The sequence below is a fragment of the Mesorhizobium sp. M0500 genome, assembly GCF_040321165.1.
Lineage (GTDB): Bacteria > Pseudomonadota > Alphaproteobacteria > Rhizobiales > Rhizobiaceae > Mesorhizobium.
This window is the reverse complement of sequence record NZ_JAMYRB010000017.1, coordinates 57,672-115,342: the sequence shown is the minus strand read 5'-3', so window position 1 is coordinate 115,342 and position 57,671 is coordinate 57,672. Positions and strand designations below refer to the sequence as shown.

Here is a 57,671-nt window from a genome sequence, read left to right as displayed (position 1 = left end):
TGGGTAACTGTCGAGTCCATGACGTGGTTTGCCGATGAGCAGGCATATGCCATGCCAAATGAGAAATCGTTTCGAGGCAAAGGGATAGATCTGGCTCAGCTAAGTTGCGTATCCGACATTGTCGGACATCGGACGGCGCCGAAGTCGAAACGCTTGCGGGTTGGGAGGATATCTTGCTCGTGCGGAAGAGTGCGCCTCGAGGGTAAGCGATGCGTCGAGGCACCTTCCCGAATCGTCTTGGTGGTTAAGTCGTTCGTTGGTCGGCGCGCCGGCGCCGATCATTCCGGGTCATAATGGGTGACGTGGAGTTCGCGCAGAGCGGGGATGACGAGGGCGATGTCTTTGTACGCCCCATGCTCGATGAAGTGCGCGGTCTCCCGGACCTGCCGCGCGGCGGCGTCTCATACGGGCCATCAACCGGCAAGCGCGCTTGGCCGTCACTGCAGATGCTCGGGCTGCCGATGCTACGCCACTTGATCGCTTCGCACCCGCCGGCCCAAAGGTGCACCAGTGAGCGCGATCGATGACATGGCGCTGTCGGACGCGGTGCTGGAGGCCTGGATGGCCGCCAAGACCAACCCCCGCCCGCTGGTGCGGACCATGTCGGCGCTCGCAAGACTGGATGTGCCCGGTCATGGGGTTGGCACGCGACGTCCTAGCCAAAGGGTCTGCAACCGATCACGCCGTGTTTGCCAGCGTCGCGAGGATCCACAACCGGATCAACGAGACGCTCTTCGACAGACCGCAGGATTATGCGCCCCAATTCGCCACCAAGTACGACTTCGCCACCAAGTGCGACGCCGGCAAGAAGATTGTCGGCCGCAAGCGCCACATCGCCGTCGATACGGATGGGCGGCTGTTGATGGTCAACCTGACGCCGGCCGGTATCTCCGACAGTGCCGGGGCTCAGGCGATCCTGGATGGCATCCGAAAGCGCTGGCCCTGGGTGAAACACCTCTTCGCCGACGGCGCCTACGATCGGCTCAAGCTCATGGACAAGGCCGCCTACCTCGATTTCGTGGTCGAGATCATCCGCCGATCCGACGACCAGAAGGGCTTCGAAGTCTTGCCCCGCCGCTGGGTCGTCGAGCGAACCTTCGGCTGGATCACGCGGTGGCGGCGGCTCGTGCGCGACTACGAGAAGCGCATCGACGTCTCTCACGCCATGATCCTCGTCGCTATGGGGGCAATCTTATCCGCAGAAACGCCCATCCCTGAATTTCAAAAAAAACGGATGGGGTGATTGGGGTCTCGACCGAGGCAGATGATGGCGGCTGCTCCTGTCGAAATGTGACACGTGGTCGATGTGAGTCGCCACAAACATTTGGGAGGAGCAGCCATGAAGTACTTTGCCGGACTGGACGTGTCTTTGGAAGAGACCTCTATTTGCATTGTCGACGAGACTGGCAGGATCGGTAAGGAGGCGAGAGCGTTGAGCGACCCGCAGGCATCGTGTGACGCGCTGAAGGGGACCGGCTTGCCGCTTGAACGGATCGGCCTGGAAGCGTGCTCGCTGACGGCCCGGCTTCACCATGGACTGCACGCCGAGGGCTTGCCGGAGACCTGCATCGAGATGCGGCAGGCCAACGCGGCAATGAAGACGATGCCCAACAAGATCGACCGCAATGACGCCCGCGCGCTGGCGCAGATCATGCGTACTGGCTGGTAACAGCGGCAGCGGCTCGGCCACCGAAAATTGATATCGGCTTTGGCCGAAGAAAACGTTCAAGTCTATCCATTTACAAGCCCAGTCCCGCACATCGAAAGGTTGCCTAATCGCCAAACGGCGCGGGATGGCGCGGGCCCGGTGGCGGTAGCCCGCAAGCTCGCCGTCATCCTGCACCGCATGTGGACTGACGTGGCCGAGTTCCGCTTAGGAAAGGAGCCTACCGCGCTGGCGGCGTAAGCCGCGACGAACACCGAAGGAGCAAAAGCAGAGCTTTCGCCCGACCGGGCGATGCCTGGATCCTTCCCATTGCTGTCCGGTTAAATTGAGCGGACATGGTGCATGACATTGATTCCACTCGGTTTCCAGACGTTTCGCGGCGTTTGAGACACGAGCAGGAGTACGTCATGCGGCACCACAATAGTGTTTTTTATGCCATTCTGAAGCACGTTCCATGGGGCGCGTGCCACAAATTGCACATCGTCTTCGACCCGCACGCCGACGCCACGCTCGCGGTCGCCTTGACAGGCCAGAGGATCAACGACATCACCCCGGCCAAGCGATGCCCATCGAACCTGGCATGGCCTATGTCTTTGATCTGGCTTACTACGACTTCGCCTGGTGGGCCGAACTCGACGCCAAGGGCTGCCCGACGCCTAGGGCTGCCGCTTTGTCTCCCGTCTGAAGAGCCCCACCCGTCTCGAGGTGACACCCGAGCAGCCCATGCCTGAGGGCAACAACATCCTCTCCGACCGCATCGGCTTCCTGCCTCAGCGCATGGCCCGCTCGCGCCGCAATCCCTTCGCCGATCCGGTGCGCGAGATCACCGTGCGCATTGCCACCGGCAAGCCGATGCAGACGGATGTTGTAGAATAGCCCGTTCTTCGCATTCGGCGGCTTTTCCACAGCCTTCTGCCTTTCCGGCCTCGTTCGCCATCGGGAAGTCGCTGCTGCATAGGCAGCTTCCGCCTTCTCGACGCGGGATCGTTCTTCGGCGCGCTTGGCCGGGATGTTGTAGTCGAAGGCGGTGCCGCGTCTGGCATGGCTGGTCGGAAGGCCGGCACGCAGCTCGACCGATCTGAACTTGCGGGCGAGCAAGGCCGGCCGGGCCCAGATGTAGTCGGTATCCTTGATCAGCATGTGCCAGATGATCATTGCAAGCTTGCGCGCAGTGGCGACGGCCGCGATGTGCTTCCCGCGGCGCGAGGCGATCCGCTTGTGGAAGGCGCGAAGAGGTCCTGGCGATCGCACAGCCGCCCATGCCGCCTCGACCAGCATCCCCCGCGCATGGCCGCGGCCCTGCTTCGTGATGCGCCCGTGATAGGCTGGCCCCTCACCGGACTGCCGCATGCCGGATTGAGGCCAAGATAGGCAACGAGCTTATGTGGATCGCTGAAGCGGAACCGAACCCGTGGCGCCGCCGCTCCGTCCCGAACACCACGTCAGTAGTTGCATCGCCGCAATCCGGATTAGGCGCGCCCGCGCTGCCACGATGTCCATGCTTCCAGAACAATTTTCATGACACAGTCGTACTAACGAGTAACCGGACAATAAAATGTTCGCCGGATCTGTACAAAGGCAGCGACGCACAGCGGACAACCCCACTCGCGGCGGCTGGTCAGTTCGATCCCCGCAATGCCGCGTTGAGGCACTGCGCCAATAGCGATCTAAGATCAAGATGGGCATCATATCGATAATATTCTGTCAACGTACTGGCCAGTGAAATTAGGTTGGAATGGATCGGCCGGCGTGCTTGTTGCTCAAGCATGGAGAACCGGTCGGGTCGTAAATTTTTGCAAGACAAAAATGAAGGGAACGTTCGCATGAACAAGCTTATGACAGTGATAACTGCTGCAGCCTCGCTCGCATTTGCCTACGTGGCTTGCGCGGCCACGGCCAATGCCGGCGCCGTACTCGATAAAGTGCTCAACACAAAGACGCTGACAGTGGCGGTCGGGACGGACTGGGGGGTGATGTCGTCCCTGAACGACAACCGCGAACTTGTTGGGTACGACATCGACGTCGCGAAGGGAATCGCGGAATACTTGGGCGTGCAGGTCAAGTTCATAACGCCGGGCTGGGACGTTATTGCTGCAGGCCGTTGGAGCGGGCGGTGGGATATGGCCATGGGCCAGATGACACCATCCAAGTCGCGCGCCGAAAAATTTGCTTTCCCGGCTGTGTATGTCTACGGGCGGGCGGTCGCGCTCGTCCACAAGGATAGCAAAGCTACCAAGCTTTCGGACCTCAATGGCAAAGTAGTGGGCATCGGCTCAGGCGAAAACACCGAGCAATATGCCAATAACACCTTGGTAGCCGACTGGCCCGGCGCTAAACCTATTGAATTCAAATTCAAGGCAGGCGAGATAAAGTCTTACACAGGCACTGCATTTGAAGACCTTCGTCTCGGCGATGGTGTTCGCCTCGATGCGGTCCTTTATACTGAAATCCTTGCGCTCAACGCGATCAAGGCCGGCTATCCAATGAAGGTGCTTGGCGAGCCGCTGTACTCCACACCAGGGGCTATCGCGATTATGCCCGGCGACAAGGAATTTAACGACAAGATTGCGGCCGCCGTCCAGAGCATGAGGGATAACGGTACTCTCTCCAAGCTGTCGATGAAGTGGTACGATGGAGTGGATTGCACCGTCGAAAGATAAGGTTCACGAAACTCTAGCGGCCCTGGCCGGGCCGGGGCCGCTTTTTTAGGGGGCTGCACATGCTCTATCAGGATACCGTAGAATCCGACGTACTCGTCCACAAGCCGTTGTTTATAGCCTCCGTCTTTGCCGTTGTGCTCACAGTTTTTCTTATGTTTGACCTCACGGGCACCATTATAGGCGAAATCATGCGGCCGGTCATCGGCGAGCCGTTGGAGAGCGGCTTTTACGGGCGCTTCGCCATTGCCTTTGTGATTGCGGTCGTGTTCTGCTTTAACCTGGTACTAATCGGTTTTGCCTCGCTGAAAGTGCAAATCGGCATTGTGTGGCTCGAACTGCTCGTTCTGTTTATGGCTTTTGTTAAAGTATTCGATCTAAATCTGCCTTTTATTTGGGATAAGATACCCTTCCTGATCGCGCAGGGAGTGGTGACGACACTATATGTTTCGGCGATCTCACTGGTTTGCGCATCGGCTATCGGGATCGCTGCCGCCGTAGCGAAACTGTCAAGCAATGGCTTCGCTTACGGGGTTGCCAGCTTCTATACTTCCTTCTTCCGCGGAATGCCGCTTCTGATGCAGGTTTACCTGATCTATTTCGGCCTGCCCCAACTGGGCATTATGCTTGATGCCGTGCCATCTGGCATATTGGCGCTTTCGCTATGCACTGGTGCGTATATGACTGAAATCTTCCGGTCCGGTATTGCGAGCATCGACCGCGGTCAGTGGGAGGCATCCCGATCCATGAGTTTCGGCTTTGGCCTCACTATGCGCAAGATTATTCTGCCGCAGGCGCTTCCCGTAATCATTCCGCCAATGGGAAACATGTTCATCGGAATGCTGAAGGACAGCTCCCTGGTCTCGGTCCTCGGCGTGTGGGAGCTGACATTCCTTGCTCGCACACTTGGCCAGCCAACCTTTCATTACTTGGAGATGCTGATCACCGCGGCGGTAATCTATTGGATTATGTCCATTTGCCTCGAGCTCATTCAATCCAGGATCGAGCGCTATTTCGCCAGGAGCAAGGTAAGATGAGCGTCAGCAACGGGAGCAACGTGCGATGACGATTAGCAGGATACATCAACTGAAAAACGTCGCTAATGAGGGCAAGTCTTCGGAGGCTTCTACCAATATGTCGCGCATACAACCAGCTTCGTATCGAGAGTCACCAGGACAGGAGCAGGCGACAACGAATGCGGAAAAGATTATCGAAACGAAGAACGTCTCGAAGTGGTACGGCGCCTTCAGAGCATTGACTGCCGTCAGCCTCACCGTCCGCAAAGGCGAACGCATCGTTATCTGCGGCCCGTCCGGATCGGGAAAGTCGACGCTGATTCGCTGCTTCAACCGGCTCGAGGCGCACCAGGAGGGCGAGATCATCGTCAACGGGATCAGGTTGCACAGCAGGATGCCCAACGTGGCTGAAGTGCGCAAGAACGTCGGCATGGTTTTCCAGCACTTCAATCTGTTCCCGCACATGACGGTTCTGATGAACTGTATGGCGGCCCCGATGTGGATAAAGGGCGTGCCAGAGCCCGAGGCAAGGAAGCTCGCGCTGAAATTCCTCGAGCGCGTGTTTATTTCGGAGCAGGCGAACAAATATCCTGCCCAGCTCTCCGGCGGACAGCAGCAACGAGTTGCCATAGCCCGTTCGCTCTGTATGAAACCGACCGTCATGCTGTTCGACGAGCCGACCTCGTCGCTCGATCCGGAAATGGTCGCTGAAGTGCTCGAGACAATGACTGGTCTCGCGCGCGACGGCATGACCATGGTCTGCGTGACGCACGAGATGGGGTTCGCGCGTGCCGTCGCGGACCGAGTGATCTTCATGGATGCAGGGCAGATCGTCGAAGAGGGCAAGCCGAACGACTTCTTCACCAAGCCACAACACGAAAGAACAAAGCTATTCCTCAGCCAAATACTGTCGCACTGATTGTTGTCCCGTTCGGCGGAAAGTGCGGGTTCTAGACTAGGTGTTCAGTCCCGAGGTCGAGTGGACCGGATCGAGCCGGAACCGGTCTGGCTGTTTGGCCCATGCCGTACAGATGGCTTCGTAGGGTGTGAGGCAGTGAAGGGTCTTGAGCCGCCTGGCGAAGTTGTATCCGTCGAGGAAGGCAGCAAGGTGATTTTCGAGTTGACGGTGGGTCTCGCAGTGATGACGCCGGACGGTTGCCTCCTTTAGCGTTCGGTTCATCCGGTCGACCTGACCGTTATCCGCTATGTGATCTTTGACTATTCTTCCTGCTGTTCTTCTTTAGGAAACGGCCTTATGGTGAGCCCATCCGGGACGTGGGGCACCGGGAGCACGAAAGTGCGGGCAGGCCGTCTTTAGACCGTGGGCTGAGAGCCCGAGCTCGTTACTTTGCCGCCCCTCGCGACTTTCCCGGATGCGCTGCTAGCGCGGATCAGTAGGTGTCGTGTTGCCCGCCAGCTCCCGTCTTTGACCGAGCCAGGAAGGAGGGAATAGGCATGCGGATCATCGGACTGGATATTCACCGCGCCTTCGCCGAAGCAGTGGCATGGGAGGATGGCAGGCTCAGACGACTGGCCGCGTCGACATGGGGCGCGATCTGTTGGCGGCGTTCGCCGCGAAGCTGTCGCCGAACGATGTCGTGGTGATCGAGGCCACCGGCAACGCGATGTCCGCTGCAGCTGTGGTTGCGCCGCATGTGAAGAAGGTGGTGATCGCCAACCCGAAACAGGTGCGTATCATTGCCTATGCCAAGATCAAAACGGACACGATCGACGCCGGCGTTCTTGCGCAGCTCTATGCCAGCGGCTTCTTGCCAGAAGTCTGGATTGCTGACGAGCCGACGCAGGCGCTGCGCCGACAGGTCACTCGGCGGAGGCGGCCGTTTCTGCTCGTGACATCACCATCGCCGAACGAGATGAGCAGCTTCGAAGAGAGCGCGCCGAGGCCGTACTTCGCATCCAGCGCCTGCAGCTGCAGATCGATCGCTTCAACCGCAAGGCCTTCGGCCGTTCGTCCGAGAAGCTGGGCCAGATGCGGCTCGAACTCGACGATCTCGAGACCGATTTCGCCGCCAGCGTGCTCGATACCGAGCTGCCCATCGTCGCTGACACCGACAAGGTGCGGGGGTTTGCCGGTTCGTAAGCTCAACCCCAACCTGCCGCGCAAGCGGGTCGTTCGCCTGAGCCGTCTTGCGCATGGTGCCTGGGCTGCGGCGGCGATCTGCGCGCCATGGGCGAAGATAGCGACGAGTGCCCGATCTGGTCGCCCAAGCCTGGCAGGTGATGGAGACCATTCGACCCAAGTACAGCTGCCGGACCTGCGATAAAATCATCCAGGCGCCGTCACCAGTTAAAGCCATTGCACGCGGCAAGCTTAGCTGTGCCGCGCTCGCCCACATCATGATGGCGAAGTGGGGTTATCGTCTGCCCTTCTATCGTCAGGCACAGATGATGGCTGCCAAGGGCGTCGATATCGAGCGATCCACGCCTGCGCGCAGCGCGGGCTACGCCGCCGCCTTGCTCGATCCGATCTACAATCGCATCCGTGAGATCGGCCGTGCCCGCACCAAGATCCACACCGATGACACGTGGCTTCCGATCCTGGCGCCCAGCAACGGCAAGACACACAAGGGCGCGCTCTGGGTTTATCTCGCCGACGGTCGCAACTCGGGTTCGCAGGAGCCACCGATCGCCTGGTATCGCGCCGGCGAGAGCGTGATCACCGAGCTCGCCGGGTTTGCCGGCACGCTCCAGGCCGACGGCTTCAGCGGCTACAATCAGATCTACAAGGGCGGCGCCATTCGAGAAGCTGCCTGCCTGGCCCATCTGCGTCGCAAGATATTCGACGTTCACGACACAGCCGACCAAGCTCAGCACGACGGCGATGGCCGGTGTCCAGGCGATCTACCGGATCGAGGAAGAGATAAGGGGGCTCCGGCCCGCCGAGCGATTGCACCGAATGCGGACCGGACCACTGGTCCGCGCGCTGCGACGACAGCTTATGCGCGAGGGCAAGGGTTTGTCGCGCCATGCCGATATCGCGAAGGCCTTCGCCTATGGCACCAAGCGATGGCGCGCGTTCAACCGGTTCCTCTACGATGGCCAGCTCGAGCCCGACAACCTGATCGCGGAGCGGGCCATTGGTGGATTTACGGTCGGCAGGCGCAATTAGCTTTTCTCGGGCAGCTCCGCCTCGGCAGAGCGGTCAGCGGTCGTGCTCAGCATGACCTGCCACGGGTAATTTCCTCCATCTGAGATTAGAGTCCGGGCCTCGATTGAAGGACGGACTGATGAAGAGAAAGCGGTTTACGGAAGAGCAGATCATCGCGGTTCTGCGTGAGCACGAAGCGGGGGCGAAGGCGGGCGACCTGGCGCGCAAAGCATGGGATCTCCGAGGCGACGCTGTATAACTGGAAGGCGAAGTATGGCGGGATGGACGTCTCCGACGCCAAGCGGCTGAAGGCCTTGGAAGACGAGAACGCGAAGCTGAAGAAGCTGCTCGCCGACCAGATGCTGGAAGCCTCGGCACTGCGCGAGCTTCTGTCAAAAAAATGGTAGGGCCCGTCGCCAAGCGCGAAGCCGTCGCGCATCTGCAGGCCACGATGGGCCTGTCGGAGCGGCGGGCCTGTTCCTTTGTGGGCGCTGATCGCAAGATGATCCGGTATCGTTCTTGTCGTCCACCTGAGGCGGCACTGCGCGGCCGGCTACGCGACCTTGCCAACGAGCGCCGGCGCTTCGGCTATCGGCGGCTGTTCATTCTGCTCAGGCGCGAAGGCGAGGCATCGGGTATCAACCGCATCTACCGGCTATACCGCGAAGAAGGACTGGCCGTGCGCAAGCGCCGGGCAAGACGGCGAGCAGTCGGCACGCGGGCGCCGATCCTGGTCCAGGCGAAGCCGAACGCGCGCTGGTCGCTGGATTTCGTCCATGACCAGTTCGCCTGCGGCCGGCGCTTCCGCATCCTCAACATCGTCGACGACGTGACGCGCGAATGCCTGGCTGCGATCCCGGGCACCTCGATCTCCGGCCGCCGGGTGGCGCGTGAACTGACGGAACTGATCGCCCAGCGCGCAAGCCAGGCATGAACGTCTCCGACCACGGCACCGAGTTCACCTCGAACGCGATCCTCGCCTGGTCGAAGGATCATCAGGTGGAATGGCACTTCATCGCTTCATCGCGCCGGGCAAGCCGATGCAGAACGGCTTCTGCGAAAGCTTCAACGGGCGGATGCGGGACGAGTTGCTGAACGAAACCCTGTTTTTCGGCCTCGACCATGCCCGAACAACCATCGCCGAATGGGCAGACGACTACAACCGATCGCGCCCACATTCGGCGCTCGGATACATCACGCCTGCGGCCTATGCCGCCAATCTCACCGCAACGGACGATCGGCTGCGCAACCCCGACCAGCTCCGCCGATCACCCGTTGCTCAACCCGCGCCATACGGCGTAAAACCCGCCGAGGCTCTAACTGCAGCCGGATGAAAATTCAGTGGCAGGTCAAGCATCATCGAGACCTGCAAGCTCTGGGGCGTCCAGACTAGCTCGCGCTGCCGCACGCTTCCATCACAACCACAGCAGGCGCCTGGCATGCCATGAACTGCCGAAACCGAAACCGCGTCAGCTTTTTGCGGAATTTCAGATCCCCGTCGTTGTGCCGTGAAGCTGAATGCCGTCTGTGGAGGGCGGCAACCATCCCATCTTGTAGATCGGTGCACTCACCTCATTTTCCTTACCGCTCAATCAATGTGACAGCACCCTCACTCGATGTCATATCTTGAGTCGGCAACATTGGACGACGCTTGTGCCAATCGGTCTCCTGTTGATAAGCGTCGGCCAATTTGAGAATATCTGCCTCACCGAATGGGCGCCCTGTAAAGGAGAGACCAATCGGCAGGCCGTTTGGATCGAAACCGCAACTCACGCTTACGGTTGGAAGGCCAAGGTAGTTGAAAATCCCGGTATTGGCCCAAAGCTTAGCCGCCTTACCTTCACCGACGACTGACTGATGCCCTATATTGGTTTCTGCCAATGTCGGAATGCAGGTAGGGATGGTCGGCGTCGCAAGCACGTCAACCCTGCTGAAAACTGCTTTTGAAAACTCCCTCAGAATAGGTCCGCGCCGAGACAGGGCCTCCAAATAGTAGGTTGCAGGAATAGCATAGCCCGGGTAGACCCATGAAATATCCGGGCTCAAATCCTGCGGACGCCTGCGCATCCATTCGGCATGATTGGAGGCCGCTTCGACAAGATCAACGACCTGACAGTATGCCAAGATCGCACCAATGAAGGGCACTGGAACGCACTCCACTTTTACGCCACGTCTGGCTAGCAACCCGACTGCGTTGTCAAACGCGATTCCAACCGGATGTTCCACGTTGTCCAAGAAATATGTCTCAGGGACGCCGATCTTAATGCCGTCGGCCTTGCCCTTCAGTGCCTTCTCATAAATCGGCACACCCTCGGTGGAACTGGTTGGATCTAAGGGATCATGTCCTGCGATGACCGAAAGAACGCGGGCACAATCCCGCGCTGTGCGGGCAAGAGGACCGACATTGTCAAGAGAGAAGGATAGCGGCATCACGCCATAGCGGCTAACGCGTGTTTTTGTCGGCTTGATGCCCGTGACACCACAGGCTGCCGCCGGTAGCCGAATCGAGCCGCCCGTGTCGGATCCAAGTGCCGCATAGGTCATCCGCGCAGCTACGGCCGCACCTGGTCCCGAGGAAGAGCCGCCAGGTACATAGGCCGGATTCCAAGGATTGTGACAGTCGCCGAATTCCCTGTTGTGACCAGTTCCGCCGCCTGCAAACTCGGCCATGTTGAGACCGCCGAAGCTATAGGCACCCGCCGCGTCCATGCGAGCAAGCACAGTAGCTGTCGCCAGGGGCACAAAATCCTTACGGATTCTCGAACCGCAGGTGCAAGGCTTTCCTTCCCGATAGAACATGTCCTTATGAGCCAAAGGGATTCCATGCAGGGGACCTAGCCAGTTACCCTTTTCGAGTGCTTCGTCTGCCTTGCGCGCGAATTTGCGAGCGTCCTCATAGTCAAGCCAGATGAAAGCGTTAAGTTCTTCCCCTGCAAGCTGGATTTGAGCGAAGCACGCATCGAGGAGCTCAAGTGAAGAAACCTTTCGGTCACGAATAGCGTCGACAGCCTCGGTTAAACTGAAATCAGCCAGATCGCTCATCGCGCCTGTCCCTTCGCCTCTATAAGCGCTGCGTTGAAGCTCGCCGGCTCGTCCTCGAAGCGCAAGGTGCCGCGCATGCTTTCGATCTCGTGGATCGTTTTCTCAAGCCGGGCGGCAGCACGCCTTGCATTCTCGTTAGGCGCCGAAATGGCGTGCCATGTGGCGATCCACAATTCAACGCGGTCAAGAAATTCGCCGGGTTCCTCCCCCCCAACGGCGGCCGGGGTTCCGGGCGGCGGAAGAATTCGATTGAACATCGGCAGTTCCTCCCGTTTTCCGGATTGTGGCCGTCGCGCCAATGGCGGGATGACGCTGTCCTCATCTAAGCAAGTTTCCGTTGGTCAACATCGCACACCTCCACCCGAGCTCCAGCTTCCGCAAGTGTCTGGGCGACAACCGGAGGCCGCGGCGGAGACGATAGCTCGGCGACCAGAAAGGGGTGGGGTCATTGTGCTGCTCTTAAATTTCTTGAGGTCCGAGGCACAGTCTCTACGAGCGTCGCTAGAGTCAAATGTTGTTTATCGATTCAAGCCATCTCGAATTCAGATACTCTACCGCGCCGACGCAACACGGTGCATGCGGAGTTCAACGTCTCTACCGGGAGCGCGTTTATTGCCAATAGTTGCTGGTTTCGCAACTTATCAGGGCCGCGCGGACGCGCCTCGGTTTAACTCAGGTCTTACCGGGGGCAAGGATCATACGCTTTGGCGGCAGACCCTGCTTATCCAGAAGTCGCGTCAGCAGGCGCCTGGCGGCCTTGGTATTGCGACGCGTCTGGACAATCTGGTCGAGCACATATCCGTCCTGATCAACCGCTCTCCACAACCAGCATTTTTGACCGTTGATGCGCACCGCGACATCATCCAGGTGCCAGACATCGTCTTTCGTTGGCGCCTTGCGGCGTATGCGGCGAGCATAATCAGGGCCGTGCTTTCGGCAGATCATCGGCGGATCGTCGTTTCCTAGGAGACCATCCGCCGATGATTCCTGACGTGCTCCCCTGAAAAGTCCTCGGTTCGAGCTTTGCCTGTTCCTCTGATGAGGAGACATGAAGCGATCGAGATTTTCTGACGAACAGATCATCGGCATTTTGAAGGAACACCAGGCTAGGCTCTCGGCGACGGAACTGTGCCGCAAATACGGTGTGAGCGACGCGACTTCTATAATATAAGTGGCGCCGCGAAGTATCGCGGCATGGATGTGTCGGAGGCGAAGCGGCTAAAGAGCCTTGAGGAGAAGAACGGCGAGCTGAAGCGTCTGCTGGCCGATGCCATGCTCGGCATCTCGACCTTGCGCGAGATGCGGCATGGAGCCGCGGGTCTACCGCTACCGTCCGTCCCGACCGGATGATGCCGGTTTGCGCAAGCGGCTGCGGGATTTGACCGCCGAACGCCACCCTAGCATGGTCGAAGGATCACGGGATCGAATGGCACTACATCGCGCCGGGCAAGCCGAGGTAGGGGGATGTTGTAGAATAGCCCGTTCTTCGCATTTGGCAGCTTTTTCCACAGCCTTCCGCCTCTCCGGCCTCGTTCGCCATCGGGAAGTCGCTGCTGCATAGGCAGCTTCCGCCTTCTCGACGCGAGATCGTTCTTCGGCGCGCTTGGCCGGGATGTTGTAGTCGAAGGCGGTGCCGCGTCTGGCATGGCTGGTCGGAAGGCCGGCACGCAGCTCGACCGATCTGAACTTGCGGGCGAGCAAGGCCGGCCGGGCCCAGATGTAGTCGGTATCCTTGATCAGCATGTGCCAGATGATCATTGCAAGCTTGCGCGCAGTGGCGACGGCCGCGATGTGCTTCCCGCGGCGCGAGGCGATCCGCTTGTGGAAGGCGCGAAGAGGTCCTGGCGATCGCACAGCCGCCCATGCCGCCTCGACCAGCATCCCCCGCGCATGGCCGCGGCCCTGCTTCGTGATGCGCCCGTGATAGGCTGGCCCCTCACCGGACTGCCGCACGCTCGGATTGAGGCAAGATAGGCAACGAGCTTCTGTGGATCACTGAAGCGCCGTATGTCGCCGATTGCCGCGGCAACGCTCGCAGCCACGGTGACGTCGAGGCCGGGCAACGTCATCAGGGCGGTGGATTGTCGGATCCTGGAGGGCATGTACGGCGATATCCGCCTCGACCACCGTCAACGCCTCGTTGATCTGGTTAATCAAGCCGAGGTGGCGCTCGATGGCGGCGCGCTCATCCGCAGGCAATATTTGCCTCGTCAGCCATTTGCGCCCGCTGATCCCGACGAGGTTCCCATGCGGACACGGCGGGATCAGGTGGGCGTGGAGGATTGACTGGATCAGGTTCTTCAGCCGCGAACGCTGGCGAACCAGCTGTGTCCGCCTGGTGACCTGTCTTCGGAGGGCAAGGGTCCCCGGATCCGGAACCCAGACCTCCGGCAGAAAGCCCGAGGCGTAGAGCTTCGCAAGGACAGTGGCGTCGATCGTGTCAGTCTTCACCTTCGCGTGCGCGATCATGTGCACCTGCTTGGGATTGGCGATCACGATCCGATCGACGTAGGGCGACAGCACTTCAGCGACGGCAGCAGCATTGCCCGTGGCCTCGATCACCACATGATCATCATGGGTGAGTTCCTTCCTGGCGAACTCTTCAAGCTTGTCACCAGCATTGTAGGACCTTATGTCCTTGCTGGTTGCCGGTTGTGAGGTGGTTCGCCCTACACTGGCAGTGTTGAAACGAGGGTTGCTCGTCGAGCCTATCCTCATGCCAGGAGGACGAACCATGGAGGAATATAGCGAAGTTTTCGTAGGATTGGATGTTTCGAAGGATCGGTATGCTGTTGCTCTCGCCGAGAGCGGGCGTACCGGCGAGGTTCGATATGTCGGAGAGATATCCTCCGATAGTGATGGTGTGGAACGGCCCTTCGAAGCGGCATCGAAGGTGCCTATCGTGGTGACACCTATCGCCACGAAACAGAAGGAACCGTTCCACGGAAAAGATTACCACAATCGGTCTGCACTTGGCCAAGTCGGTCTTCCAGGTCCACGCCATTACAGAAGATGGTCGCGTTGTTGTCCGGCGCGCCCTGCGGCGATCGCAGCTGCTGGACTTCTTCCGCGGCCTTGAACCCTGCCTCCTCGGCATGGAGGCCTGTGCTAGCGCACCACTGGGCGAACGCTATCAGCGAGTTCGGCCATATAGTCAGGATTATGCCGCCGGCTTATGTTAAAGCCTATCTGAAGCGCAATAAGACCGACGCAGCCGATGCGGAGGCAATCTGCGAGGCGGTAACGCGTCCGACCATGCGCTTCGTGCCGATCAAATCGCCGGAAGAGCAGGCGGCGGGAATGGTGCTGAGACCAGGGAGCTTTTTGTGCGCGAGCGGAGCCAGACGGCAAACGCGATGCGCGCTCATATGGCCGAGCTGGGGATCATCGCCGCAACCGGCATGACCAGCATCGCCAAACTCATCGCCATTCTACGCGACGGCGACGATGCCCGCCTTCCATCCGCAGCGCGAGCGGCACTCCTGGAGATGGCTGAGCAAATCGAGAGACTGACGGTTCGTATCGAAGCGCTCGACACGAAGATCGTTGCCGCCGTGAAGAACGACGAAACCGCCAGACGGCTCACCAGCATCCCCGGCGTTGGTCCAATCATCGCCGCGACGCGATCCGCGCCCCGAGGCTGCGGTGAAGGATCGAACCCGCAAGCGGCACGAGATTCGATCCTTCCTGTTGCGAGATGGCAAGATCTATCCTGGCTTGAAGGCCTGGGGAACGAAGTATCTCAAATGGCTGCGTGGACTGAGTTTCTCATACCGCAGTCAGCAAGCTGTCCTGCAGGAGTTGATCCTCGCAGAGTCGCAGTGCCGGGAAAGAGTAGCACGCCTAGAAAAGGCAATCGAAGACGGCCTGCTCGACTGGCCACTCGCGCCGGTAGTCGAACGCTTGCAGGCTTTGCGTGGGGTCCGTCATTTGTGCGGCTACCTTCATGGTCGAAATCGGCGATGATCGCCGCTTCACCAACCCGCGACAACTGATGGCTTATCTCGGACTTGTCCCTCGGAGCGCTCGACCGGGGACGCCGTGCGACGGGGCGGTATCACCAAGACTGGGAATGCCCGAGTGCGCCGCGTCTTGGCCGACAGCGCCTGGACTTACCGCTATCCGGCCAAACTGGGGAAAGGAAATACTTGGAAAGCCGCCACATGCCTGAAGTCGTGCGAGACATAGCGTGGAACGCACAGGCACGCTTGGCCAAGCGCTACAGGGCCCTGATCGCGTGGCAAGCGCAGCACCGTGGCTGTGACCGCAATAGCTCGGGAACTCGCTCTTTCATGTGGGCCATCGCCCGAGCGGATGAGCAGCAGGCAGGAACCTGATCCTCGGTCGCGACGAAATAATCATCGCGCCCTATCGGCGGGGACGTGGCATTAAATGGGGAATTCCCGGCATCGCTTTGTGGCCGGCAATGCCGACGCCCGTTGTAAGAGAGGACCAGCCCCGGACGAATACATGGACATGCGGTAACCAACCCGCGCATCAGAGCTTGTTCACCCGCGTCCCAGGCCACGTCTCCACCGATAGGCGCTCAATCAATGAGAAACCGACCGAGGAAATCGGTGTCGGGTGGATTACTGCGCAGATCGCGCCTTGTAAAAGGACATCAGAGCGGTGCGCCAAGGCACCTTTCCCGAAATCGTCTGGTGATGTGTCTATGGTAGGTCAGCGGTTGGTCCGCGCGGCGGCGCCGATCACTCCGGATCGTCATAACGGGTGACGTGGTGGAGTTCGCGGAGGGAGGGGATGACGAGGGCGATGTCTTTGTACGCCTCCTGCTCGATGAAGCGCGCGGTCTCCGGCCCCGGCCTGGGCTTGCCGAGGACGGGCCTGCCCTTTTTGTCTACGCAGTAGATCAGGATCGGGAGCAGCAGGCCGTGATTGGGGTTGTTGAGGTCGCGTAGCCGTTTCCAGCTTTTGATGTTGAGATTCATGGCCGCATAGAACCGCTGGCACCACGGTCGGGAGTCGATGCCGCCGCTGGGCTTGGTTCCCTCTTGTTTCCGCTTTCGGAGCGTGACCGACTGGCGTCGATCACGCCCGCCGTGGGACTGGCCTCGCGCCCGGCGCGCTCGCGGTCCAGCATCAGCGCCAGGTCGTGGATGGTCTGGAACAAAAAGCGCCGCGCCAACTCGCGAAACCAGCCGTAGACCGTGTGCCAGGCGCCGAAATGGATCGGCAGCATCCGCCAGCCGAAACCCGAGCGCACAAGGTAGCGCACCGCGTTGATCACCTCACGGAAATCAACCTCGCGCGGACGGTCGCGACGCCCAGGCCTGGGCATCAGCGGAGCGATCTGTTCCCACTCCTCGTCCGTCAGATCGGACGGGGTAGCGCTTGGTCTTCTTGGCGATCTTGGCCATCCGGCCACGGCTCTGTTCGGTCCACATCCACAGCTTGAATCACAAACCAGCCTCCGCCAAAATTCCAATTTTCCGATTTTCCGAACAGCCTCTAATGTTTGGTCCGCCGAAGACGCTTGGCCATTCGTCAAATGCCAGGTTGGTGGTGATGATGACGCTGGTGCGCTCAGAGTTCTTCGAGACCAGATGGAAGAGCAACTGCCCGCCAGCCTGAGCGAAGGGCAGATAGCCGAGCTCATCGAGCACTACGACGTCTAGAGATCTCCAACCTGCGACCATGCACCAGCCATCTCGCACCCAGATGGTCGGCGGCGACAATCAATATTTGACGAATAGGTGAGGCGCATGAAGTATCGGCCAGATTTGATGATCAGCTGCCGCCGTCGCCGCCACCGAGTGAATGGCGCTCCAGACTAAACAATCAAGACGGTGCCGCAGTAGGAGTTTCTGATGTCTCGGAAGGTCATTGTCACGTGTGCAGTCACCGGAGGGAGTTGCGCGGTTCTTACGAAGCATCCCAATCTCCCCAAGACGCCATTGCAAATCGCGGAGGCTGCCCTGCAAGCTGCGAAAGCTGGGGCTGCGGTAGTGCACATTCACGTCCGGGAGCCTGACACCGGAGCCCCATCAAACCGATTTGAGCTCTATGAACAGGTTGTTAAGAAGCTTAGGGACGCGGCGACAGACGTCATCATCAACCTAACCTGCGGAATGGATGGTGAACTTGAACTTGTTTCCTTAGATCCCTTAAAAATCGGAAAGACGAGCACACTTAAGGACGCTATTGGACGCTGCCTCCACGCCGTCACGCTACAGCCAGAGCTTAGCACTTTGGATTGCGGAACGATGGCTTTTGGGGAGCGAATTTTTGTTGCGCGTATGTCGGATCTGCGAGCGATGGCGACACTTATGCGCGAGGCTGGTGTCAAGCCCGAGCTCGAATGCTTCGATCTGGGCCACGTTGAAATCGCTAAAAAACTCATCTCGGAAAACATAATAAACGGTCCTCCTCTTTTTCAGTTCTGCCTCAGCACGGGTTATGGTGCTCCCGCTGTGCCGAGCGCTGTGCAGGCGATGCGTGAAATTCTGCCTTCCGGGGCGGTCTGGGGTGGATTTGGCTGTGGTGCAGATGAAATGCCGATGGTTGGACAGTTAGTGGCAATGGGCGGACACGTCCGGGTAGGTTTGGAAGACAACATTTATCTTCGACGTGGGGTGCTGGCATCCAATGCCGAGCTTGTCGACAACGCGGTTGGGATCATCGAGCGAATGGGCGCCAGCGTCGCGACACCTGCCGAGGCACGGGCAATTCTCGGCGTCAAGAAGCGCGGGTAGCCGCACCCGATGTAAACCATGCGTGTAATGATGATAGCGGATCATACCAGCCCTCACTGATCAGAACTCATTCGCCCATTTTCTGCGACCGATGGGCATGATCTTCCAGAGTCGGTCTTGCAGAGTTCGCCATACGTGGCAGCAGTGGTCGACGATGTCTTCGTAGGATTTGAAGACGCGGTTCGAGAGCCAGTTTTCACGCATGAACTGCCAGATGTTTTCGACGGGATTGAGTTCGGACGATTTCGGCAGCAGGGGAAGGATAGTGATATTTTCGGGGACCAGCAGGTTATTGGACATGTGCCATCCTGCCTGGTCCATGATGAGGATGGCGTGCGCATCGTTGGCGACGTTTCGGGAGATCTCGATCAGATGGTGGTTCATGGCATGGGTGTCGCACCATGGCAGACGAGAGCTGTCCGTGCTTGGGGCAGATCGCGCCGAAGATATAGGCGGAGCGTGTGCGCTGGTCGTGCGGTGCAGATGGCCTTGATCCACGCCTGGCCCAGCGGCGGGTGATGTTGTTCTTCTGGCCTATCCGCGCCTCGTGAACCAGATTTCAATCACTTTACCTTTGGCGGGGCCAACGGCGATCTCGGCCACTGCGGTGGGGAAGTTTTTTAAATGCCTCGGCCGCATCAGCATCCTGCGCATGGTGCCTCGGGCGAGCCGAGAGTTTGCGGTAGCCCATCGAGCGCACTTCGCGGCCCAAGGTCTGCTCGCTCACACCGAATTCCTCGCACAGCCACTGGGCCAGGTCACACAGACGTCAGCGCACGACGCCATCGAGATAGGGGGGGACCGCGCTCGATGGCTTGTGCCAAGGCCGCACGCTGATCGTCATTCAACAACGACGGCTTGCCCGGGGCCTTGCCGTTTATCAACCCATCGGGACCGCGCGCATTGAAGCGCACCTCACCAACCCAGTCGCGCACGATCTGTATAGGATAGTGATGGGGTTGTCTAATCGCCGCTGGGACGTCAAGCATGTAATTGCGTCGAGACGACGCTGCCGGGTGCATGGTTGTCTTCGCGGTCGACATCAGTCGCCGCATGATGGAGCTCCGCGGACGAGCCTTCAATGTGGACGACGCACTTTGCTGAGACAGCGGTGCAACCCCATCAGCGGAATGGCTCGGCTCACGTCCCGGCAGGGACGTCTCAGGCGCTCAGATCCTGAACGCTATTCGCAAGATTTCATGCTGTGGCGCCTGCATTTCGATCAAAGAACTCACCGGTCTTGAGCATCGAATGCATTATCACCGCCAGTTTGCGCGCCACAGCCACGGCAGCTCGTTTGAAGCCAACCCTCTCCCGGAGCTTGAGGCCCCACGTGCGCAGGCTGCTGTCGATCGAGCTGCGTGTCAGGATGACCGCCGCAGCCTCATAGAGAAGTCCCCGCAAATGTCGATCGCCGCGTCGGGATATATGGCCGTCATAATCGACTTCTCCCGATTGGTAGCGGCGAGTTGTCAGGCCGATCCAAGCGGCAACAGAGCGGGACTTCTTGAAGTTGCCCGGATCTTCAATGGCAGTGGCGAAAGAGGTTGCGGTAATGGCGCCGATGCCGGGGATCGACATGAGTATGCGGCATGCTTGGCTTTGACGTGCATCTGCGACAAGCTGGCGCCCAAGCTCGGCGGCACGGATGCGAATGCTGCGCCAGGCTTCCAACATCGGTAGCACGACAGGAGCAAGCTCGCTCTGATCGATAAGAAGGCTCCGGACATTCTTTTCGAATGTAGTTCCCTTACCGGCGGGAACGAGCAAGCCGAACGTTTTCATGATCCCTCGGATCTGGTTGGAAAGCTCGACGGTGATCCGGACCAGCCGAGTGCGTGCTGCCACGAGCGTGCGGGTCAACATACTGTCGAAGCCTTTCACGCGCACCTCGCGAAAGAATCCTGCTTCAGCAAGACGCGCCAAACCATCGGCGTCATTCGCATCCGTCTTGTTCGCCGCCATATCGAGAGCGGCTTTGGCATGGCGCGCATCGATGCAGATGGCTGGCAATCCCTCGGCGCGCAGCGCATGATAGAACCAAACTGACAGCGGGCCGGTTTCGAACACGACGCCCTTTGCGGCCGGCGCCCGCTTGCGGACAAGCTCGGCAATGATCCTGGGATCAGATGCGCACTTCCCGCGCCAGATCCGTTCGCCTTCACGGCGGATCGACACTGCCGTCTCTTTCATCGACACATCGAGACCGATATGTTCTTCCATGGCTGTTCTCCGTTGATGCTGGGCCCGGCGTCCAGTCGTGAGCCCGTATTTCATCTTATCGGGGAACAGCCACCCTCCAAGGCTATGATCGGTTCCAGGGCGCGTCGCTCCCGCGATTACCCCATGTGGACGCCCCCTCGACGGCATCGATGTGCCAGAATGGTGGTGTTTGACAGCCACCGTAAGAGAGGGAGCATCCACAATGGAAGTTAACACGATCGGGTTGGACCTAGCGAAGAATGTGTTTCAGGCGCATGGAGCCGATGCGGCGGGCGCCATTGTTTTCCGCAAGCAACTGCGACGCGACAAGGTGCTTGCATTTCTCGCTGGGCAGCCGGCCTGCTTGGTCGCCATGGAGGCCTGTTCTGGGGCGCATCACTGGGCGCGCGAGATCGGCAAGCTCGGGCACACCGTTCGTCTGATCCCGCCATCCTATGTGAAGCCTTTCGTGAAGCGGCAGAAGAACGACGCCGCCGATGCCGAGGCGATCTGCGAGGCCGCGCAGCGGCCGACCATGCGCTTTGTCGCCGTGAAGAGTGAGGAGGAGCAGGCGAGTGCGGCCGTATTCCGGGCTCGTGATCTGCTGGTGCGGCAGCGCACCCAGACGATCAACGCCTTGCGCGGCCATCTCGCAGAATATGGACTGGTCGTTGCCCAGGGCCCTTCTCACACCGCCAAGCTGATGGACAAAGGTAGAGGATCCTGAGGGCGATCTGCCAGAAGCAGCCCGCCTGGCCCTCACCATGCCGGTCGATACGCTGAGATCACTGGAGGAAAGGATCAAGCAGCTCGATGCCGAGATTGCACGGCGTGCCCGAGAGGATGAAGACGTGCGGCGGTTGGCAACAATCCCCGGCGTTGGTCCGATAACGGCAACGGCTCTGGTTGCACTGGCGCCTTGCGCCGCAATCTTCCGAAAGGGGCGCGACTTCGCCGCTTGGCTGGGCCTGACGCCGCTGCAACGCTCAACCGGCGGTAAACAGAAGCTCGGTGCAACATCGAAGATGGGCGAGCGTACTTTGCGTCGCCTGCTTATCATCGGAGCGAGCGCTGTCGTGCGGCATGCTCGTCAGCGAGGCATTCGTGAAGGATCGTGGCTTGGGCGCATGCTCGCCCGCAAGCCGCCAATGCTTGTGGTCGTCGCTCTTGCGGCTCTGAGGGGCGAGCGGCCATGGCACGGTGGTGACGTTGCGATCACCGATTCCCGTGGAAGGGGAAGTGCCATGACCAATCGAGAAGTTAGACTGAGCAGAGGCGAGTTGAAAGCGTTGCTGTTGTCGGATGAGGACGGCTTTCGCCAGGCATTGCAGAGTGTCGTGCAGGAGGTTCTTGAAGCCGAGATGACGGAGGCGATCGGGGCCGAGAAAGGGGAGCGGACGGCGGAGCGGACGAGTTACCGGTCCGGCTATTACGAGCGCAAGCTGGTGACGCGGGTCGGGGTGCTGGAGCTTCGCGTTCCGCAGGATCGGGCTGGCCGGTTCTCGACGGAGTTGTTTGAGCGCTACCAGCGTTCGGAGAAGGCATTGGTGTCGGCGCTGGTCGAGATGTACGTGCAGGGCGTTTCGACCCGCAAGGTGAAGGCGGTGACGGAGGAATTGTGCGGCCACTCTTTCTCGGCCTCGACGGTGAGCGAGGCGACGATGCGGCTGGATGAGGCGCTCAAGGCGTTCTTCACGCAGCGGCTCGAGGAAAGCTATCCGTATCTCATTTTGGACGCGCGCTATGAACGGGCTCGCGAGGCGGGCGTGATCGCCAGCCAGGCGGTGCTGGTGGCGATCGGCGTGTAGGGCCGGCGCCAGGTTCTGGGCGTGGAGCTGGCCAACCGGGAGAGCCATTCGAGCTGGCGCGAGTTCGTGACGGGGCTCAAGAATCGCGGGCTCGCCGGCGTCGAGTTCGTCGTCTCCGACGACCATCCGGGGCTCAGGGCGGCAATCCGCGAAGTGCTGCCCGAAGCGGTCTGGCAGCGCTGCTACGTGCACTTCCTCAGAAACGCGCTCGACTACGTGCCGCGCAAGGTCGACGACGATTGCCTGATGGAGCTCAGATGGTTCTACGACCGGCGCGACCTTGCGAGGTCAAACGCGACCTGGCGCAGTGGATCGCCAAATGGCAGGCCAAATACCCGAAGCTGGTCAACTGGGTGGAAGATAACATCGAGGAGACGCTGAGCTTCTATCGGCTGCCGCTAGCTCACCACAAGCACATGAAGTCGACGGATGACATCGACAAGCCTGATTTCGACTTTTTCGATTCCTGTTGCGTTTCTTTGTTCGGCTCAGGTGAGCCTGCTTCTTCGTCCCGGCCCACAGGATTTCCCACGCGAGCGTGTCGAGACGCAGTCAAGGCTGGCCGGTGCGATGGCGCCACGGCCGGCTGCGAGGTTTCCAGGCCACGCCTTGACGGCGTCGAGCACGGCGCCATTCTGGAGCGGACCGAAGGCGTCGGTCGTGCCGCCAGATTTCCTTGTGCTATTTTGTCCGGCACGGACGACCACGTGGCAAAGAGTGGTGCGAGAGGATGAGAGTGCCGCCACGCAGCCGTTATAGTCGTTCCTCGTTTGTGGCGTCCGTGCGCCGCTTCGGCCCTCGTGACCGCCAATGCCGAACCATTAGCTCGTAGGCACGTTCGGCATTCTCGGCCGCGGCTTTCTCGCTGTTTCGCAACTCCTTCACGTTGTAGGCGTAAGCCGAACCGCGGCGACCGACACCGCGCTCGCCCGGCGCGCCGGCCTTGAGAGCGAGCTGCCTCTGCTTTGCCGCCACCAGCGCCGGGCGAGCCCAGAAGTAGTCCTGCTCCTTTGTCAGCAGATGCCAGATCAGCACGGCGAGCTTGCGGGCGACCGCCACAGCTGCGACCTGATGACCACGCTTGTTACGGATGCGTAGGAAGAAGGCCCTGAGCGGTCCGGGCGCCTTCGCCGCCGCCCAGGCGGCCTCGACCAGCATGGCGCGGGCATGGGAACGCGCATGTTTGCTGATCCGGCCATATTGCGCCAAGCCAAGACCGGATTGGCGCACACGCGGATTGAGGCCGAAGTAGCTCACCAGCTTCTGCGGCTCGCGGAACCGCCGGATGTCGCCGACCGCGGCGATGATACCGCTCGCGACGATGACATTGACGCCGGTGATCGTCTGAAGCCGCCGGACTTGCGCATCATCAACCGCTTCCCGGGCGATGTCGCGATCGAGGTCAGCCAGATCCTCGGCCAGGCGATCGATCTCGCGGATGTGGCGGGCGATAGCGGCCCGCTCGTCGTCGGGAAGCACCTGCCGCTCGAGCCAGGCGCGACCGCGACGGTTGAACAGATCGGCATGCGGGCAATTCGGCACTAGGTGCGCCTGCAGGATGCCATGCACCTCGTTCTTCACGCGCGTGCGATGCCGAACTACCTGGTTGCGCCGCGCGACGAGGCGGCGAAGCCGCTCGGTCCGCTCGTCAGGTACCCAGACCTCCGGCAGAAAACCGCTGGCATGGAGCTGCGCCAGAACGCCGGCATCGATCTTGTCGGTCTTAATCCTGGCATGGGCGATCGCCTTCACCTGCATCGGGTTGGCGACAATCACCCGGCCGACATAGGGCGACAGAACCCGCACCACCGCCATGGCGTTACCCGTGGCCTCGACGACAACCTCATCCGTCCGTCGCAAACTGCGGCCGAACCCTTCCAGTCCCGAGCGGGTCATGTCGACCCGTCCGTGATGGCGCAGCCGGCCGTCTTCCCAAACCACCACCTCCGCAAAGGTGCGGTGGATGTCCATTCCAATCACACGTCTCATCGGCTCCCTCTCCTCAAACAGTCGGGAGCCGGCGGGCGACGCGACACCTACGGATCCGCGCTCTCGGCGCAACCGGGCAGGTCGCAGGGGCGGCCAGCTACTAACGCGAGCTCGCAGCTCATCGAATACATCGGCCTGCCCGCACTTGGCGTGCTCCCGGTGCCCCTGTCCCGGATGGTCGCACCATACGCCGAAAATCGCTCATCTCCAGCGGGGATCGGATGGCACCGTCATGATCATACCGGTTACGAACATGCTGGAGCGGCTGAACCAGGAGATCAAGCGGCGCACCTGGTCGTTCGCATCTTCCCCAACCCGCGGAGCTGTCTGCGGCTGGTTCGGGCATTGGCGGTGGAGATCCACGAGAACTGGCTCGAGGCGACCCGCTATCTCAACATGGATCATCTGCGCCAGCACAAGAAGGAGAGCCTGAGGGCCTTGGCCGCCTGAGCACCGTCATGTATCCGCCGCTCCGCTAAACACGGGGGGCTGCGCGGCGGACACGCCGACGTCACCGCAATGCCACGCCATTTTGCAGAACTTGACGCACACAACTCTGGCATGCATTGCATGCGATTGTCGAGCATCCAGTGCTTATGACCATCCGCAACGCGGACACGTCGAGCCGCAAACAAGCATGTCAGCCGACCTTTAGTGCCGCGCCGCCAGCTTATCTTGTGCCATCTCTCATCAGACAGCATCACCCCGGCAGAGACCGGCGGCTGGTCCGGGATGTGATATTGGCGGCGCCTGCCGGTGGTCGCGACCGGGAAGATCAGATCAACATCGGCCGGAGTAGACGTTTGGCGTCGCGATAGTCCTACAGCCCACAACAGACTGCGCTCACTCAACGCCTGACGAAAAGAGCTGCTCGACCCGTAGCCCGCGTCGGCAAGCACGCAGCCGAAACGCGCGCCGGAGGCGATGACACGATCGATCTCTTCGATGGCGATCTCCGGCTTTGTCAGAGCGACCTGACGATCCTTCGGGACTCGCGCCCGCATCTCCGCTCCGGATCATTCGTCCAGGTGTCGGGCAGGAAGAGCCGAAGGCCTACCATCACCGGCACTTCGCGCGAGGCCAGGGTCACCGACACCAGTGACTGGCAATTGGACGTCTTGCCAAGCGACGAAGGGTATTGAGGCGCGACACCAATCGAATGTTGTCCCTTCTTCGGTAACGCTGTGTCGTCAATGACGAGAAAACCCGCCTCATCGCCGACCAGGCGATCTACCTCCTTCAGCAGGGCGGCCTCGAGCGGAGCGCTGTCCCAAACCCCTGCCGCGACAAAATGATGAAGCTGATCGTAGCCGACATCGCCCGCTCGCGCGGCCATCGGTGTACGCTCTTACGGTCGCCCGGCCCGATCAGACCAGCAATGTACAGCGGTCACATCCGGCGCCGAGCTGGATGCGAAAGACCTGCCAAAAACGGTTGAAGCCAGTGCTCGCGATCGGGTTGCCAGTCGACATCCATTGATCGGCCCTCCACAAGCCGACCTCCTATGAATCACGCAAACTCTCTCTTGGGAAGCTCGGCGGCGAAAGTCCAGATCGGCAGATCGGCAAAGGCGTAGGCCACCAGTCAATCCAACTCCATGCGCCATCGGGATAGACCGTACAGTATTGGTCATTATTTCAAGCGTGCTGCAATAATCGATACGCTGTTTGGCGATGGAGACCTGAGGCGGCTTGCTGCGCTGGGGGTGGCCTCATCGATCGCCACTGAATTAAACCAGATCGTCCACCTCCGGCAAAGGTGAAACATGGCGATAGGTAGGGTCAATGTCGCCCGAGCGTTATTGACTCTGATTTGACCCCTGAAAACTGGACCGTTCGAAAGTGGAGTTTTCTGCGGTAATGTCCCTTGGCTGGGAGGAGTGGGAAACGATGAAGGCATCGAAGTTTTCGGACGCGCAGAAGGCGTTTATTCTGAAGCAGGCAGCGGACCGGATTCCTGTTGCCGAGATCTGTCGGCGGGCGGGAATCAGCCAAGCGACGTAATTTAACTGGAAAAAGAAATACGACGGACTGCTGCCGACGGAGATGAAGCGGCTGAAGCAGCTTGAGGACGAGAACGGCAAGCTGAGGAAGCTGGTCGCCGACCTGTCATTGGACAAGGAGATGCTGCAAGAGGTGATCCGCCCAAAACTGTGAGGCTTGGTCGCAAACGCGAGCTGGGGCGGAGACATGCGGTGAGTGGGACGTGTCGATCCGGCGGGCTTGCCGGGTTCTGGAGTTCGACACTTCGACTTACCACTACAAGTCCCGCCGCCGCGACCAGGCCGGCATCGAGGCTCGGATCAAGGACATCTGTGCCACCCGTATCCGCTACGGCTACCGGCGCGTCCACGTGATGCTGAAGCGCAAACGGTGGGACATCAACATGAAGCGAACCTATCGCATTTACAGGAATTTGGGCCTCCAACTGAGGGACGCCCAAGCGTCGCGTAAAGGCAAAGCTGCGGGAAGATCGCCAGGAGGCCATTGGCCAGAACGACGTCTGGGCGAGGGAATTCCTGACAGTCCCGGCGGCGATGGACTTCGTTCACGATCAGCTCGCTACCGGCAAGAAGATCCGTGTCCTGACGGTCGTCGACACGTTCTCACGCTACGTCCCGGTGCTTGATCCGCGGTTCAACTATCGCGCCGAGGATGTTGCTTGGGGCACTGGAACAGGTCTGTCCGAAGATCGGTCATCCGGTCGGCCGTGACAGCGCATGCGCCTTGCCCTTACCGATGCATTCCACCTCGTGCGCATGCAGGCTGTAGATTTTGCGACCGCGCTGGCGCTGACGCTGCTCGAGAACGGTGGAGGCCTGGTAGAGCGACCATTTGAAGAGCGCGTCCAGCTCCGCGTCGCCGGCGATCTGACGGGAGATGTCGCGGACGGTACGCCCCAGATAGGTCTTGAGCCTGCGCAGCGCCTTGTTGGCCCGCTTGAACTGCTTGGCGTGCGCATAGCGCTGGTGCTTGATCAGCGCCAGCTTGCCGACCCGCACAAGGTCTGGCGCAAATCCAGCCCCGCCCGTTTGGCCAGCCGCACCAGCCGTTCGCGGGCCCGGTGGATGAGCTTGGCGTCGGTCGGGAACATCACGTTCTTCGGCTGCACGGTCGTGTCCACGATCACTTGGCGCGTGTCGGTCGGCTTCATCGCCCCGGTCTTGACCGCAATGCTGAGGCTTCCTGCAAAAGCGCGACGATCCGCTCCTCGCCCATGCGGCTCCGCCAGCGCGTCATCGAGGAGCGGTCGAACGGCAGGTCGTGGCGGAAGAACTCCTCGCCGCACAGATACTGGAAATACGGGTTCTCGATCCAGCGCTCGCACAGCACCTCGTCCGACAGGTTGAAGGTGTGCTTGAGGATCGCCAGCCCCGCCATCAGCCGGGTCGGCAGCGGCGGTATGCCGGGACCGTCCGAATAGACCGCACCGAAACGCTCCTTCAGCACCGGCTAGTCGATCGCCTGCGCCAGGCGCACCGGCTCGTGCTTCATGTTAATGATCTGATCGAGCCTGGAGCGGAAAAGATCCTGCTCTCCCGTCTCGCGCTTCTCGCGTGGCCTGGACACTGCGTCCCCCTCGATTCGCCGCCGCCGACCGAGTGAATCACGCTCCGCAGCACAAGGGAATCGCAAAATCGAATTGCAAGAAAACAGTGCCCAAACACCGCAAATCCTGCAATTCCAATGCCGACCTCCGCCCTAATCAGGATGCCAGATCAACGGTTTCCGGATAGTTCACGGCCGACTATCCGAAGACGATCCGCGTCGACCAAAGAGGCGATGGTCCTTGCTCCTAACCAAGCAAGGAACCAGTGACCAGTCAGACAAGCTTTTAGGAGGCGCGTGTAAAGATATGTGAAGCCATTTCAACGGTCGCGACACGGCTTGATATTAATCGATCCTCCTTTTGAATTTTCGTTTCATAACTTATATCGCCAGCCACCCGCAATCCCAAACTCGGCGAATGTGTATTCCGAAACACGACATATTAAGATAGCGTCACAATAGTTCTTCAAAAATTCAAACCGTCTCCAAGCGAAAACGGGTAACGTTCTCCGCACAACCATGTGACTGGAGAAAGCAATGGATCAGGTTACGCGTCCGCTGCCGCATGGCCAAATGGGCCTTCCGATACATCCCGCCGATCCCGAATTTCGTTTCAACGCCGCGCTGTATCGCGAGGGGTGGACATTTTTGTCTGCGCCATTCGATCTAGTTGGCCACAGAGCGAGGCGAATCAGATTGTTCAGTCGACCAAGAGCATTCTTGCAGCGACCGCTGACGTTTCGAGGTCCAAAGCGGAGGCTAAACTCTTCGAGAGGGCGCAGGCGTCAATCAGAGGCTGGCGCGTGTCCATGAGATCGCCGGTATCAAGATTAGCTCGGGACAGTCGATGCAATCGACGGCCAAACTATAGATACTGAGCGCGAGGCCAGTGGCTGCAGCGAAATGGCTCTTTCCGCCGCCGGGCGGCCCGAACTTGAGGACGTTGGCGCCTTTGGCGCGCCATATATGTCCGGCGGCCATTGCCATGATCTGGGCTTTGGAGATCATTGGGACGGCGTCGAAGGCAAAGCTGTCGATAATCTTGCCCGGCGGAGAGAACAACGATGAACTATAGGTTAAACCGCAGACGTTTCATGCAGATGACCTCCTCCGCTATTACGGTCGGCGCGCCGTTCTCGGTCGCGAACCGGGCCACGGCACAATCGTCGAGCGAAATAACTGTGGCGTTCGGTGGCGGTGATTGGGGCAAAGCTAACATCGAAGCGTACGCCAAGCCATTCGAAGCTGAAACGGGCATCAAGCTGAGGCCGATCACCGACGATATAGACATGGGTAAGATTGAGTTGATGGTGAAATCAGGCAATGTCACGCTGGATGTTGCCACATTATCACAGGCTCCCGCCCTTACAGCGGGTCGAAAGGGCGTGCTTGAGGAGATCGATTATTCGATCTACAAAAAGGAAGAGTTGGACGCAATTTACGACTTCGCCAAGCAGAAGTGTGGTGTCGCCGCGCTCATATATTCTTACAACATGGTATACAATACTGAAGTTTTTTCTGTTGATAAGCCGCGACCTACAACCTGGGCGGAATTCTGGGACGCCGAGAAGTTTCATGGCGTTCGAGCGCTGGTGTCCGGGCAATACGGTTCGGAGGGGCCCTGGGAGGAAGCTCTGTTGGCGGATGGCGCTCCCACGGATCAACTCTATCCAATGGACATCGATCGCATTTTCGCAAGTCTGGACAAAATCAAGCCGCATATCCGCAAATGGTGGGGGAGCGGCTCCGAAATCCAACAAATGTTGCATGACAAGGCCGTTGATATCGCGCAATCCTATGACGGGCGAGCGCTCTTTCTGGTCGATCAGGGAGCACCAACTGAGATCAATCGGAATCAGGCAAAGCTACAATGGGACTGCTGGGTAATTCCGAAAGGCGGTTCGAACTCTCAGGAAGCTCAGAAGTTCATCGAATTCGCAACTCGCGCCGACCGCCAAGCAGCCTTCTCCCGGCTATTCCCGGAAGGTCCAAGCAACCGCAACGCATTCAAACTGATCCCAGATCAGGTTGCCCGGAAACTTCCTACTCATCCGGACTACATGAGCAGCAGCGTTCCCATGAACGGTCAGTGGTATTCTGATGTTGGCCCGGACGGTCTGTCAAACATTGAGCGACTCATTCAGCGGTGGAACGAATGGGTTCTGCAATAGAGTTAAGATCCAACTGGGACATAACGGCAAGCCGGGCGGTGCTATCGTGCGGGTTGCCGACCGGGTATTCTGAGCATCAAAGCCTAGCTATTTCTGTTCCAACTTGGAATTGTAAATACGATAGCCGATTTTGGCCAAGCACCGGGAGAACTAAGGTCATCCGGTGTATCGGGGTTGGCCGCTGCAGGTCGGGAGCGATGTCCATCAGCGGTTGGATAGTGCTGAGGAGCAATAATGAACATGCACGCGAAAACCGCAGATCTACTCCCAGAGGATTACGTGCTGAAGTTAAGCCCAGTTCAGCCGCAGATCGAATTCCGCAACGTCACCAAAATGTATGGGAAGGTCGCCGCTGTCAGAGATCTTTCGCTGACAGTGCGTCGCGGCGAGTTCCTAACCATACTCGGTCCGAGCGGTTCGGGAAAAACCACAACACTGATGCTGCTCGCCGGCTTTGAGGCACCGAGTGCGGGAGATATTATGATCGCTGGTCACTCGGTCGCCGAAGTACCGTCCCATCGACGCGACCAAGGTATCGTTTTCCAGAATTACGCACTGTTTCCGCATCTCACAGTCATAAGGAACCTAGAGTTCCCGCTCGAAATGCGCGGCGTGAGCGCCGCCGAGAGGACTACCCGGGTCAGCCGCATGTTGGAGCGGGTCCATCTAAATGATCTTGGTCTGCGCATGCCGTCCCAATTGAGTGGCGGACAGCAGCAACGCGTAGGACTTGCGCGCGCTTTTATAGCCGATCCGCCCTTCCTCTTACTTGATGAACCGCTCGGTGCCCTGGATCGTAACCTCCGCGAGCAGATGCAGATTGAGATGAAGAGCTTGCACAAAGAGTTCGGCATCACGACCGTCTGCGTTACTCACGACCAGGAAGAGGCGCTGACCTTGTCGGACCGTATCGTTGTCATGCGAGCTGGGAAGATCGAGCAGATTGACAGCCCAGAGGCGCTGTACGACCGGCCGGCAACGTCCTTCGTCGCAAAATTTGTGGGCGAGGCGAATATTCTCGAAAATTCCGGTTTCGGCGTCGAATCCGATACAGAGCAGCCGACCGGCACAGTGGCTATGATCCGGCCGGAGCGTATCCGCATCGTTGCACCTGAGGCACTGACGCCCGCCGACGCAGACCGTCGCCAGTCCGTTGCCGGCACAGTGGACGATATGATTTATGCCGGCCCCTTGAGGAAATACCATGTGCGGGTCGGGAGCAATGTCTTCGTCATCCGTGAGCAAGTTGCCGCAGGGCAGCCAATCTTTCGACCCAGCGACGAGGTACGGCTCAACTGGCTGCGATCCGACGTTCGCTTCGTTGCCGCGTAGCCACCAAGAGGGTAGGCTAATGAAAAGTCTTCACAAACTGGGCCAAATGCCCGTTGGCCTCATAGCGCCGGCCCTCGCTATTTTGCTTATCGTCTTCGGTATTCCAATCGTTGTGCTCTTCCTGACCAGCGTCAATGCGCCGAACTTCTCGATATCGAATTATCTTGAGTTCTTTGGCCAAAGGGCGAACGTCCGCGTGCTCATCCAGACCGTCGAAGTAAGCCTTGTGGCAACGTCCATCTGTTTGATCGTCGGCTATCCCATGGCCTATCTTATCGTAACGGCTTCTAAAGGCGTTCGCATGACACTGATTGCGCTTGTCATCGTCCCTTATCTCACCAGCGGATTGGCTCGTACATATGCGTGGATCGTCATTCTTGGCGATCGTGGCGTGATCAACAATCTATTGCTCGACATCGGGATGATCAAAAGTCCGCTGCCTCTCATCTACAACCGTATGGCAGTGTATATTGGCATGGTGCACATCATGTTGCCATTGATGATCCTTCCCCTCGTTAGCGCCATGATGGGAATTGACAGGTCGCTCATGGCGGCAGCCAGGAGTATGGGTGCGCGGCCATTCATTGCTTTCCGACGGATATTCTTCCCTCTGAGCATGCCAGGCGTGCGCAGTGGCTCACTGCTGGTCTTCGTGTTCTGTCTGGGTTTTTACATAACGCCAGCCGCGCTCGGCGGTTTGCGCGACGCGATGCTGTCAACCTTCATAGAAGCTCAGGTCCAAAGCTCCTTTGATATCGCACGGATCGCGACGGCGTCCTTTATTCTCCTGGCGATTGCCGTAGTCGTGCTTTCCATGCTTGGGCTCGACCTATCGGGTACCCAAGGACGCGCGGCGAACCCAGTCCGGAAGCCCCGGCTGATCCGTCTGCCGATAGTCGGCATGTTGAAACGCTATCTAAGCGAGCTGCCGGGTCCCTACCGCGCGAAGCGCTGGTCGGCCCACCTTTACCGGGCAGGTGCTGGTAGCCGGTGGTCGGAAATCGTCGGAACAGTGTTCGTCATGATCGTCATGGCCTCCCTTCTTTTCCCTAGCGTCATAGTCGTTATTATGTCGTTCAGTGCCGGGGCGTTCCTGCAGTTCCCGCCTTCAGGCCTTTCACTACAATGGTATCGCTCCTTCTTCGGAGATTCATCCTGGAATGGGGCGGCATGGACCAGCGTCCAGATCGGCATTGCAGTCGCCGTTCTGTCGACCATCGTGGGAACCCTAGCCGCCTTCGGCCTGAGCCGTGTCGGTCCAAGGCTGCGCAGCTCCATGACAATGATCATCCTGACCCCGATAACCTTTCCGGTGATCGTCGTTGGCATCGCTACGTATCTTGGGCTAACAAAACTTGGGCTGGCCGGCTCGAAGACTGGTATCGTCCTCGCCCACAGCATTGGATCCATCGGCCTTGTCGTCGTGATTGTATCCGCGACGCTAGCGAGTTTTGACCGAACGCTGGAGAAGGCGGCCAAGAGCATGCGTGCGAGGCCCTTGCAAACCTTTAGGAGGGTGACGCTGCCTTTGATCCAACCCGGCGTAATCGGAGGCGCCATGTTCGCGTTTCTCCACTCCTTCGACGAGGTCGTCATCACTTCTCTGGTCGGTGGGCTTTCGATCCGAACCCTGCCGCTCAAGATGTTAGAGAATATTCGCCACCAGATTGACCCCACGATCGCTGCAGTCGCATCTCTGTTGATGCTCTTGCCAGTGCTTTGGCTTGTCGTTCTTTATGTCAGATGGTGGCCATCCCGACCGAAAGATCAGCACGCCCTCCCGGAGCCTGCGACTTCTCCGTAACCCGCTATGCAGTGATGTGCCTTCGCATCTGAATCCGAAAACCACCTTCAGCTACCGATGTGGTGACCGCCGGATCGAGGAAGATTTCGCAGACTCGAGGAAGAATTCGCAGGCTTATGCGTTGGCTTCACATTATCGGGTATGAACTCGTTGACGCGTTGACGAGAGTTTTCAGTAATTTTATCAGCGCTATACAGTGCGCTTTCGGCGTGCCATCTGGAAACCGGATGGCATCCCTCCGCAACAATATATGGCATCCCTCCGTAACAACTATTGACGAACGCAACGCCAACTCGCCGGCACTGAGCAGGAACGCACGAAATACAGCGCCTCTCAACGCTAGTTGAAAGGCCAAACAATGTGTAGGCGGACTAACGTTACCGCAGCTTTGATTGAACGTGAGATATGGCCGCGATTTTCTTCGCAGAATCCTCTGACACGTACCCCCATTCCGAAATCGGAATACGACGGCGTCAGCAGAGGGGGCTAGAAGCGGTCGCGCTGGCCGGCTTAAAGACCCTTGTGGTAACTTCGCGTAACCATCTTCAGTATCTGACCGAGTATGATGGCAACCGCATTATACTACGCGCCGTTCCCATTAAATTTGATGCCGTGACACGCGCGACCTGCATTGAGCGCGAGTATGAGGTAGAGAGCGCGCGTGCAGAAAGCTGCATCGACGAAATTGGCCTGCTGCCGGTTTTTCGGGCACGCTGTTAATCTTACTGAGTCAGAAAGTCTTGGTCTATCGTGGCAGCGCTGCTACTCGCCGTTGGTTCGCTCGTACTTTTCTAAACGTTGAAGAGCGAACGTCACGAAGCAATCGACAGCTATCTGAAAACGCGATGGCACCGGCCGGAACATTATATTGGAGAATTGAACACCGCGTGGCGCATACTTCCAAAGCTGGGGAACGCAACCGCGCAACAGCTTTCGTAAACCCGGCGCCAGGTCGCCTGACTACTCGCAATAGGTTGAACATGAGCGAAGCACCACATCTTACCTTTGATCTTGATACGCCCGGCGTGAGCAGGGGGCATCTTTTTGTCCCAGGAGGTGCCGATCGCGGGGAGCTTTCGCTCCCGGTCTTCAGTCTCAATCAAGGAGAGGGACCGCGCCTGCTTGTCACCGGCGGAAATCATGGGAATGAATTGGAGGGCCCAATTGTCGCGCGACGGCTTATTAACTGGCTGCCAGAAGCGCAAACCTGTGGAAGGGTCATCGTTCTACCGGTGCTCAATCCATTGGCGGTGCAGGCCTGGAGCCGCAATACTCCGCTCGACGGGTTGAACCTAAATCGCGTCTTTCCGGGCCGCGCCGACGGGTCAGTGACCGAACGAATCGCGGATGCGGTTTCGCACGTTTTGTTGCCTATGGCCGACACCGTATTTGATCTGCACAGCTTCGGACCCACGTGGGATTTTCCACCAGCGGCTACGACGCACCCCGTTGCCGATCCCGATCTCATGGCCAGGACGGTGAGGATGGCGGAAGCGTTCAACTTGCCCTTGACCTTGGTCTGGCAACACAACGACACGGCTGGAATGTTTGATATCACGGCACAAAAGCAGGGCAAGGTATTTGTCTGCGCTGAATTCGGCGGCGGCGCGGTCGGCGCGGACAATCTCGCGATCTACGAGGCTGGAGTACGCAACGCGCTCATGGCGCTCGGGCTGGTCGAGGGCAAAGCCGAGTATCCAACGTTCCGACATCGGAGTTCCGGCCAAACACTTGAAACGCATCCCTCCGATGAGTTGAAATCGCCTGCGGCGGGCATCTTCGAGCCTCGCTGCTCGGTGCTGGATGAAGTGAAGCAGGGAGATCTGGTAGGTATCCTGCATCCGATGGATTCGCTGTCCTCCAAGTCCATTGATATCCGAGCGCCTGGAACATCCACCGTCTTGGCCATAAGCTCGGGGATGCATGTCGACGCCAGCAAAGTAGTAGCGCTCGTTGCGCGACCTAGGAAGTAGGTGCAGGCCAGCCAGCGCCTCGCGCGTGCCAGTAGCCTCAGGATGAATCGAGTGACTGAAGTGCAGATCAAAGATGTCCTACTGGCGCCTGGCAACGGCGCATTTTTCTATGATGATCAGGACGCCATTAGGTCCGGCGCAATCCAGGATGGCTTCATCTATGTCGGCACACCGAAAACGGCTGGGTTCAAAGCCGTTCGTGTTCCAGCGTCTTCACTTAGCGTCGGACTGGTCCTTGCCGACGACAAGGTTGTCTGGGGCGACATGATGAGCGTCCAGTACTCTGGTGCTGGCGGACGCGATCCTATGTTTGACATCAAAGAAATCTCGGATCTGACGTCGCAGGTTGTGGTGCCGCGGCTTCTCGATGTCGATGCCTCTCTTTACGTTGATGCCTGCGCGAAGGTTTTCGAGCCATTCCAACATGGGCGGCTACCCCTCGCGCTTGAGTACGGCGTCAGTCAGGCGCTGCTTCGCGCAGCGGCTCATCTTCAACGTACGACGATGGCGGAGATCATATGCAGCGAATTTGATCTGCCGCTGCCGACGCGCAATGTGCCAATTTATTGCCAAAGTGGCGACGCTCGCGAAATCAACGTCGACAAAATGATCCTGAAAGCCGTGGATGTCCTTCCCCACGGCCTGATCAACTCACGCCAGAAATTTGGCGTCGGCGGCCGGACCTTCATGGAGTTCGTGAAATGGGTCGCAACGCGAACGCGTGAACTCGGCCCCCCGGGCTATCAACCGGTGCTGCATTTCGATGTGTATGGCTGGATCGGTCAGGAAATCGGTCTGGAGCCGCAAACCATCGCCGACTTTATCTGCAAGGTTGCAGATGCGGTTCCGGATTTCACGCTCAACATCGAGTGCCCGGCGGACTTTGGTTCCACGCAGGCCCAAATTGATAACTACGCTCGAATTGTATCGATCCTGAATGACCAGGGTTCCAGCGCTCGCATTGTCGTAGACGAGAGGTGCAATACGCTTGAGGACATTCGGCTCTTTGCCGAAGCGAAGGCCGCGCATCTCGTTCAAATCAAGACCCCGGATGTGGGCTCAATTGCCGACACGGCGCGTGCCGTTCTTCTGTGCAAGGAGCACAAGGTGGGAGCGTATGTCGGGGGAAGCTGCACTGAGACTGATCTCTCCGCCCGGGCTTCGGTTCACATATCGGTGGCAACCCAGGCGGACATGATGCTCGCAAAGCCCGGAATGGGAGTCGATGAGGGATTCTCCATCGTCGGGAACGAACAGAACCGATTGCTCGCGATGCTGAACCGTCATCGGACTCAAAACGAAAACGTTGGATGAAAAGCACGGTGTCGCATGCAGAACTGTCTTGAGGGGATCACCGTGGTTGCTGTGGAGCAGGCGGTGGCCGCGCCATATGCATCATCTCGTCTTGCGGACGCCGGCGCCCGCGTTATAAAGATCGAGAGGCCTGAAGGGGATTTTGCTCGAAGTTACGACAATTTAGTACGGGGGCAAAGCGCCTATTTCGTCTGGCTCAATCGGGGTAAGGAGTCGGTTTGCTTGGATCTGAGATCGGAGGCGGACCGCCACGTCTTGGAAATGCTCATTGCAGCCGCCGATGTATTCATCCAAAACCTGAAGCCGGGCAGTATCGAAAAACTGGGTTTTGGGTCTGCGGATCTGCGTCGACGCTTCCCGCGGCTGATCACTTGCGACATTTCCGGTTTCGGAGACGGGGGCCCGTTTTCCCACCTGAAGGCTTACGATCTGATCGTCCAAGCTGAAACAGGTTTGTGCGCGATCACCGGTACTCAACCAGGTCCAGCGCGGGTAGGGGTATCGGTTTGCGACATCTCAGCAGGCATGTCGGCGCATGGTGCCATTCTTCAGGCGCTGTACCACCGCGAGCGGACAGGTGAGAGCACCGGTATACAAGTTTCGTTATTCGATTCCATCGCCGATTGGATGAACGTGCCGGTGCTGCAGCACGATTATAGCGGCTACGAAACGGTTCGCGCCGGCGTGACCCACCCGTCGCTGGCCCCTTATGGTGCCTACAGCTGCGTCGACGGCAAGGATGTCATCTTATCGGTCCAGAATGACCGGGAATGGGTAAACTTTTGCGAGAAGTTTCTGAAGAAGCCCGAGCTCACCCGCACACCGGGATTCGCCGATAATATGGAGCGGCTTGGTAACCGGCCACGTCTGGATGAGATCATTCAACGACGTTTTTCCGAACTATCCAGCGAGCAAGCAATGCACGAGCTTGAGGCTGCTGGACTGGCGTATGGCCGGCTGAACGAAATATCGGACGTTTCAAAGCATCCACATGTGCGCAGGGTTGCGGTTGGCACGCCTGAAGGGATTGTGGAGACGATAGCGCCGGCGGCGATTTACAATTCTGAGCGACCCGCGTTTCGCCCAGTTCCGGCTCTTGGCGCCCACACAGAGGCTGTCCGCGACGAGGTTCTATCGCGTTCACGCGAAAGAGCTGCGTCAGCTTGAAGGCACGCCTTCCCAGTAGGCTTGGCGCGCTGCGATTTACAGAGTCCGTGCATACTTCTGGCCAACCTCAGGGCGTCGGCCGCGTAGCAAGCTCAAATGCCCTCGCCAGAATCGACCGCAGAGGCGCTCTATGATCAGAGACATCGTACCGGCCATCGAAGGAGCGATGTCTGTGCCCCGATGGAGATCCCTGCTCTTCGTTCCCGCACACGTTCCGCGCTTTGTAGAGACGGCCCATGAGCGCGGGGCAGATGGCGTCATTCTCGACCTCGAGGATTCCGTTCCCCAGGATCAGAAGGGCGAGGCACGGCGGCAGCTTCGTGAATCCGTGGCAAAGGTGGCGCGCAAGGGCGCATCTGTTTTGGTCCGCTTGAATCGTGGTTTGCGCGCTTTGGCGGCCGACCTCGATGCCGCCGTGATGCGGGGTGTTGACGCACTGGTTCTTCCAAAGACGGATTCGGCAGAGTGGGTTTTAGAGATAGCGAATGCGGTTTCAGAACTTGAACGAGAAAGAAATCTTCCGCTGGGGCGCATCCGGTTCCTTGCGCAGATCGAGACGCCGGGCGCCTTGCAAAGGCTCGCGGGCATTGCGTCGGCGCATCCAAGGATGGTCGCAATGGCGCTTGGTCCTGAAGACTTCAGTGCCGCTGTTGGCGGCGCCCCGGAGTTTGACCTTCTCTTGATGCCCAACCTTTCTGTTCTTTTTGCCGCCCGCGCGGCAGGGCTGCTCCCACTGGGGTTTATAGGAAGCATCGGCGAGTTTTCGGACACCGATAAGCTTCGCGAAGCCGCGGCGCATGCGCGGCGGCTTGGCTTTGCCGGAGCTTTGGCGATACATCCGGCACAGGTAGCCATATTCAATGAGGCTTTCTCGCCAAGCGCACAGGAACTCGAGTGGGCCTATAGTATCGTCGCGGCGGAAAACGATGCCAACACGCGTGGACTGTCTGCATTCTCGTTGAATGGTAAGATGATTGATCCGCCAGTAGTTCGGCGCGCCCACGAGATCCTTGGCTCTCGCCAGCAATAATCGACCTGCCTTTAATCAGCGGCCGGACAGCCGCTGGTTTTCGAGACATGGCCCGATGGTTTATCTTGCCTGCCATCTCGTTTCGAGATAGATAAGAGGCCCTGGGGATCATGCCCCGGTTGGATTTGGTCATCGTGGACATCAGGCAGTTAAGATACTTTGTCGGCGTGGTGGAAGCCGGCAGTTTTACGAAGGCCGCTGCGCTCCTGCATGTCGCTCAGAGTGCCCTTAGCCTGCATGTGCGTCAACTGGAGGAAAGCTTCGGCACTCAGCTGCTGGTACGCGACAGGACCGGCATCAGTGTGACCGCCTCCGGAACCAAACTGCTTGAGCGCGCGCGGACGATTCTCAGGGAAATTCGACTCACCGAGATAGAACTGACCAACACGGTGGCTTCTCCTTTCGGAGAGGTGACCATCGGCATTCCGTCCGGGGCCGCGCGTGTCCTTAGCGGTCCGCTGCTTGAATCGGTAAGAAACGAGCTGCCAAGGATCTCCCTTAAGATGATCGAGGGCATGACGGGACCGTTGGAAGAGTGGATGGCTGCCGGCCGCTTCAATCTGGCTGTCCTCTACCGCACTGCCGAGAGCGCGGGGCGGATGACGGTGCTGGCACGCGAGGAATTTTACCTGGTGGTGCCGCCGGGTGAACCGCCTTTCGAAGACGAGATACCGCTCGCCGACCTGCATGCGTTCCCGCTGGCGGTACCCATGCGTAACAACAATGTCAGGCGTTCGGTGGCTGATGTGGTTGCGCAGCACGGTTGTGTGCTTGACGTCAGATTTGAAGTCGACTCCCTTTCCACGATCATCAATATGGTCATGGAAGGAAAAGCGTATTCTATCCTTGCCCCGTCGGCCATCCAGAGGGAAGCCTCTCAGGGACAGGTCCGGACGGTTAAAATCATTGATCCAGTGATTACCCGCTCGGTTGTGCTTGCCGTCAACCCCAAAGATGAGCAATCTCCCGCTGTCTCTGCGGTCCGCAAGCTGATCCCCAATGTCACCAGGACATTAATCGAGAGCGGGCAGTGGCCGGCCACGGCTCCGGTCCGGGCTTAGGCATATCCGTCAAACCGAATCCCAGTGCTATCACGCTTCCACGGCGGGCCCGAGCCGGCTATCAATCTGGATTCGAGATGGTTCTGGGCGACATTCCATATTTGACCCGGCGTGACCATCGCGATGAGACTGCAGAGAAGTGAGCCCATGGTCGGAGATCGGCTGGTCTCGCACTGGCAGAAATACTCAAGCGGAGCATGGGATGTCCAACGCCACGAGCTATCAGCTTTTCATCAATGGCAGATGGCGAGACGGTGCTAGCGGAGCCACTCTGCCGGTAATCAATCCGGCGACTGAGATGGTATTTGCCTCGGTGGCCTCGGCGACGATACCGGATCTGGATGAGGCCCTCGCTTCGGCAGAGCGCAGCCGCAAGGCCTGGTCCTCGCGGCCTGCAAAAGATCGTGGCGAGATTCTCGTAGCAGCCGCCAAAATTCTGGCAGCGAAGGTTGAAGCGGCGGCTAGGGACCTGTCAGCCGAACAGGGAAAGACGATTGCCGAAGCGACAGGTGAGTACGCGCGCGCTGTCGAAACGCTGGAGTGGAACGGAACGCACGCCGAAGAGTTGTCGGCCCCTATTCCGATGGGCCCGAACCGGATGATCGTCCCCGAGCCACTTGGCGTCGTTGCTGCCTTTACGCCTTGGAACTATCCCGCCGTTCTCATCGTCCGCAAGCTCGCCCCTGCTTTGGCGGCAGGCTGCCCCGTGATCCTCAAGGGGGCCGAAGAGACACCAAGCGCGGCTGTCCATTTCGTCGAAGCCTTGCAACAAGCGGGTATTCCGGACGGCGTGGTCAATCTCGTCTTTGGCGTTCCGGTGCAAATATCCCGGCATCTCCTCAGCTCGCCGATCGTCAAGGTCCTAACGTTCACGGGCTCTACCGAGGTTGGAAAACAGCTCGCCAAGCTGGCCGCGAATAACTTGCAGCGATGCATCCTCGAGCTCGGTGGGCACTCCCCCGTCATTGTATGCGACGATGCCGACCTCGCAAAAGCTATACCGGCAATCTCGGAATACAAGTTCGAGTGCGCTGGCCAGAGTTGCAACGCGCCCAGCAGGATCCTCGTCGCGCGAACCCTATATGAGGAATTCTTGTCCCGGATGACGGAAGTCGCCCGAAAGATCAAAACCGGTCCACCGGACGACCCTGCGACGGAGATGGGGCCGATGGCAAATGCACGGCGAATCGAGGCCATGCAGCGTCTGGTTAAGGATGCGGTCGATCGCGGTGCCACCATCGAAACCGGTGGCACCCGCATCGACCAACCGGGTTTTTACTGGCCGCCAACGATCCTGACAGGCGTGCCAAATGATGCCAGAGTGCTTCATGATGAGCCGTTCGGACCGATCCTCACCGTGGCGCCGTTCGATACGATCGAGGAGGCCATCGAAGAAGCCAACGCCACTGACTATGGCTTGGCCGCCTACTTCTTCACTGGCGCTGACGATACGAAACGGGCGCTGATCGGCGGTCTTTCGGCCGGCGCTCTTAGTGTGAATTATCTTAAAGGGGTTTCAGCAGATGCGCCGTACGGAGGCGTTAAACAGAGCGGGTATGGATATGAAGGAGGCGAGCAGGGGGTGCGGAGCTTCCAGAGCCTGAAACTGGTCAACGGGTTCGGTTCATTCGGATGAGATTTCGTGAATAAGACAAGACGGACCATTGCCGGGGAGGATATCACAAAGAGCGTCGCAGACGCCCTTCAGTACATCTCATATTACCATCCTTCCGACTATATCCGCTACCTTTCGCAGGCATACACTCGCGAACAGAGTCCGGCAGCGAAGAACGCCATCGGGCAGATCCTGCTGAACTCGCGCATGGCCGCCTTCGGACGGCGCCCGATCTGCCAGGACACCGGTCTTGTGGTAATCTTTGCAAAGGTCGGCATGGGCGTCCGCATCAAATCAACGGCCAGTTTCGCTGACCTCGTGAATGAGGGCGTCCGTCGGGCATACCTTGACCCGGACAACCCGCTTAGGCCATCGATCGTCGCCGATCCGCTCGCCGGACGGATCAATACCCGCGACAACACGCCGGCGGTCATCCACGTCGACCTCGTGCCCGGTAACGGAATCGAGATTACCATCGCCGCAAAAGGGGGCGGGTCGGAAAACAAGGCGCGTTTCACCACCCTTAACCCAAGCGCGTCCGTTGCCGACTGGGTTGTCGAGACCGTCTCGAGCCTGGGCAGCGGATGGTGCCCGCCCGGCCTGATCTCGGTCGGCATCGGTGGCAGCGCTGAAAAGGCGATGCTGCTGGCCAAGGAGGCCATGAACGAGCCGATCGACATGTCGGAACTGATCGCCAGGGGGCCCTCAAGCGCGGAGGAGGCGCTGCGGATCGAGCTTTATGAACGAATTAATGCGCTAGGCATCGGCGCTCAGGGCCTAGGCGGCCTGACGACAGTCGTTGACGTCAAGGTTGCTACCTATCCTACACATGCGGCGTCGAAGCCTGTGGCGCTCATTCCGCAATGCGCCGCCAACCGGCACCTGAAGTTTATCTTGGACGGCACAGGACCGGTACAGCTCCAACCGCCCGCCCTTTCCGCATGGCCCGAGATCGGTCATGAGGGCTTGCAAACAACCGGCGTCCGTCGGGTCAATCTCGATGCGCTCATGAAGGAAGACACGGCATCGTGGCGCTGCGGGGAAACCCTTCTTTTGTCCGGTAAGATGCTGACGGGCCGTGACGCCGCCCACCAGCGAATGGTCGAGCTGATCGATGCCGGCAAGCCGCTCCCGGTCGATCTGCGGGGACGCGTGATCTACTACGTCGGACCAGTCCGCGCGGTGAGGGATGAGGTCGTCGGGCCGGCTGGCCCGACAACCTCCAGCCGCATGGACGGCTTTACTGAAAGGATGCTCGCCGAGACCGGACTATATGCGATGGTCGGCAAAGCGGAGAGGGGCCCGGCAGCGATTGAGTCGATTGTGAGACACAGAACGCCCTATCTCATCGCAGTTGGTGGCGCTGCGTACCTGATTTCAAAATCGATCAAGGCGGCGCGGATCGTTGCCTTTGAAGACCTGGGCATGGAAGCGATCTATGAATTCGAGGTGCAGGACATGCCGGTCATCATGGCTGTCGATGTTGAGGGAAACTCCATACACAATTCCGGACCTCTTGAGTGGCGTAAGCGTATGGCGGCCGACAGCATCGCGCGCAGCATCGGCGTTTGAGTCCGCCGGCTGCGCGATCCGGCCAGACTCCCGCCTCGGATTTTGGGCCGTATCGGTAATACCAGCGGCCATTTGTGGTTCAGCTCCTCGGAGAGCCAGACAGGAAAGGCTTTCAAGTCGCTCTCGATGCCAACGCTCAGTGTAAAGACTGCATCGACCTGCCTTCCTCACGATTGACGCTCAGGATGCTGTCTAGGAGTGCCAATCGGGTCAAGCACCGGAGATACCAAAAAGATGCACTATTCATTTACGAGGAGGCCGCCGCCGACAGGCGACCACTCTTTCCAAATGCGTCATCGCCCGGTTGGGGGCAGGGGCAATACCCAATGTTCTACAGCGTTTCTGGTTGGATCGTTCTCAGCCCCCTGACTTAACAACCTCGCAGTGAAGCTTGCGGCCGAGGACGAATGACAGCCACTATATTTCGCTCGCTTCGATTGATGATGGAAGTTGGCACTAACTGCGCTGCGACTAGCGCTTGAGAGCAAAGGTCATGAAGTCGAAACCCGATCCTGTGCGACTAGACGCTTGGGATGTCCGGATTCTCTCAGAGATCCAGTCAGACGGTCGGATTTCGAAAAGCGAGCTCGCAAAGCGTGTTCACCTTTCGGCGTCGGCCTGTTCGGAGCGGCTCCGCGTGCTCCAAGCCGCAGGGATCATTGAGGGGTTCTACGCGCGACTAAGTCCAGTCCTCATGGGGGGCATCATCTCTATAATGGTCGAGGTGGTTCTGGATCGCCATCGTCTCGAGGACCAACGGCACTTCGAGACTGCGATCCAACAGATTCCGGAAATCCTCGACTGCTGGGCTATCGGAGGGCGGATCGACTATCTGATGCGCGTTTCATCTCCTTCCATGGCTGCGTATCAGGATTTCATGGAGGAATTGCTGCAGGCAGGCTTGGGTATCGAGCAATATTACAGCCTTGTCGTGACGAAACCAGTGAAATCCAACTCACCGATTCCTCTGTCCGCCCTGAGGCAGCGGTAAACTCTCCCGAAGCCTTGGTTTTCACGGCGATTGGTGCCGATTCCGTGAATTCGTCGGCTAAAAGTGTGCATTCCCGCGAAACCCGAGATACGTTTGCCACTATGCTGGTTTCCAACGGGCGGCTGGCCGAGTGTTCCCAGCCGACTGATGCGCGAGGAGAGCGACGATGCGTTTGAGCAATCTGGGAACCGAGCAACTGCGGGAGAAGGATCGAAGCTTCGTCTTTCATCCGTCTACACACTTGGCCAAGCACAGCCGCGGCGAGACGCCAAACCGGATCATGGCCGGCGCAGAAGGCGTGTACATCTGGGATACCGACGGCCGAAAGAGCCTTGACGGTTTCGGAGGGCTTTACTGCGTCAATATGGGATATGGCTGCACGGAGATTGCCGAGGCCATCGCCCGGCAAGCGCACGAGTTGCCGTTCGCCCATGTCTATGCGAGCCAAGGAACTGAGCCAGTCGCACTCTTGGCAGAGGCCGTGGTCGAATATTTCGGTCAAAACATGCGAAGGGTCTTTTTCGGCCTCTCCGGTTCCGACGCCAACGAGACCAACATCAAGCTGATATGGTACTACAACAACATTCTCGGTCGCCCTGAAAAGAAGAAGATCATCTCGCGGCATCGCGGATATCACGGGTCCGGGCTGGTCACAGGTAGCCTGACAGGCCTTCCCTTCTTTCACGATTTCTTCGACCTGCCTTTGAATTTGGTGCGCCATACGACGACGCCACATTACTATCGCCAGGCGCGCGACGGCGAAAATGAGGAGGCGTTCTCCAGGCGCTGTGCCAACGAACTTGAAGCCCTTATCGTCGCTGAAGGCCCAGAGACCGTTGCCGCCTTCATTGGAGAGCCGGTACTTGGGACCGGAGGCATCATTCCACCCCCAAAGGGATACTGGGCTGCGATTCAGGGGGTGCTTGACAAGTACGACATCCTTCTTATTGCCGATGAAGTGGTCTGCGGCTTCGCGCGAACCGGTGAGAAATTCGGTTCCCACCTCTATGGCATGCGCCCGGATTTCGTAACGATCGCCAAGGGCTTGAGTTCCGCCTACCTGCCTATTTCCGGTTCGATTATCGGTGACCGAGTCTGGTCGGTTTTGGAACAAGGGACGGAAAAGCACGGGGCACTCGGCCATGGCTGGACATATTCTGGTCACACGCTTTGCGCGGCGGCCGCGCTTGCCAACATTAAATTGCTAAAGGAAAGAAATGTCCTGGAACATGTTCGGGACGTCGGACCGTATTGGCAAGCCCGCATGAAAGCCGAACTGGAGCGACATCCCATTGTTGGCGAGGTTCGCGGCGTCGGCATCCTATCCGCCGTGGAACTGATGCGGGATCCTAAGGAACGGATGCCATTCGAGCCCGGACTTCAGGTCGGCGTGCGCGCCGCCGCTGCTCTGTTTGAGAATGGTGTCATCGGGCGAGCTATGCCGCACGGCGATATTCTCGGCTTTGCCCCACCTCTGATCATTACCCGAAAAGAGATCGACATCATCGTCGACGCAACCGCGAAATCAGTCGATACGACCTATCGCGCGCTGAAGGCGGAGGGCGCGATATGATCTGACGTGACGGATGAGGGCCACCCACCCGGATCGACCAGGATTTCACGTCCGGCAGCCCTGTGGCGGCATGAGCTGGCGCGCGCAAAGCCACGCTCTTCGCTTTTAAGGCAACTTGCATGGAGGGTGTGCGAGCCGATGCCGAAATACGGCGCCAATCTCGAAAACACAGCACCGCCTTCGCGTCCGAGGCGTAGGGCTGCTGCAAAAATTGTAGAGGTGACGCTCTCACAGGCCGCAGACCGCAATCTACTGTGAGGCTGAGCTCCTCCATGGAGACAGTCTCAACAGCCCGCAACAGACACCTCGATCGTAATGAAGTGCAAACCCATGAGGACAACTGTCACCTGCTAAGAGATGACGCTGGAATGAGGTCTCGGTGTCGATAAGAGCGTCGTCGAAGCACATATCGCCCTCCCAAGGCGCACCGGCCCGGCACGGAGCTCAGTCTCCTGCCGGGCCTTTTTCCCTAAATGGCTGCGCTCTGGTCGACCCGTCTGGGCTCCGATATGTGGGGCCAGAAGCCATGGGTGAACTCACTGCAGTTTAGCTATGCAAGACGTTTTTCATAGATTTGTAGAGCAAATCGCAGACAGCGCTGACGCGACGGACCTGCGCAACGCTTTGGGGGAGATTGCCTCTTCGCTCGATTTGCCGTCTTTTGCCTATCTTTTCCCTTCGCCTGGCAAGGGCCGCAAGGTGCGCCTGATTTCCACCTACTCTCAATCCTGGACATCTCACTACCTTCACAGTCGGTATGAAAAGATTGACCCGGTTATCCATCAGGCGCGTGGTGGTCAGGAACCATTCAACTGGGATGCGCACAGTGCTGATCTCGAACTGTCGACGCAGCAGCGACAATTGATGGATGAGGCGACGCAATTTGGCATTCACTGCGGCTTCACGATCCCGATCCATGACAGCAGCGGTACGTTTGCAGCACTGACCTTCGCCTCGGATGAAAGGCGACCACCGTTCTTCCGCCTGATTGACCGATATGACCGCGTGCTGCAGCTCATCGCAGTCTTCTTCCATCTTCATGCCTGTCGCAAGTTGGCCGACGGCAGGATCGTGGATGGCGTTGCCCTATCGCGAAGGGAAATCGAGTGTCTGAAGTGGGCGGCTCGCGGAAAGACGGCGTGGGAGATCGGCCGCATCTTGGGAATCAGTCGGCACACCGCAGCCTATCATCGGGATAACGCCAGGAAGAAGCTTGGCGTGAAGACGGTTATTCAGGCAGCCGTTCGGCTTGCACTATCCAGGCCATCTCTCTTCACCTGATCTCCGAAACCTGGGCACATGCACAGGTTGTATCAACTCCGGCCTTTGCCTTCAATCGCAGGTGTTATCGATGCGAGGGAGAAAGGCCATCATGATGCAGTTGATCACGCCGGATTGCTACGCTGAGTTCAGCGACGAGCTCGAGCAGATGCACCGCTTGCGGTATCGCGTCTTCAGGGATCGACTTGATTGGGACGTTTCGTTCAGCGGCGGCTATGAGGTCGATCCGTTCGACGCGCTTCGTCCCCACTACCTGTTGCTGCGTGCGCCCACCGGGTGCATCGACGGCTGCGTGCGCCTGTTGCCGACCACCGGACCGACGATGCTGCGCGACAGCTTCTGCGCTCTCCTTGCAGACCGTTCGGCGCCGGAAGATCCGCGGGTTTGGGAAAGCAGCCGTTTTGCGCTTGATCTGCCGCCTTCCGCGCCGAAACAGGCGGGCATCGCTATTGGCACCTACGAGCTGTTTGCCGGGATGGTCGAGTTTGGGTTGTCGCGTGGTCTGCGCAGCATCGTTACCGTAACGGATCTGCGCATAGAGCGGATCTTGCGTCGCGCCGGCTGGCCACTCGAACGGCTGTCCGATCCGCAAACAATAGGCAACACGCGCGCTGTTGCCGGATATCTCGACGTCTCAACAGAGAGCTTGGAAGCCCTCCATCGCAATGGCGGGCTCAAGGGCCCGGTACTGTGGACACCGGTCATGAAGATCGCCTGAGCCTGGAATCCAACCCTTTCTTGGAAACGATGCAATGGACGAAATAGTACCTGGCCCTGCCTGGCCGGACAGGCAAGATGATGGTGACTATGGCTATGTCGAGCGGCTGACCAGCCGAGGCTGGGCCTGGGAATTCCTCAGGCGCAATCCGGACTTCCAGAAGGATCTGGCGAACGCGCTGCTCGGTGCCGAACGCACGAACGCCCGGTCCGTGGACATTATCAGCCTGCCGTCGAACACTGTTGATCTCTCTCGGTGGGGCCTTCTGTTTTGCAAGCTCGAAAGGAACTGATGCGAGCGTCTTTTGGTGCCCCTGGCAATGTCCGCATGTTTTACCGGTTGCTGCCGAAATGGCGGCGCGGCCGCGCGGGGTCGACGTGCTCGATCTCGCCGCGCACTCCTGCCGCATCTCCATACTCGTCACGCGGGATGGGCATCAGCACGTCCTTGTCGAGGACAGTGGCAGGAGCTTGCAGCTGGCTGCCTCAGGCGTCAGCATCCTCGATGCTGTGCGATTAACATCCTCCGTCCTCTGGTCGCCAAAGGAACTGAAGCAACGCCTGAACGCGTTGGAATGTCTGAACAGCCTCTGTTGGACCGGCAGGCTGCAACCAGGATTCTTTCCGACCGAGCCCCGTTGCTCGCGGTTGCGCCGCGTCTTGCGTGCGCTCGACGGCTCCATCGCTGGCGCACCACACCGCGAAATCGGCCTTGCCCTCTTCGGCAGAGCCCGCGTCGAGCAGGACTGGGCCGACCCCGGTGACCATCTTCGCGACAGCGTCCGCCGTGCAGTCAGACGCGGGCGCTGGCTCATGAACGGTGGTTATAAGCGTTTTCTTCTATAACGACTGTCACCATCAGGCCTTTGGCCAGAGAACAGCTCTTTGTACCCCGCTATCACCAGCCAGTGGGCGCGCGCGAGATGGCTGCGAACCGCCCTTTGGGCGCGCGCTGGCTCTTGCACTGGATCGATGCCCAATATCGCCTGGGCCATCTCTTCTTCGCTCGCATTGTCGGCGCATGCGTCTATGAGCTTCAAATAGGTCGTGAAGTGTTCATCGTCGTAAGCGGTCAGGCTCTCCGCCCATGGGACCTCGTCGGCAACAGCAGGTTGGAACAATCTGTCTACCATTTCATGTCTCGCCTAAGACCTATTCCGCGCCCGCGCACGGCACAATATCCTAAAATGGGATAATCCGAAACTGGGATTAGTCGGTGAGCCGGTTGCTTCTTGGCCGGTTCGTCTGATGCCGAAATCCCTTCGATCAACTCGCCAGCGCCGGCTGCTAAAACGGCTGATTGCGGCGCGCAAAACCAAAGGGGTCACCCAGACCCAGGTTGCTGATATGCTGGGCCGCCCACAATCCTTCGTGGCCAAGTACGAGGGTGGTGAACGTCGGCTGGACGTAATTGAGTTTCTCGACGTTACCGAGGCTCTCGATATCGACCCTTGCGAGCTTCTGGCACAAATGCGCCGCTCTCGTGACCTGTAGATGGCGTTGCGCTTGGACTGCTCAACAAAAGCCCTCAACAGGGGCCTCGTCCGCGATCGGCGCATTCGGTTCAGAGTGTCGCGCCACTGTCCTATCTCCGATAAATCGGTTCCACGCAGCCGCCCGCGGGCCAATTGAGACCTCCGGTGAGGAATACATATTACGAGTTGGCACAGGCCCTCGGCGTGAGCCACATGGAACTCGGTCGGCCCGACAAACAGGCCTGAGGCTTTCGCAGAGACCGGGTCTTTTTCAATCAAGATGACGGCGCACCCGATCGCGCATGCGAGGGCGTAGAATACCGACCATGCGCCGCTTCATACCGGTCAAGATAGACGACAACCAGCCGGCATTGCTGCTGGTCGACCTGCCCGACAGGCTGATCCGCAATCGCACGCCACTCGCCAATGCGATCCGCAACTATCCGACAGAATATGGGCTGATCGCCGCCATAGAATGTGCAGATCGAACCGCTGCTCGAGCGTATCTTAGCAGATGGGACGCTGCCGGATTGGCGGCGGGAGCTGTTCGCGCTTATGCTCAAGAAATATGCGCAGTGCAAACACATCTGAAAGATGTCCACGCCAGATTGATAGCTTTACATCGGGCCAAGGAGTGCAGACAGCGCCTGGCGCCACTCCCGGTGTCGGCCCCAGTGGGGCAGGACCGACTTGCGTACCCGCCGTAGGCGGTGAGGTGAACCGGGGCACCCCCGTTCCCGTTCGCTGGACCGACCTGCGTATAGGGGATCATCTCACCATCGGTCGAGACTGCCTCGTGGCACGTCACCACCAGCCCGGATGCGTCGAAATTCTCCGGGTTGCCCTTCAGGATTACTGGAGCGCCGAGAGGCGCCGCGGTATTGAGGTCTATAGGAGAAGCTTCCGCGGCGTGATCGGGTCCTGAGCCGAAATGAGGACCTCTCCATTGGTCTCGTGACGTTCCGCATCGAGTGACCCGAGGTGAACTGTGCCTTCGGCAGGCACGGTGTCCAGCGCTCGGCGCGTCCATTCCTGGCGGTCGGGGGTGAACATCTCGAAACGCGGATCGAGGTTAACGAGGTAGGAGAAAATGAGCTTCCCGTTATTCCAGAAGAATGACTGCAGGGAGCGCCTGTCGCCTGGTTCGAAGAGGGTGGCAAAACTGCACCTCGTCGGCGATGAAGGAGGAAAGCGAGATGCCGATCAGCGCGTCCGCGGGGTGGGGCACCAACTGGGAAATCGTTTCAGAACAACCGATCAGAGCGCTGGGTCTCATGCCCGACATCGTCGATGATCTGACAATGAGAGCAACTGTAGGGCCGCCAAGGCGCCAGATGGCGGACAACCACGGATTATATGGCGCCGACTTCCGCGGGCCAGTCGAGCTGCCAACTCGAGGAATGACTCGAGTTCAAGTTGTGGGGGCCGGCCGTTGATGCGCGACGAAGACTTTGAACCGAAGCCCCGCAAAAATGCGCGTCACCCCCGGCGGAAATACCACGGTCGCTGCCGTCAGCCAATCTTGCTCGTGGTTGGGAAAGTCGCGGCAAGGGAACCTTCCATGGCACCCGGGATCGGGCGCGGTGCCGGCGTCTGCAGCGAGCTTGCGTCGCGTGACCGCTTCGCCGCCTTCCAGCCGCGCCTCGTCATCAAGTCCCGTGTCGTCAAGCTGGATGGAAAGGGGACTTCAGTCGGCGCGCGCTGATCTGCGCTATATCCACCGCGCTGGCATTCGATAGCAAGCCCGTGGGAACTCTATGATCCGGAGGATGGCACGACCAGCGACCGTCATCAGTTCAGCTTCATCTTTTCGGCCGAGGGACGGTGACCGATACCAGGATCTGGGCGTTTCGAGCCGAGGCCGGTCGCGACAGCCTCTTCCGCCCGGGCAAGGAAATGTTCGAGCAAGTGGAGTGTGTGTCTGAGCAGCGCAAGGCGCTGACGACGCACATAGTTTGCAAAAGCTGACGCCTCACGAGCGCGGGACGAGGATCCGCCGGACGGAACCTGCTGTGAAAGGGCAGACCGCTATATTTTACATGCGGCTCGGGTAATCAGGCTTGCCTCGTAACCGATGCACGGCTAGCCAAGTCAATACCCAGTCGGCGGTGGTATTAAAACGGATGTCATAGGATTCGCCCGCAGGTAATTCCCTGCAAAGGGTTTGTGTTAGGTGCAGCCGCAAGCATCCGTTCGCAGGGGGCGTCCGTAGTTCAGCACAGTCGAACCCAAAAAAGCGCCGCACCACCGGGTAGAGTCCTTTGAAAAGTGTCTCCTTTGCCGAAAAGAGCAGCGTTGCCAGCCGATCTGGAGGGAGCGCCGTCTGTCGTGCAATCAAGGCACGTTCACGCTGGTTAGCCGTCATGCTCAGGATCGATTCCAGCGCGTGGCCGCTGGCTATTGCCTCGATGTCGACACCAGCTTGCCAGCCTGGGTCGCCTTTGGCGAAACAGGCGCAATGCCCCCGCGCATGGGTGATTGAACCAACTGAGCCTTTTGGCCAGACTGGGGCGCGATCGGGACCGATGGGAATCTCAGTAGTAAGTTGGCCCAGCGCCTGCAACGCCGCGTCCGCCATCGCGCGACCGGCCAGAAATTCGGCACGGCGTAACGGTAGTGCCGTGCACAAGCTGGGAGGGAAGGCCAAGGCGAGCTTATGAAACAGATCTTCCGTGTAGCACTCGAAATCGAACCGGCCATGCACAAGAACCGCATCGACGTATCCCGTGTCGTGCAAGGTCACGTCTTTAAGAAATCCAAGCGAACGGGCAGAAAGAGCAATAAGGTGCCTGGCGGTTGAGGCGCGCATGCTGGAGGCCGCGCTCACCGCCACAGGGCCCAGCCTAGACCCCATCGCCGTAGACAAACGCAAGGTTCTCCTTCGGCTCGGGAAAGCTCAGTTTTCGCGGTGGCGACCGCATGTTCGGCGAGCGTGATCATGGATGATTTCTCCTCAGTCTGTGCCGCAGCGATAGCCCGAGCATGGGTCGTGCCAGCTAGGAAAATCCTTTCAGAACAGTGCGATCATTCCGATAGCACTGTATCATCCGACATCGTCGAAGATCCGACACCGAGTCTAACCGTGACCGCCTGTCCGTTCCTGTGCGAACTCGGTGTGCGCGGCGGAAAACTCAACTCACCGCGAACTGGTCAACTTGCATCCGAGGAATGACTCGATTTCAAGGTGTGGGCCGACCATTGATGTGCGACGACGACTTTGAACCGAAGCCCCTGAAACATGCGCGCCACCCGCAGCCGCACATACTTGGATCGGGCGCTGCCGTCAGTCAATCTTGCTCGTAAGAGGGCGGTGGAAAGTCGCCGCACAAGCAACCTTCCATGCATCTGGATTTGGCCTGGCGCCGGCATGTCCGAGTGCGTGCGACCGCCGTTGCGGTCGTGTCGTTCTCGTTGAGAATGGGTACGGCGCCAACTTTGAGAACTCGTTGAAGGGTTGAAACCGCATTGAGGCGGCGATGCTGATCATCTATATCTTCGCGGGTCAATAGTATTTGCCAATCGCCAAACTATGGCGTTTAAACTCTGTTCATAGGCACGCATGAGTTGAACCTGACCGATAGCGGCGACCGTTTGTTTCTCCTCAACTCTCAGAGATCTGTCCAAATAGTTGAGTGACTTGAGCCAGATGTGACGATGATCACCTGCTGCCCGCGTGCGAAAAATCGGACGACATCCTCTATTAGTGTCTCAACCCAAGAACCGCGTATTTCTCCGGTTTCTGGATCGCCGATCAGTGCTGAGCCAATCTTCACTATCAACCGGCGAGCCGAAACCAATCGGATCGAGCTTGTTGGTGCGGCCGCTGAGTGTTGCTGCACTGGAAGTGAAGACACATCTCTCCAATCTCACCTATCCTGAGCGTCACGGCCTTCGAGGGGTATAAGGGCGCACGAGGCGCCCTTGATTTCAGATCGGCTGTCAGCAAGCCGCGTCGCCTTGGTATCAGAAACGGTAGGTGACGCCTGCGCCTATCAACCACGGATCGAGCGCAGCCTTCCCCGTCAGCTTCGCGCCGTCGACCGTGACGTCGAAGTCTGGCTTGAGGAAAAGCTTCTTCACGTCGAAGTTGACGCCCCAGTGCTGATCCACCATGTAGTCGAATCCGACCTGCAGCGCGGTGCCGAACGTATTCTTAACCTTGAGAGCATCGGCACTGCCGGCACCCTGGTTATAGAAGATCGTGTAGTTCACGCCGGCGCCTAAATAGGGCTTGAACGCGCCTAAATCGGTAAAATGATACTGCAATGTGAGCGTGGGCGGCAGCAGCCAAACCTTGCCGATATTGCCCAGCCCGCCGATCGTACCTTGGCCCCCGATGTTTGCATAGGTGGTGCCGAGTATGAGCTCGGCGGCGATGTTGTCCGTGAAGAAATAGGAGATATCGAGTTCCGGCGTCACGGTGTTCGAATACGAAAGATCGGAGCCGGGCACTGCATTGACGTAGCCCGAATCCTCAGTGACGACCCCCAACGCACGCAGGCGGATCTGCCAAGGGCTTGGCGCTTCCGTGACCGAGGCTCCCGCCTGCGGGACGCTCGCCGCTTGCGCAAGGTCCGCCGCGACGGCTTGCTGTCCCATCACAATGAGGACAACGGCCGCTGTTACTCCCCGCGCCGCGCGCACTTGGTTTCTCGCCATGATATTCTCTCCTTACGCTTCAGAAATGTGGACTGAATTACGAAAAATCTTGCTCGAATTGCTTGATATTGGCGGAGCGCTCGTGCCCAGTTTGCTTCGCGGCTGGGACCGCAGGTTCGGCGCGCATGATCATGGGATGATTCTCCTCTTTCCGTGCCGCAGCGCGTTTTGCGGACTGCGCTGCAGGTGTCGTGCCAAATGAGAAAATCATTTCATAACAATGCGATCACCCTGATGGCGCTGTGTCTCATGTCCGACATCGTCGAAGATCCGACAACGAACGCAGCCGTGACCGCCTGATAGAACCTCCTGTGCCACTCGGTGGGCACTGCGGAATAAGCAGTGAAGCTCACCGCGAAACTGCCCGAGCTTCGGATCGACATCGGCGACGGGGCCATCGACGACCACTACGTCGCCGGTGTCGGGCGCGGCACAGCCGGAAGACTCCGCGGCGGCGATCATCGAATAGCTGCGTTACGATGGCTCCATCTTGGCCCACCGGTGGGCGCGCAAAAGGCTGCTTTGCGGCCTCATCCCTCCGCCTGGATTGAGTCGCAGGGACCGAATGGCGCACGTGCTTTTGGAACCGGCAGAGTGGCCATAACGCAATTGTCTTCCGGCTATCTTTACAGAGATTCGACAATCCAGTTGGTGAAGGTCCCATATCGCGCAAAGCATTGATGCGCTTAGGTCTGGGCATGCGCCCATCCGCAACCATCTCATCAAGAGCATCGATCCGACACCAACATAGAGAATTGCTTCCCCCTGAGAGAGGCCTCGCCGCGGACATGAGATTGCGTCACTCTTCATGATCGCGGCCTCCGAGGATGTCGTGATCGAGCCAGTGCAACGGCACGATAGGGCGAAGGATCTGGCAGCTCTTGCAACTGCCGACCTCGATGGGAGAGGCACATCGCGATCTGTCCGGCAGAGACACAAGATTCTGCACGTCCGTTCATGAAGACGTCGTGCTGGTCTCCATAAGAGAAGTATTCTGGTGCAGAAAGTGCCCGATTAGCTATTCGGAAAAAGGCGACATCGACGTGCAAATCGAGCGCCGTCGTGAGGCGTCCCTCAATGTCGGATTTCCGACAGGATCGCAAATCCGCCATCCCATTGTTAATAAAGTTTTCCTGCTCTGGCACGGCCCATGCATGGGGTTCTGCGAACGCATCAGCGAGACCTCCTCCACGATCATGCGCACCGAAAATGCCGTCGCCGCAGTGAAAACCGCGCTCTCGCCTGCCATCAAGCCGCCGAAAGGCCGGCGCGCCATGGTTGAGGCGGGCGATTGCGCCGGCTTCAAACACCTGAATGGGCTTGGAAAGCGTCTCGCGTGATGGCGACGCGGGCATCCAGACGGGCGGAAAGGACATACGTCGTGCCCCACCTAGCCGGTATGACCCGTCGATTGTCACCGCGCTGGAATGCTCGGGTCTACATTCGACAACCCGAACGCGCAGGACAATTCTCGCAAATCCGGTCGGCACCGGGGCTCGAAAACGCCCGCGAGGGGAGCCCAATCGCTGTGGCCGATATTCGCCGCGAACAACCCGCCGAGTGGGAAAAAACCTATAGGAGCAAAGCAAGTGGAGCTATCTTGCATTGGAGTCGGTGCTGGGCCCTCTAATTTGAGTCTTGCGTGTCAGATACACGAGCAAGTTGGGCAAGGGGCACTGTTCCTGGATCGGCAGGTCGACTTCCGCTGGCATCCAGGCATCGCATTCGATTCCTCGGAGCTCCAGGTCAGCCACTTCAAGGATCTGGTCACGCTGGTGGATCCGCGATCAGCCTACACCTTCGTAAACTACCTGCACGAGCACGGGCGTTTGTACCACTTCCTGAACGCACAGTTCGAGGCTGTGTTCAGAGCTGAGTTTGAGCAGTACCTGAACTGGGCCTTCCACAGGAACCCACTTGTCCATGGCGGCGAGACCGTGCACGAACTCCGCTTTGACGGCGCGTTTCGGGTGCGGACCGATAACGCGGTTCTCGGCGCCAGAAACGTCGTGGTTGGCATTGGCAAGCAGGCGCAAATCCCGCCTCAGTTTCAGGGCTGGATTGGACGCAACCTGTTCCACTCATCTGTTTTACTGCACATCCACCCTGAGGTGCGGAGAAAGCATGTCTGCGTGGTCGGCGGAGGCCAGTCGGGAGCCGAGATGATGTTGCATCTTGTCGGCCTGCCGAAAGAACGGCGGCCTGCCTCGATCACTTGGGTCTCGCAGCGCGAAAACTATCTGCCTCTGGACAACAGCCCGTTCACAAACGAGTTGTTCATGCCCTGCTTTTCGGATCGTTTCGCGGCGATGAGCGAGTCGCAGCGTAAGCTGCTCCTGCGGCGTTTCGTGCTTGCCTCGGACGGCATTTCGGAAAGCACGTTGCGCGCGATCTATCAGGCGCTGTACCGCCACGCATTTTTCGAGCCAAACCGATGCGACATCACATTGCGGCCGGGCTGCACCGTCTCGCACTGCATCAACGCCGGCGCGGGTCACAGGCTGACCCTGCAGCACGGCATGGTCGAGGTCGAAGAAGTCACGGCTGACATCGTCATCCTGGCCACCGGTTACGAGAACGCGATGCCAGACTTCTTGGAACCCATCGCGCACCGGCTGGAGGAGATCGACAATGAATTAGCTATTCGCGAGGATTTTTCGGTGAGCTGGGACGGACCGCCTGACAGACGCATCTTCGTACAAAACGCGAGCCTCGGGCAGCGCGGCCTGGCCGATCCGAACCTAAGCCTGCTGGCCTGGCGCGCGCGCCGCATCCTCGATAGCCTTCTTGGGCGCGCGCCATGCGCGAACCCCGAGCATCCTGGCTTCATCAGCCATACCTCGATCGAGAGCTGGCCCGCCCCCGCAGCCGAAGAAATGGGCAGCGGGATATGACTCGTACACTTTTGATCATCGGCGGTGGCATCCTAGGAATGATTTCCGCCTCCGCTGCGGCGAAGGCCGGAGGCTTCTCCGAAATCATCGTGACCGAACAAGCCCTGGACCAAGCGGCGCATCGCATTATTCTGGGGGCGTGCATTTCCCCTACGGTTGTCAAGACCGTACCAGGTCGCTCACTCGAAAGAGCGCCGTGGTCTTGGCGGCCATGGCTGGGTCGGCGGTCAGCGGATGGTGCCGGCCTTTAGCGATGCGTGTCATGGCTGGACCGGGTGAAGCGATTGATCCGGCCCAGCTTACGGAACCCCGGGACCCGGCTGAGCCTGACATAGGTCTCGCGCCGATCTTCTGCGGACAATATTCGCCGGAGCGGAACGCACTTAGCATCGCCGTCCCACATGACGTGAGTCCGTCTCCGTGGACCCGCAACTTGACCAGCGCGCGACTGCCCAATTGGGATGTCCGACCAACCAGTCTTTCCAACAGGAGGCTTTTCGCATGTTGACTGATGCACAAAGAGAAAAGTGGCAGAAAGACGGATACGTCAGGCTCGAAAGGTTCTTCGCTCCAGCGGCTCAGGAAGATATCTCTATTTTTGTCGAAGATATGTCACGCTGGGATGTCAGCGATGATAAATGGCTCATGTGGTTCGAGAAGACGACGGACAATCGAAAGATCATCTCCAAGATCGAGAATTTTCTCGACTTCCATGATCCATTGCGTCGTTTGCTCTTAGAAGATCAGCGCATAAAGTCAGCGGTCGAGGATTTGCTCGGCGAAGATTCGCGTAGGCTCAAGGAGTTGCTGATTTTCCACTACCCCGACAGCGGCGGCTATCTCCCGCATCAGGACATTTATCACATTCCACACAAACTCCCCGACCGGATGGTCCATGCGGTGGTTGCCATAGGCATCGACGACTCCGACCCGGAAAACGGCGGGCTTTTCTTCAGCCCCGGCAATCACAAGAAGGGGGTGTTTCCCATGGATGCCGGTGGGGTGATCGATCCTCAAGTCGCCGAAATGTTCTCCTGGGAACCCGTAGTATGGAAGGCTGGCGACATCTTCATCTTCGACGATTACGCACCGCACTACTCACGACCGAACAAAAGCAATCGTTCGCGGCGGACACTCTACTTGGTGTTCCAGCGTGCTTCAACCGGTGGACCGACCCGCGCTGAATATAACGTGCTTAAGCGCGCCCTTAACCCGCCCGAGGGCAAAGTGGCCGATCTCGACAAACTCAAGCCCCCAAATGGCATTTTCTATCGCGATTGAGCTCACGCAGC

General features: G+C 59.0%; 37 protein-coding genes and 23 pseudogenes. 41 read left to right on the top strand and 19 right to left on the bottom strand.

The features are described 5' to 3' along the window. Positions 1-796: 796 nt before the first annotated feature. The 3 pseudogenes from NKI70_RS24810 to NKI70_RS34035 all read left to right on the top strand — a co-directional run. Positions 797-1,218 (top strand): annotated as a pseudogene (locus NKI70_RS24810) (IS5 family transposase); the annotation flags it as partial. A 121-nt stretch (positions 1,219-1,339) separates the two neighbouring features. Beyond that, positions 1,340-1,666, top strand: a pseudogene (locus NKI70_RS24805) (IS110 family transposase); the annotation flags it as partial. A 109-nt stretch (positions 1,667-1,775) separates the two neighbouring features. Beyond that, a pseudogene (locus NKI70_RS34035) lies at positions 1,776-1,906 on the top strand (IS110 family transposase); the annotation flags it as partial. 675 nt (positions 1,907-2,581) lie between these two features. Here the strand turns inward: NKI70_RS34035 and NKI70_RS24795 are convergent. Next, positions 2,582-3,066, bottom strand: a pseudogene (locus NKI70_RS24795) (transposase); the annotation flags it as partial. 423 nt (positions 3,067-3,489) lie between these two features. Here NKI70_RS24795 and NKI70_RS24790 point away from each other — a divergent pair. The 3 genes from NKI70_RS24790 (at position 3,490) to NKI70_RS24780 (ending at position 6,258) form a co-directional block, all read left to right on the top strand. Continuing rightward, entirely contained in the window at positions 3,490-4,326 is an 837-nt protein-coding gene (locus NKI70_RS24790) for a transporter substrate-binding domain-containing protein (RefSeq protein ID WP_352725018.1), read from the top strand. Between the two features lie 59 nt (positions 4,327-4,385). Then, positions 4,386-5,360: an amino acid ABC transporter permease gene (locus NKI70_RS24785; RefSeq protein ID WP_352725017.1), complete on the top strand. Its 975-nt coding sequence runs from the start codon at positions 4,386-4,388 to the stop codon at positions 5,358-5,360. A gap of 97 nt (positions 5,361-5,457) precedes the next feature. Then, positions 5,458-6,258 (top strand): amino acid ABC transporter ATP-binding protein, encoded by an 801-nt coding sequence (locus NKI70_RS24780; RefSeq protein ID WP_352725040.1) that lies wholly within the window; start codon positions 5,458-5,460, stop codon positions 6,256-6,258. A gap of 36 nt (positions 6,259-6,294) precedes the next feature. On the opposite strand, the pseudogene NKI70_RS24775 reads toward NKI70_RS24780, so the two are convergent. Then, positions 6,295-6,549: pseudogene (locus tag NKI70_RS24775) on the bottom strand (integrase core domain-containing protein); the annotation flags it as partial. Positions 6,550-6,794: 245 nt separating this feature from the next. On the opposite strand from NKI70_RS24775, the pseudogene NKI70_RS24770 reads away from it, so the two are divergent. After that, a pseudogene (locus NKI70_RS24770) lies at positions 6,795-7,171 on the top strand (IS110 family transposase); the annotation flags it as partial. Here the strand turns inward: NKI70_RS24770 and NKI70_RS34030 are convergent. Further along, the gene (locus NKI70_RS34030) at positions 7,093-7,464 is read right to left on the bottom strand and encodes a hypothetical protein (RefSeq protein ID WP_502898932.1); all 372 of its coding nucleotides are present in this window, start codon (positions 7,462-7,464) and stop codon (positions 7,093-7,095) included. The pseudogene NKI70_RS24770 and the gene NKI70_RS34030 overlap by 79 nt on opposite strands. A gap of 116 nt (positions 7,465-7,580) precedes the next feature. Here NKI70_RS34030 and tnpC point away from each other — a divergent pair. Together tnpC and NKI70_RS24755 are read left to right on the top strand one after the other, a co-directional pair. After that, positions 7,581-8,469: pseudogene (gene tnpC, locus NKI70_RS24760) on the top strand (IS66 family transposase). Between the two features lie 118 nt (positions 8,470-8,587). Next, positions 8,588-9,782: pseudogene (locus NKI70_RS24755) on the top strand (IS3 family transposase). 247 nt (positions 9,783-10,029) lie between these two features. On the opposite strand, the gene NKI70_RS24750 reads toward NKI70_RS24755, so the two are convergent. The 3 genes and pseudogenes from NKI70_RS24750 to NKI70_RS24740 form a co-directional block, all read right to left on the bottom strand. Further along, entirely contained in the window at positions 10,030-11,490 is a 1,461-nt protein-coding gene (locus NKI70_RS24750) for an amidase (protein WP_352725016.1), read from the bottom strand. Next, positions 11,487-11,747 carry a hypothetical protein gene (locus NKI70_RS24745; RefSeq protein ID WP_352725015.1) on the bottom strand — a complete coding sequence of 87 codons (261 nt, stop codon included), beginning with the start codon at positions 11,745-11,747 and terminating at the stop codon, positions 11,487-11,489. The genes NKI70_RS24750 and NKI70_RS24745 overlap by 4 nt, the downstream gene beginning before the upstream one ends. 436 nt (positions 11,748-12,183) lie before the next feature. Next, positions 12,184-12,423: pseudogene (locus tag NKI70_RS24740) on the bottom strand (DDE-type integrase/transposase/recombinase); the annotation flags it as partial. A 115-nt stretch (positions 12,424-12,538) separates the two neighbouring features. On the opposite strand from NKI70_RS24740, the pseudogene NKI70_RS24735 reads away from it, so the two are divergent. After that, a pseudogene (locus NKI70_RS24735) lies at positions 12,539-12,792 on the top strand (transposase); the annotation flags it as partial. A gap of 177 nt (positions 12,793-12,969) precedes the next feature. Here NKI70_RS24735 and NKI70_RS34025 read toward each other — a convergent pair. Beyond that, positions 12,970-14,208: pseudogene (locus NKI70_RS34025) on the bottom strand (IS110 family RNA-guided transposase); the annotation flags it as partial. Between the two features lie 233 nt (positions 14,209-14,441). Between NKI70_RS34025 and NKI70_RS34020 the strand changes: the two are divergent. The 3 genes and pseudogenes from NKI70_RS34020 to NKI70_RS24715 all read left to right on the top strand — a co-directional run. Beyond that, positions 14,442-14,855, top strand: a pseudogene (locus NKI70_RS34020) (IS110 family transposase); the annotation flags it as partial. Next, a complete protein-coding gene (locus NKI70_RS34015) occupies positions 14,847-15,485 on the top strand; it encodes a hypothetical protein (RefSeq protein ID WP_502898931.1) in 639 nt (212 codons plus the stop codon). The pseudogene NKI70_RS34020 and the gene NKI70_RS34015, both read left to right, overlap by 9 nt. After that, a pseudogene (locus NKI70_RS24715) lies at positions 15,437-15,678 on the top strand (transposase). Before NKI70_RS34015 ends, NKI70_RS24715 begins: the two are co-directional and overlap by 49 nt. Positions 15,679-16,199: 521 nt before the next feature. Here NKI70_RS24715 and NKI70_RS24710 read toward each other — a convergent pair. The 3 genes and pseudogenes from NKI70_RS24710 to NKI70_RS24700 form a co-directional block, all read right to left on the bottom strand. Further along, positions 16,200-16,439, bottom strand: a complete 240-nt coding sequence (locus NKI70_RS24710; RefSeq protein ID WP_352725051.1) for a hypothetical protein — start codon at positions 16,437-16,439, stop codon at positions 16,200-16,202. A 40-nt stretch (positions 16,440-16,479) separates the two neighbouring features. Beyond that, positions 16,480-16,895 (bottom strand): annotated as a pseudogene (locus NKI70_RS24705) (transposase); the annotation flags it as partial. Positions 16,896-16,970: 75 nt separating this feature from the next. After that, positions 16,971-17,126, bottom strand: a pseudogene (locus NKI70_RS24700) (ATP-binding protein); the annotation flags it as partial. A gap of 192 nt (positions 17,127-17,318) precedes the next feature. Between NKI70_RS24700 and NKI70_RS24695 the strand changes: the two are divergent. Then, complete coding sequence (locus tag NKI70_RS24695; protein ID WP_352725013.1) at positions 17,319-18,203, top strand: beta-keto acid cleavage family enzyme; 885 nt, start codon at positions 17,319-17,321, stop codon at positions 18,201-18,203. Between the two features lie 60 nt (positions 18,204-18,263). Here NKI70_RS24695 and NKI70_RS24690 read toward each other — a convergent pair. Next, positions 18,264-19,147, bottom strand: a pseudogene (locus NKI70_RS24690) (IS630 family transposase); the annotation flags it as partial. Between the two features lie 253 nt (positions 19,148-19,400). Further along, the gene (locus NKI70_RS24685) at positions 19,401-20,426 is read right to left on the bottom strand and encodes an IS110 family RNA-guided transposase (protein ID WP_352725012.1); all 1,026 of its coding nucleotides are present in this window, start codon (positions 20,424-20,426) and stop codon (positions 19,401-19,403) included. Positions 20,427-20,628: 202 nt separating this feature from the next. Between NKI70_RS24685 and NKI70_RS24680 the strand changes: the two are divergent. Beyond that, a pseudogene (locus NKI70_RS24680) lies at positions 20,629-21,601 on the top strand (IS110 family RNA-guided transposase); the annotation flags it as partial. Positions 21,602-21,649: 48 nt separating this feature from the next. Beyond that, positions 21,650-22,947: pseudogene (locus tag NKI70_RS24675) on the top strand (IS256 family transposase). Between the two features lie 19 nt (positions 22,948-22,966). On the opposite strand, the gene NKI70_RS24670 reads toward NKI70_RS24675, so the two are convergent. Next, positions 22,967-24,184 carry an IS110 family RNA-guided transposase gene (locus NKI70_RS24670; protein ID WP_352725037.1) on the bottom strand — a complete coding sequence of 406 codons (1,218 nt, stop codon included), beginning with the start codon at positions 24,182-24,184 and terminating at the stop codon, positions 22,967-22,969. 265 nt (positions 24,185-24,449) lie between these two features. Between NKI70_RS24670 and NKI70_RS24665 the strand changes: the two are divergent. Further along, a pseudogene (locus NKI70_RS24665) lies at positions 24,450-24,652 on the top strand (transposase); the annotation flags it as partial. 107 nt (positions 24,653-24,759) lie between these two features. On the opposite strand, the pseudogene NKI70_RS24660 reads toward NKI70_RS24665, so the two are convergent. Next, positions 24,760-25,715: pseudogene (locus NKI70_RS24660) on the bottom strand (IS701 family transposase); the annotation flags it as partial. Positions 25,716-26,091: 376 nt separating this feature from the next. Here NKI70_RS24660 and NKI70_RS24655 point away from each other — a divergent pair. Continuing rightward, positions 26,092-26,904: pseudogene (locus NKI70_RS24655) on the top strand (transposase); the annotation flags it as partial. Between the two features lie 17 nt (positions 26,905-26,921). Here the strand turns inward: NKI70_RS24655 and NKI70_RS24650 are convergent. Beyond that, positions 26,922-27,771: pseudogene (locus NKI70_RS24650) on the bottom strand (IS5 family transposase); the annotation flags it as partial. A gap of 1,043 nt (positions 27,772-28,814) precedes the next feature. Between NKI70_RS24650 and NKI70_RS24645 the strand changes: the two are divergent. The 17 genes from NKI70_RS24645 (at position 28,815) to NKI70_RS24565 (ending at position 48,197) form a co-directional block, all read left to right on the top strand. Further along, on the top strand, positions 28,815-29,921 hold the full coding sequence (locus tag NKI70_RS24645; protein ID WP_352725011.1) for an ABC transporter substrate-binding protein: 1,107 nt from the start codon (positions 28,815-28,817) through the stop codon (positions 29,919-29,921). A gap of 234 nt (positions 29,922-30,155) precedes the next feature. Further along, positions 30,156-31,253: an ABC transporter ATP-binding protein gene (locus NKI70_RS24640; RefSeq protein WP_352725010.1), complete on the top strand. Its 1,098-nt coding sequence runs from the start codon at positions 30,156-30,158 to the stop codon at positions 31,251-31,253. A gap of 19 nt (positions 31,254-31,272) precedes the next feature. Next, positions 31,273-33,057 (top strand): ABC transporter permease subunit, encoded by a 1,785-nt coding sequence (locus NKI70_RS24635; protein WP_352725009.1) that lies wholly within the window; start codon positions 31,273-31,275, stop codon positions 33,055-33,057. A 405-nt stretch (positions 33,058-33,462) separates the two neighbouring features. Continuing rightward, positions 33,463-33,777: a hypothetical protein gene (locus NKI70_RS24630; RefSeq protein ID WP_352725008.1), complete on the top strand. Its 315-nt coding sequence runs from the start codon at positions 33,463-33,465 to the stop codon at positions 33,775-33,777. A 260-nt stretch (positions 33,778-34,037) separates the two neighbouring features. After that, positions 34,038-35,030, top strand: coding sequence for a succinylglutamate desuccinylase/aspartoacylase family protein (locus NKI70_RS24625; RefSeq protein ID WP_352725007.1), 993 nt, complete (start codon positions 34,038-34,040; stop codon positions 35,028-35,030). 60 nt (positions 35,031-35,090) lie between these two features. Further along, positions 35,091-36,344, top strand: coding sequence for a methylaspartate ammonia-lyase (locus tag NKI70_RS24620; RefSeq protein WP_352725036.1), 1,254 nt, complete (start codon positions 35,091-35,093; stop codon positions 36,342-36,344). A 15-nt stretch (positions 36,345-36,359) separates the two neighbouring features. Then, positions 36,360-37,511 (top strand): CaiB/BaiF CoA transferase family protein, encoded by a 1,152-nt coding sequence (locus NKI70_RS24615; protein WP_352725006.1) that lies wholly within the window; start codon positions 36,360-36,362, stop codon positions 37,509-37,511. A gap of 130 nt (positions 37,512-37,641) precedes the next feature. Beyond that, complete coding sequence (locus NKI70_RS24610; protein ID WP_352725005.1) at positions 37,642-38,541, top strand: HpcH/HpaI aldolase/citrate lyase family protein; 900 nt, start codon at positions 37,642-37,644, stop codon at positions 38,539-38,541. 134 nt (positions 38,542-38,675) lie between these two features. Beyond that, complete coding sequence (locus NKI70_RS24605; protein WP_352725035.1) at positions 38,676-39,602, top strand: LysR family transcriptional regulator; 927 nt, start codon at positions 38,676-38,678, stop codon at positions 39,600-39,602. A 202-nt stretch (positions 39,603-39,804) separates the two neighbouring features. After that, positions 39,805-41,238 carry an NAD-dependent succinate-semialdehyde dehydrogenase gene (locus tag NKI70_RS24600; protein ID WP_352725004.1) on the top strand — a complete coding sequence of 478 codons (1,434 nt, stop codon included), beginning with the start codon at positions 39,805-39,807 and terminating at the stop codon, positions 41,236-41,238. Between the two features lie 6 nt (positions 41,239-41,244). Continuing rightward, a complete protein-coding gene (locus NKI70_RS24595) occupies positions 41,245-42,789 on the top strand; it encodes a fumarate hydratase (protein ID WP_352725003.1) in 1,545 nt (514 codons plus the stop codon). Positions 42,790-43,282: 493 nt separating this feature from the next. Further along, positions 43,283-43,780, top strand: a complete 498-nt coding sequence (locus NKI70_RS24590) for an Lrp/AsnC family transcriptional regulator (RefSeq protein ID WP_352725002.1) — start codon at positions 43,283-43,285, stop codon at positions 43,778-43,780. 166 nt (positions 43,781-43,946) lie between these two features. Further along, positions 43,947-45,353, top strand: coding sequence for an aminotransferase (locus tag NKI70_RS24585; protein WP_352725001.1), 1,407 nt, complete (start codon positions 43,947-43,949; stop codon positions 45,351-45,353). A gap of 552 nt (positions 45,354-45,905) precedes the next feature. Then, positions 45,906-46,634 (top strand): LuxR family transcriptional regulator, encoded by a 729-nt coding sequence (locus tag NKI70_RS24580; protein WP_352572107.1) that lies wholly within the window; start codon positions 45,906-45,908, stop codon positions 46,632-46,634. A 91-nt stretch (positions 46,635-46,725) separates the two neighbouring features. Further along, a complete protein-coding gene (locus NKI70_RS24575) occupies positions 46,726-47,352 on the top strand; it encodes an acyl-homoserine-lactone synthase (RefSeq protein ID WP_352725000.1) in 627 nt (208 codons plus the stop codon). 34 nt (positions 47,353-47,386) lie between these two features. Beyond that, positions 47,387-47,644, top strand: coding sequence for a transcriptional regulator domain-containing protein (locus NKI70_RS24570; RefSeq protein WP_352724999.1), 258 nt, complete (start codon positions 47,387-47,389; stop codon positions 47,642-47,644). A gap of 58 nt (positions 47,645-47,702) precedes the next feature. Beyond that, complete coding sequence (locus NKI70_RS24565) at positions 47,703-48,197, top strand: DUF2285 domain-containing protein (RefSeq protein ID WP_352724998.1); 495 nt, start codon at positions 47,703-47,705, stop codon at positions 48,195-48,197. Here the strand turns inward: NKI70_RS24565 and NKI70_RS24560 are convergent. Then, positions 48,176-48,484, bottom strand: a complete 309-nt coding sequence (locus NKI70_RS24560) for a DNA -binding domain-containing protein (RefSeq protein WP_352724997.1) — start codon at positions 48,482-48,484, stop codon at positions 48,176-48,178. The two genes, NKI70_RS24565 and NKI70_RS24560, sit on opposite strands and share 22 nt — an antisense overlap. A gap of 115 nt (positions 48,485-48,599) precedes the next feature. On the opposite strand from NKI70_RS24560, the gene NKI70_RS24555 reads away from it, so the two are divergent. The 3 genes and pseudogenes from NKI70_RS24555 (at position 48,600) to NKI70_RS24545 (ending at position 50,531) form a co-directional block, all read left to right on the top strand. Beyond that, a complete protein-coding gene (locus NKI70_RS24555) occupies positions 48,600-48,845 on the top strand; it encodes a helix-turn-helix domain-containing protein (RefSeq protein ID WP_352724996.1) in 246 nt (81 codons plus the stop codon). A gap of 301 nt (positions 48,846-49,146) precedes the next feature. Continuing rightward, positions 49,147-49,509 (top strand): annotated as a pseudogene (locus tag NKI70_RS24550) (IS110 family transposase); the annotation flags it as partial. Positions 49,510-50,387: 878 nt separating this feature from the next. Continuing rightward, complete coding sequence (locus tag NKI70_RS24545) at positions 50,388-50,531, top strand: hypothetical protein (protein WP_352724995.1); 144 nt, start codon at positions 50,388-50,390, stop codon at positions 50,529-50,531. 330 nt (positions 50,532-50,861) lie between these two features. Here NKI70_RS24545 and NKI70_RS24540 read toward each other — a convergent pair whose 3' ends face one another. From NKI70_RS24540 to NKI70_RS24530, 3 genes are all read right to left on the bottom strand, one after another. Further along, positions 50,862-51,659, bottom strand: coding sequence for a 4'-phosphopantetheinyl transferase family protein (locus tag NKI70_RS24540; protein ID WP_352724994.1), 798 nt, complete (start codon positions 51,657-51,659; stop codon positions 50,862-50,864). 1,130 nt (positions 51,660-52,789) lie between these two features. Further along, complete coding sequence (locus NKI70_RS24535; RefSeq protein WP_352725034.1) at positions 52,790-53,425, bottom strand: OmpW/AlkL family protein; 636 nt, start codon at positions 53,423-53,425, stop codon at positions 52,790-52,792. 267 nt (positions 53,426-53,692) lie between these two features. Beyond that, complete coding sequence (locus NKI70_RS24530) at positions 53,693-53,947, bottom strand: hypothetical protein (RefSeq protein WP_352724993.1); 255 nt, start codon at positions 53,945-53,947, stop codon at positions 53,693-53,695. Between the two features lie 419 nt (positions 53,948-54,366). Here NKI70_RS24530 and NKI70_RS34010 point away from each other — a divergent pair, with 419 nt between their 5' ends. From NKI70_RS34010 to NKI70_RS24515, 3 genes are all read left to right on the top strand, one after another. Then, positions 54,367-54,825 carry a hypothetical protein gene (locus NKI70_RS34010; RefSeq protein ID WP_502898929.1) on the top strand — a complete coding sequence of 153 codons (459 nt, stop codon included), beginning with the start codon at positions 54,367-54,369 and terminating at the stop codon, positions 54,823-54,825. Positions 54,826-55,116: 291 nt separating this feature from the next. After that, positions 55,117-56,379, top strand: a complete 1,263-nt coding sequence (locus NKI70_RS24520; protein WP_502898928.1) for a lysine N(6)-hydroxylase/L-ornithine N(5)-oxygenase family protein — start codon at positions 55,117-55,119, stop codon at positions 56,377-56,379. Between the two features lie 501 nt (positions 56,380-56,880). Further along, complete coding sequence (locus NKI70_RS24515) at positions 56,881-57,660, top strand: phytanoyl-CoA dioxygenase family protein (protein WP_352724991.1); 780 nt, start codon at positions 56,881-56,883, stop codon at positions 57,658-57,660. Positions 57,661-57,671: the final 11 nt, after the last annotated feature.

Coding starts and splice junctions, on each gene's coding strand:
- NKI70_RS24790 (WP_352725018.1), top strand. CDS start 3,490: ATGAACAAGCTTATGACAGTGATAACTGCTGCAGCCTCGCTCGCATTT.
- NKI70_RS24785 (WP_352725017.1), top strand. CDS start 4,386: ATGCTCTATCAGGATACCGTAGAATCCGACGTACTCGTCCACAAGCCG.
- NKI70_RS24780 (WP_352725040.1), top strand. CDS start 5,458: ATGTCGCGCATACAACCAGCTTCGTATCGAGAGTCACCAGGACAGGAG.
- NKI70_RS24750 (WP_352725016.1), bottom strand. CDS start 11,490: ATGAGCGATCTGGCTGATTTCAGTTTAACCGAGGCTGTCGACGCTATT.
- NKI70_RS24745 (WP_352725015.1), bottom strand. CDS start 11,747: ATGTTCAATCGAATTCTTCCGCCGCCCGGAACCCCGGCCGCCGTTGGG.
- NKI70_RS34015 (WP_502898931.1), top strand. CDS start 14,847: ATGCGCGCTCATATGGCCGAGCTGGGGATCATCGCCGCAACCGGCATG.
- NKI70_RS24710 (WP_352725051.1), bottom strand. CDS start 16,439: ATGAATCTCAACATCAAAAGCTGGAAACGGCTACGCGACCTCAACAAC.
- NKI70_RS24695 (WP_352725013.1), top strand. CDS start 17,319: ATGTCTCGGAAGGTCATTGTCACGTGTGCAGTCACCGGAGGGAGTTGC.
- NKI70_RS24685 (WP_352725012.1), bottom strand. CDS start 20,426: ATGGAAGAACATATCGGTCTCGATGTGTCGATGAAAGAGACGGCAGTG.
- NKI70_RS24670 (WP_352725037.1), bottom strand. CDS start 24,184: ATGGACATCCACCGCACCTTTGCGGAGGTGGTGGTTTGGGAAGACGGC.
- NKI70_RS24645 (WP_352725011.1), top strand. CDS start 28,815: ATGAACTATAGGTTAAACCGCAGACGTTTCATGCAGATGACCTCCTCC.
- NKI70_RS24640 (WP_352725010.1), top strand. CDS start 30,156: ATGAACATGCACGCGAAAACCGCAGATCTACTCCCAGAGGATTACGTG.
- NKI70_RS24635 (WP_352725009.1), top strand. CDS start 31,273: ATGAAAAGTCTTCACAAACTGGGCCAAATGCCCGTTGGCCTCATAGCG.
- NKI70_RS24630 (WP_352725008.1), top strand. CDS start 33,463: ATGGCCGCGATTTTCTTCGCAGAATCCTCTGACACGTACCCCCATTCC.
- NKI70_RS24625 (WP_352725007.1), top strand. CDS start 34,038: ATGAGCGAAGCACCACATCTTACCTTTGATCTTGATACGCCCGGCGTG.
- NKI70_RS24615 (WP_352725006.1), top strand. CDS start 36,360: ATGCAGAACTGTCTTGAGGGGATCACCGTGGTTGCTGTGGAGCAGGCG.
- NKI70_RS24610 (WP_352725005.1), top strand. CDS start 37,642: ATGATCAGAGACATCGTACCGGCCATCGAAGGAGCGATGTCTGTGCCC.
- NKI70_RS24600 (WP_352725004.1), top strand. CDS start 39,805: ATGTCCAACGCCACGAGCTATCAGCTTTTCATCAATGGCAGATGGCGA.
- NKI70_RS24590 (WP_352725002.1), top strand. CDS start 43,283: ATGAAGTCGAAACCCGATCCTGTGCGACTAGACGCTTGGGATGTCCGG.
- NKI70_RS24585 (WP_352725001.1), top strand. CDS start 43,947: ATGCGTTTGAGCAATCTGGGAACCGAGCAACTGCGGGAGAAGGATCGA.
- NKI70_RS24580 (WP_352572107.1), top strand. CDS start 45,906: ATGCAAGACGTTTTTCATAGATTTGTAGAGCAAATCGCAGACAGCGCT.
- NKI70_RS24575 (WP_352725000.1), top strand. CDS start 46,726: ATGATGCAGTTGATCACGCCGGATTGCTACGCTGAGTTCAGCGACGAG.
- NKI70_RS24570 (WP_352724999.1), top strand. CDS start 47,387: ATGGACGAAATAGTACCTGGCCCTGCCTGGCCGGACAGGCAAGATGAT.
- NKI70_RS24565 (WP_352724998.1), top strand. CDS start 47,703: ATGGCGGCGCGGCCGCGCGGGGTCGACGTGCTCGATCTCGCCGCGCAC.
- NKI70_RS24560 (WP_352724997.1), bottom strand. CDS start 48,484: ATGGTAGACAGATTGTTCCAACCTGCTGTTGCCGACGAGGTCCCATGG.
- NKI70_RS24555 (WP_352724996.1), top strand. CDS start 48,600: ATGCCGAAATCCCTTCGATCAACTCGCCAGCGCCGGCTGCTAAAACGG.
- NKI70_RS24545 (WP_352724995.1), top strand. CDS start 50,388: ATGGCACCCGGGATCGGGCGCGGTGCCGGCGTCTGCAGCGAGCTTGCG.
- NKI70_RS24535 (WP_352725034.1), bottom strand. CDS start 53,425: ATGGGACAGCAAGCCGTCGCGGCGGACCTTGCGCAAGCGGCGAGCGTC.
- NKI70_RS24530 (WP_352724993.1), bottom strand. CDS start 53,947: ATGATCGCCGCCGCGGAGTCTTCCGGCTGTGCCGCGCCCGACACCGGC.
- NKI70_RS24515 (WP_352724991.1), top strand. CDS start 56,881: ATGTTGACTGATGCACAAAGAGAAAAGTGGCAGAAAGACGGATACGTC.